The organism is Exiguobacterium aestuarii, assembly GCF_020171655.1.
In the GTDB taxonomy this organism is placed as follows: domain Bacteria; phylum Bacillota; class Bacilli; order Exiguobacteriales; family Exiguobacteriaceae; genus Exiguobacterium; species Exiguobacterium aestuarii_A.
The window spans coordinates 1-53,545 of record NZ_JAIVAC010000006.1 but is presented as its reverse complement, the minus strand read 5'-3'; the positions used below and the strand labels follow the sequence as shown (position 1 = coordinate 53,545).

Sequence of the window (53,545 nt, the reverse complement as noted above, 5' to 3'; positions counted from 1 at the left end):
GAACACGGAAGTTAAGCGTCTCAGCGCCGAAAGTAGTTGGGGGATCTCCCCCTGTGAGGATAGGACGTTGCCAGGCAACAACAGAGAGGACGACCGAGCATACGCTCGGTCGTTTTTTTAATTGATTGGCGGTGCTCTCTATGAGAGCATCGCTTTTCGTTTGCCTTTTTTTAAATCAATGATAAAATATAGTCAAAAGTCAAAGATGGTCAGAGGGTGGTGGAGATGAGAAATATTTCGGATGTTATCGAACAGTATTTGAAGCAAGTATTGAAGGAAAGTCAGGCAAATGCAATCGAGATTAAACGCCAAGATATCGCGCAACGATTCGAATGTGTCCCATCCCAAATCAATTATGTCATCAACACACGTTTTACCGTCGAAAAAGGATATTTAGTAGAAAGTAAACGAGGTGGCGGTGGATATATTCGGATCCGACGCGTCATCTTACATGAAAAACAAGATGTGCTCTCTAGTTTGATGGATATCATTCATGAGCATCCACGTTTGAATGAACAACTCGTTGAAAATGTGCTCGTGCGATTAGTGGAAGAACAAATGATGCACGAACAAGAAGCGCAATTGATTTACCATCTCTTATCAGATGAAGCATTAAACTTACGAGTTGATGATCGCTCTTTTATTCGACGTCAACAATTGCTGGCACTGATGAAAGTACTTCGTTATCGTAATGGGGGATAAGTCGTATGTTATGCGAACGTTGTAAACAACGACCTGCTGTCAATGAAGTCGTTGTGATGGAACAAGATGTACCCGTAAAAAAACGATTATGTCGACAATGTACGGTAGAACTGATGACAGGATATGTACCAGTCGTGAAGCGATGCCCGACTTGTCAGATGACACGCCAAGACCTATTGCGCGTACGAAAAGCAGGATGCGCTACATGTTATACCGTATTTCGGGATGAATTGATTAAAATCACTCGTCAATATCAACAAGGACACGATCATCATATCGGTTCAATCCCTGACCAGTTACGCACGCCACATGAACGGATTGAAGAACGGCTCGAAAAGTTGGCAGGGGAGTTGAACCGCGCTGTCGAACAAGAAGATTATGAACGGGCAGCACGCATTCAAAAAGAAATGAAGCAATTAGAAGGGCAGGGAGATGTCTGATGGAAACTTTCCTAACACATCCACTTGGTCCAAAAATGAAAGAACGTGCCAAGCTCGATGATTTGGTTGTTTCTACAAGAATTCGACTGGCACGTAATGTCAAAGACACGGTATTCTCTCCCGTACTTTCTAAAGAAGGAGAACGTCAGCTTTGTGATCGTCTAGAAGGGCGTCTACGTGGGTTGAAAGGATTCGAATATCTTCATATGCGTGATTATGATGAAGTGACACGACAGGCGTTGATGGAGAAACACCTCATTAGCCCAGCCGTTGCAACCAATGAAGAGAGTGCGGTCTTCTTAAGTGAAGATGAAACAATTAGTGTATTGATTAATGAGGAAGACCATTTACGCATTCAAACGCTACTTCCAGGATATCAAGTGAAAGAGGCGTTTGAATTAGCGAAACAAGTTGACGCATTATGTGCAGAATCTCTATCGTATGCGTTTGATGAACAGTTAGGTTATTTGACGACATGTCCAAGCAATATCGGAACAGGACTTCGTGCCTCGGTCATGTTACACTTGCCGGGACTCACCTTAACGGGACGAATCAGTCCAATCTTGCGAGAACTTCGAAAACTTGGCTATACGATTCGAGGTCGTTATGGTGAAGGTAGTGATGCGGCGGGTCGCTTGTTCCAACTGTCGAATCAACGGACATTAGGGAGTCACGAGTCACAGTTACTGGCTGACTTTATGGAAGTGACAGAACAAGTGATTCAAGCAGAGCGTCATGCGCGCGAAGAACTCGTTGCGAATCGACAGGAAGAGTTGGAAGATCGATTTTATCGATCATATGGTATTTTGCGATATGCTAAATTACTATCTTCTACTGAAGCCATCGAACGATTATCTGATTTACATTTAGCGAGTGACCTAGGGATTTTGTCTGATTGGAGTCCACCAAAGTTCCATGAACTCATTGTTCGGCTACAATCAGGTTTTCTACAAAAACATTTCGGGAAAACATTATCTACGCAAGAACGGGATCGAGAACGAGCGACCCTCGTTCGTCGAACGTTAGATCAAGGCTTAGTTTGATCCAACTACAAGGAGGTTTTGTCAATGATGTTTGGACGATTTACAGAACGAGCACAGCGCGTATTAGCTTTAGCACAAGAGGAAGCAGTACGTCTTGGCCATCATAATATTGGTACAGAACATATTTTATTAGGATTGGTTCGTGAAGGAGAAGGGATTGCGGCAAAAGCGCTCTTCGCTCTCGGATTGACTTCTGAAAAAATTCAACAAGAAGTAGAATCATTGATTGGACGCGGTTCTGAGAATGGATCGACGATTCACTACACACCACGTGCGAAAAAGGTCATTGAACTCTCGATGGATGAGGCACGAAAACTAGGACATTCATATGTTGGAACGGAGCACATCCTTCTTGGATTGATTCGTGAAGGCGAAGGTGTCGCAGCACGTGTCCTCAATAACCTTGGAATCAGTTTGACGAAAGCGCGTCAACAAGTATTACAGCTTCTCGGTAACACGGAGTCTTCTTCAAATGCTTCGCAACCAGGCGCGAGCGCTGCAACCCCAACACTTGATGGATTGGCACGCGACTTGACGCAACAAGCACGTGAGTCACGTTTAGACCCGGTCATCGGCCGCGCAGGTGAGATTCAACGTGTCATTGAAGTCTTATCTCGTCGTACGAAAAACAACCCGGTTCTTATTGGAGAACCAGGTGTCGGGAAAACGGCAGTAGTCGAAGGTCTCGCTCAACAAATCATTAACAACGAAGTACCTGAAACACTTCGCAATAAACGAGTGATGGTACTCGACATGGGTACACTCGTAGCAGGTACGAAATATCGTGGTGAGTTCGAAGATCGATTGAAAAAAGTAATGGATGAAATTCGTCAGGCAGGAAACGTCATTCTCTTCATTGACGAGTTGCACACATTGATTGGTGCGGGTGGTGCAGAAGGTGCGATTGATGCGTCGAACATCCTCAAGCCGTCATTGGCTCGTGGTGAACTTCAATGTATCGGGGCGACTACACTTGATGAATACCGGAAGTACATCGAAAAGGATGCAGCGCTTGAACGACGCTTCCAACCAATTCAAGTAAATGAACCGACAACAGAAGAAGCTGAACAAATCCTACTCGGGTTGCGCGATCGTTATGAAGCGCATCACCGCGTAACGATTACGGACACAGCGATTCACGAGGCGGTCGTTCTGTCTGACCGTTACATCTCGGATCGTTTCTTACCGGACAAAGCGATTGACCTCGTCGATGAGGCGGCATCAAAAGTACGACTTCGTTCGTTCACGGCACCACCGAACTTGAAAGAGTTGGAGTCACGCCTTGAATCGATTCGTAAAGAAAAAGACTCTGCTGTTCAAAGCCAAGAGTTTGAAAAAGCAGCTTCTCTCCGTGATACAGAACAAAAGTTACGCGATGAGTTAGAAGAGTTGAAAGCAGAATGGCAGAACAAGCAAGGAAACGAAAAACTTGAAGTGACGAAAGAAGATATCGCTCAAGTTGTCGCAAACTGGACAGGTGTGCCGGTCACGAAGATTGCCGAAGAAGAGACAGACCGTCTCCTCAAACTCGAATCAATTCTTCACAACCGTGTCATCGGTCAAGACGATGCGGTGAAATCAATTTCCCGCGCCATTCGTCGGGCTCGTGCTGGCTTGAAAGATCCAAAACGTCCAATCGGTTCATTCATCTTCCTTGGACCTACCGGAGTCGGGAAAACCGAACTCGCTCGCGCAGTTGCCGAAGCGATGTTTGGGGATGAGGATGCGATTATTCGAATCGACATGTCAGAGTACATGGAAAAACATGCGACGAGCCGTCTCGTTGGTTCGCCTCCTGGTTATGTCGGTTACGAAGAAGGCGGTCAATTGACAGAAAAGGTACGCCGGAAACCATACTCGGTCATCCTTCTCGATGAAATTGAAAAAGCGCACCCTGAAGTGTTCAACATCTTACTTCAAGTGCTTGACGACGGTCGCTTGACGGATTCGAAAGGTCGCACGGTCGACTTCCGAAACACGGTCATCATCATGACGTCAAACGTCGGGGCCGCAGCGCTTCAACGTAATAAATATGTTGGATTCACAGTCGAAGATGATGTGAAACGTGAGTATACGGAAATGAAGGATAAAGTACTCGAGGAACTGAAAAAGGCGTTCCGACCTGAGTTCTTGAACCGGATTGACGAAATCACGGTCTTCCATTCACTTCAAAAAGAGCACATTCAAGAAATCATCAAACTTATGGCAGAGACACTCAAGAAACGTCTTGCCGAACAAGGAGTTGATTTCAGCTTGACGGATGCGGCGCTCGACAAGATTGCCGAAGTCGGCTACGATCCGGAATACGGGGCTCGCCCTCTCCGTCGTGCCCTTCAACGAGAAGTGGAAGATCGCCTCTCAGAAGCAATGCTCGGCGGCACAATCGCTAGAGGCAGTAAAGTTGCGCTCGACGTACAAGATGGAGAGTTTGTCGTTCGTAACGAAGGTGTGGTTCAGTAAATCATTCAGCTCCCTCGTTGTTTATGAGGGAGCTTTTTTTAGACAGGAAGGAAGCTTATGGCCAAAATTAAAACGAAATACGTCTGCCAATCGTGTGGATATGAATCAGCCAAATGGATGGGACGTTGTCCAGGTTGTAATGAATGGAATACGCTCGTTGAGGAGTTTGTCGAAGAGAAGAAAGCCAAACGTGGCGCAGCGTTTGTGCATAGTTCATCTCGACAATTGAAGCCAGAACGACTCGCAAACGTCGTCTCACAAGAAGAGACACGCGTGCACACGAATAGTCGTGAATTTGACCGTGTGCTCGGTGGTGGGATCGTTCCGGGTTCACTCGTCTTAGTCGGCGGGGACCCGGGAATCGGGAAGTCGACGATTCTTTTACAGGTCAGTGCACATCTAGCCCATAGTGGTAAAAAGGTGCTCTATATCTCAGGTGAAGAATCACTCAAGCAGACGAAACTGCGAGCGGAACGTCTCGGCTTACCGACCGAAGACTTGTTTGTGCTCGCTGAGACAGACATGTTGATGATCGAACGCGTCATTGATGAAGAACAACCCGGGTTTGTCATCATCGACTCGATTCAGACGGTGTATATGGATGAAATTCAATCGGCGCCAGGAAGTGTGTCACAAGTACGAGAATGTACAGCAGCGCTCATGAAAATTGCAAAAACACGAGGGATTGCTGTGTTCATCGTCGGTCACGTAACGAAACAAGGATCGATTGCGGGTCCACGTTTACTCGAGCACATGGTCGATGCGGTCCTTTACTTTGAAGGGGAGCGTCATCATACGTTCCGTATTTTACGCGCGGTGAAAAACCGTTTCGGTTCAACGAACGAAATCGGGATCTTCGAGATGAAAGAGAGTGGGCTAGAAGAAGTCCTTAACCCGTCCGAAATCTTTTTAGAAGAACGAACCGCCGGTGTGTCCGGTTCGACGGTCGTCGCTTCGATGGAAGGGACAAGGACAGTGCTCGTCGAACTACAAGCACTCATCTCGCCAACATCATTCGGTAACCCGAGACGTATGGCGACGGGAATCGACCAAAACCGGGTCGCGCTTCTGATGGCCGTCCTTGAGAAACGATCGGGTTTGTTGCTTCAGACACAAGACGCATACTTGAAAGCGGCGGGTGGCGTTAAACTAGATGAGCCTGCGATTGACCTCGCGATTTGTGTCTCGATTGCCTCGAGTTTCCGTGACCGTCCGACCCGTCCGACGGATGTCTGCATCGGTGAAGTCGGATTGACCGGAGAAGTGCGACGCGTATCGCGGATTGAACAACGTGTCGCCGAAGCCGCAAAACTAGGATTCACACGTGCCATCATTCCGAAAAACAACATGGGTGGATGGACCGCTCCAGCAGGGATTGAAGTGGTCGGCGTCGGAACGGTGGACGAAGCACTGCAGTTGGCGATCCCGTTTTAACGGGTCGCCAATGGCAGTTTTTAACGCTTTGTAACGAACGTGATTGAAAAAACCATGTTACAATAAAAGTGTTATTTTTGAAATTTTATTTCATATAGAAGGAGGTGGAATGAGTGAAGATTGCTGTACGAATCGGATTTATTTTGATTGGGCTCGTCGTGGGTTGGTTCGGGATTATCGAGGCGTCGCTATTATTAGGAGACCTCGGGATGAATGTGCCGGAATGGTTAACGATTCCATACGTAGCAAGTTTGATTGGTGGACTTATCTTCTTCATTCTTAGTTTATTCTTAACCGATGGTGTTGTTGCATTTATTCGTTTTGTCGAAGAACGGCTTGTCCGTTTACCGGTAGGGGATATTTTATTCGGTTCGATTGGCCTCATTATCGGGCTCTTGATCGCCTTTTTGATTAGTGTCTCGCTTGAAGTAACGAACATTTTCTTACTGAGTAAGATTGTTCCAATCTTTGTCACGGCGCTGTTTGGGTACTTCGGTTTCGCGGTCGGATATCGGAAGCGTAACGAATGGATCAAACTATTTGTAAAGAGTGAGCGGGAGAAACCGGCGGCTGAACCGGTACAACGTTCGAATGATAAAATCTTAGACACGAGCGTCATTATTGACGGTCGTATCGCAGATATCGCCACGACCGGATTTGTGGAAGGCACATTGATCGTTCCTCAGTTCGTCATCGGAGAACTCCAATATATTGCGGATTCATCGGATACGTTGAAACGAAACCGTGGTCGTCGTGGACTTGATATTTTAAAAGAACTGCAAGAAAACAAGCGAATCCAAGTTGAAATTTATGATGGGGACTTTGAAGACGTACCAGAAGTCGATATCAAATTAATCAAGTTGGCAGAGTTGAAAAATGGGATTGTCGTCACGAACGACTACAACTTAAACAAAGTCTGTGAAGTGCGAAATGTTCCAGTCTTGAACATCAATGACTTAGCGAATGCCGTCAAACAAATCGTCATCCCTGGCGAAGAGATGGTCGTCACTGTCATTAAAGAAGGGAAAGAACAAAATCAAGGTGTTGCCTATCTCGAAGACGGGACGATGGTCGTCGTGGAAGGTGGACGTAAGTTGATCTCGAAGACGCTTCCTGTCGTCGTGACGAGTGTGCTGCAGACATCTGCAGGCCGAATGATTTTTGCTCGTCCTGAATAACGAACAAAAAGAGACGCGTGAGCGCTCTCTTTTTTCACGAAGAGAGGTGTTTGACATAGTATCTTATACAGTTGTGATCCCGGCTGCGGGAAGAGGAAAACGAATGGGAGCGGATGCGAACAAACTCATGTTGTCGCTCCGTGACAAACCGATTATCGCGTGGACGTTACAAGCGTTCGATACCGATCCTTGGTGTGAACGGATTGTTTTGGCGATTCGTCCAGAGGAACGTGACTGGTTTGAAGCGATCACGGCACAAGTCGAAACACCGATTACATATGTAGCAGGTGGGGGAGAACGACAACAGAGTGTCCATGCGGGGCTCAAGGTGGTTGCACCAGATACGATTGTGATGATTCATGACGGTGCCCGTCCGTTTGTAAAACGTGAACAGCTGCATCAAGTGGCAGAAGCGGCGTTACAAGGTGGCGCTATTTTAGCGGTACCGGTCAAAGACACAGTTAAACAAGTCGAACGTCATCAAATCGAACGAACGGTTCCTCGGGAAAATCTATGGTTGGCGCAAACGCCGCAAGCTTTTCAGGCCAAGGCGATTTTAGCGGCACATGAACGAGCGGTCGAAAAACAGATGATGGGAACGGACGATGCGAGCTTATTCGAATGGCTTGGTGAGACAGTACAAGTCGTTCTTGGGGACTATCATAATATTAAGATGACGACGCCAGAGGATTTACTGTTTGGTGATGCGATTTTAGCGAGGGAGGACATACAATGAGAATTGGTCAAGGATTTGATGTACACGCATTTGCGGAAGGACGTCCATTAATTTTAGGAGGAATTGAGATTCCACATGAACGTGGGCTACTTGGTCATTCCGATGCGGATGTGTTACTCCATACGATTGCCGATGCAGCGCTTGGAGCGATTGCGGCAGGTGATATCGGGAAGCATTTCCCTGATACGGATCCGGAATTTAAAGATGCGGATTCGAAAGCGTTACTTCGCCACGTATGGCAACTTGTGAAAGATGAGGGGTATGTCCTCGGAAATGTGGACGCGACCGTCATGGCACAACGTCCGAAGCTACGTCCTTATATTGATGAGATGCGAGCGGTCATTGCTGACCTCCTTGAAGCGGACATCGAACAGGTGAACGTAAAAGCGACGACGACGGAGAAGCTCGGCTTCACAGGACGTGAAGAAGGAATCGCGGCGCAAGCGGTCATCTTACTCAACCGGGCTTGACAGAAATGGTATACTATTTGGGCAGAAGAGAAGAAAGGTGGAACTATTATGAGTGAAGTGCGTGTACGCTATGCGCCTAGTCCGACGGGGCATCTCCACATCGGAAATGCGCGGACTGCGTTGTTTAACTACTTATTTGCTCGTCATGCAGGCGGGAAATTGATTCTTCGAATTGAAGATACTGACCAAAAACGAAATGTATTAAATGGTGTCGAGAGTCAAATGAAGTATTTGGAGTGGCTCGGAATCGATTGGGATGAAGGTCCAGGTCGTGATGGAGACTACGGCCCATATTATCAAATGGAACGTCTTTCACTTTATGAGAAATACGTCAACGAATTGATGAGCAAAGGTCTTGCTTATAAATGCTATATGACATCAGAGGAGCTCGAAGCAGAGCGTGAAGCACAAATCGCGCGCGGCGAAGCACCGCGTTATTCTGGTGCGCACCGCAACCTGACTGTCGAAGAACGTGAAGCGTTTGAAGCAGAGGGCCGCAAGCCGTCAATTCGAATTCGCGTTCCTGAAGGCGTGACGTATAAGTGGACGGATGTCGTCAAAGGTGATGTCTCATTCGAGTCGAAAGACTTTGGTGATTGGGTCATCGTGAAACAAGATGGGATTCCGACTTACAACTTCGCTGTTGTTGTCGACGACCACTTGATGAAGATCAGCCACGTCTTGCGTGGAGACGACCACATCGCAAACACACCAAAACAGATGATGGTATATGACGCGCTTGGATGGGAATATCCTGAATTCGGTCACATGACGCTCATCTATAACGATCAACATAAGAAATTGTCAAAACGTGATGAATCGATCATCCAGTTCATTGAGCAATATGCGGATCTCGGCTACTTACCAGCAGCACTCTTCAACTTCATTTCTCTTCTTGGCTGGTCACCGGTCGGAGAAGAAGAAATCTTCTCGAAAGAAGAGTTCATTGAAATGTTTGATGCGAACCGCTTGTCGAAGAGTCCGGCTGTGTTTGACCAACAAAAACTTTCTTGGATCAACAGTGTATACATGAAGAAGGCCACGCTTGACGAAGTAGTGGCACTCAGTTTACCATTCTTACAAGAAGCAGGACGATTACCCGAGGCGGTATCTGTCGAGGAGGCAGATTGGGCAACAAACTTGATCGCATTGTATAAAGAACAAATGACGCACGGGGCGGAGATTGTCGCGTTGACAGACTTGTTCTTCAAAGATGAGATCGAGTATGACGAGGAAGCGAACGCTGTCCTTTCAGGGGAAACGGTGCCTGCTGTCCTTGCAGAGTTCAAACAACAACTCGAAGGAATCGACGACTTCACACCAGAAGCGATTAAAGCGGCGACAAAAGCGACGCAAAAAGCGACTGGTCAAAAAGGAAAGAACTTGTTCATGCCAATCCGTGTCGCGACGACAGGACAAACACATGGCCCAGAGCTTCCGAACGCGATTTCGTTAATCGGAAAAGAGCGTGTCTTGAAGCGTCTGACAACTTTATTAGCATAAAGGCATCGATGAGGAAAGTAAGCGGTATGACACTTTGCAGAGACTAGAACCTAGGCTGGGAGTTCTAGATGTGTCCCCCGAAGAAGTGCACCTCGGAGCCGTCTCGGCGATACGTAGTCGAGGCCGTGACTCGGCGTTAACGAGACTTGAGAGGGGAACACTTTTCCCAAACAGAGTGGAACCGCGCTTACGGCGTCTCTGTGCCTTGGCACAGGGGCGTCTTTGTTTTTGTATAAGAAAAGGAGATATGAATTATGGGATTTTGGAGCAGTATACGCGAAGACTTGCGGACTGTCTTGGAACTAGATCCTGCCGCCCGTTCAAAAGTAGAGGTGGCACTGACGTATCCAGGTCTACATGCCATATGGGCACATCGCATCGCGCATGGATTATGGAAACGTAACGTGAAGCTAGTGGCCAAGTTGTTAGCCCAGTTCAGTCGTTGGTTGACCGGGATTGAAATTCATCCTGGAGCAGTTCTCGGCGACCGTGTATTCATCGATCATGGTTTCGGTGTCGTCATCGGAGAGACGGCGATTATCGGGAACGACGTGACGATTTATCAAGGCGTCACACTTGGGGGAACAGGGAAAGAAAAAGGGAAGCGTCATCCTACAATTGGGAGTGATGTGCTCATCTCGGCAGGGGCGAAAGTGCTCGGAAACATTACGGTTGGCGATTGCGTCAAAATCGGAGCGAGCTCTGTCGTCTTGAACGATGTACCGTCTGATTCGACCGTCGTCGGGATTCCAGGACGTGTCGTCATTCGAAACGGGAAGCGTGTGAAGCAACATGACCTCGATCATCGATTCCCAGATCCGGACCGTGAGTGTCAAGAACGCTTAGAAGCGGCAGTGGATGAACTACAACAAAAATTAGCGACGCTTGAAAAGCGGATGGAGGAGAAGACACATGATTCAGCTGTACAACAGTCTCACGAATAAAAAAGAACCGTTTGTTCCGATTGTTCCGGGTAAAGTATCTATGTATGTGTGTGGACCGACCGTCTACAATTACATCCATGTCGGGAATGCCCGTCCGGCCATCGCCTTCGATACGGTTCGTCGCTATTTGACATATCGTGGGTATGAGGTGAAGTACGTCCTAAACTTTACGGACGTAGACGACAAAATCATTCGTACTGCGAACGAGCTCGGGGAAGACACCGAGACGTTGACGAATCGTTATATTGAAGCTTATTTAGCCGACACGGGAGCATTGAACGTGCAACCGGCAGACGTACACCCACGCGTTACCGATACGATGGAAGAGATTATCGAGTTTATCCGTCAGTTAGAGACGGAAGGGTTCGCTTATGAATCAGAAGGCGACGTTTATTTCCGGACGAAGAAGTTTGAGACGTACGGGAAGTTAAGTCAACAATCGATCGAAGATTTACGGGCAGGCTCGCGTGTCGATGTAGGAGAAAAGAAAGAAGACCCGCTCGACTTCGTCTTATGGAAAGCTGCTAAACCGGACGAACCTTCTTGGGATAGTCCGTGGGGCAAAGGACGACCAGGTTGGCATATCGAATGCTCGGCGATGGCGAAAAAGCATCTCGGGGCAACGATCGATATCCATGCGGGAGGTCACGATTTAAAATTCCCACACCATGAGAATGAGATTGCCCAGTCAGAGGCGTGCAACCACGCGAAGTTCGCCAACTATTGGTTGCATAACGGATTCATCAACATTGAAAATGAGAAGATGTCCAAATCGCTCGGAAACTTCCTGCTCGTCCACGAAGCACTGAAAGAAGTAGACCCAATGGTTCTTCGTTTCTTCATGTTGTCCGTCCATTATCGTCATCCGATCAACTACAGCCGTGAACTAATTGAACAAGCGGCGAACGGTTGGAGTCGAATCAAAGAAGCGTATCAAAACATCGAATATCGTTTATCGGTAACGGCTGGACTTGGTGAACCGAGCGAGTCGATGGAGCGGAAACTTGAAGCAATCAAGACGTCGTTCATCGAATCGATGGATGATGATATCAATACGGCAAATGCCATGACCGTCCTCTTTGACCTGGCACGAGAAGCGAACATTTACGCCAAGGCGGACCATGTGGCAAAAGCGACACTCGAACAAGTTCTGTCGTTATTCGACGAATTGACAGGTGTGCTCGGGTTGACGCTAGCTGAAGAGAAAGAATTGCTCGATGCCGAGATTGATCAATTGATTCAAGAACGAAACGAAGCACGCGCGGCACGTAACTTTGCCCGCGCTGACGAGATTCGTGATTTACTGAAAGAACAAAACATCCAACTCGAAGACACGGCCCAAGGGGTTCGGTGGAAACGGTTATGATGCAACCGAAACAAATGAATGCCCTCGCGCTCGCCTACATGGGTGACGTGGTGTATGAATTGGCCGTACGGAAAAGACTGCTCGAACAAGGATTGACGCGCCCGAACGATTTGCATCGAGGTGCCGTCCGTTATGTGAACGCGCGGGCGCAAGCGAGCGTCGTGACCTATTGGCTAGAGACGGACGTGTTGACGGAAGAAGAACAAGCTGTCGTCAGACGTGGCAAAAATGCGAAATCAGGCTCGATTCCGAAGCGGGTCGACGTCCATACGTATCGTTATTCCACAGCATTCGAGGCATTGATTGGCTATATCTACTTAACAGAAAGAAGGGATCGTCTTGAAGAACTCATCAAACAAGCGTTCGAACGACTCGAAGCCGAGTCGACCGAAACGACATGACGGAAAACGAGGGGCGGAAAAACGAACGTTTGACCGTCCTCGTGGGGAACGACCAGAGCGTGCACGCCATCAGAAGGCGGAACGACCGGACTATAAGGAAGTAGACGTGATGGAGGAAGGGATCGATTTCCTTTACGGGCGAAACCCTGTACTCGAAGCACTTCGAAGCGGTCGCGACATGAACAAAGTATTTATTATGGAAGGGCAACAAAAAGGCCCGCTCGCTCAAATCATCGCGATGGCGAATGAAGCATCCGTCCAAGTGTCATTCGTACCGAAAACAAAGCTTGAGAAGATGGCCGGTAGTGAACATCATCAGGGTGTCGTGGCAGCCGTCGCGGCCTATGAGTATAAAACAATCGAGGACATGTTCGCACTCGCAGCTTCAAAAGAAGAGACACCTCTTTTTATTCTGTTAGATGAACTCGAGGACCCACATAACCTCGGTTCGATTTTACGGACCGCGGATGCTGTCGGCGCACATGGAATCATCATTCCAAAACGCCGCTCGGTCGGTTTGACTCAGACGGTCGCCAAAGCGTCGACTGGAGCGATTGAACATATCCCGGTTGCACGCGTGACGAATTTGACGCGGACACTCGAAGAATTGAAAGAAAAAGGATTATGGGTCGTTGGGACCGATGCGAAAGAGAGTCAGGACTATCGTCGATTAGATGGGAATATGCCACTTGTCGTGGTCATCGGAAGTGAAGGGAAGGGAATGAGCCGCCTCGTACGTGAATCATGCGACTTCCTCGTTCACTTACCAATGGTTGGTCATGTCACGTCACTCAATGCATCTGTTGCAGCGGCACTCCTTCTGTATGAAGTGCATCGCTCACGTAACCCGTTAGCATGAGTATCCAAAAGCGCGAGCTCCTTCTTGTCGACGGATATAACATCATCGGGGCGTGGCCGCATTTAAGAAGTTTGCGCGATATGGATTTTGATCAAGCGCGCAATTTGTTAATTGAAGCGATGGCGGAATATCAGGCCGTATCTGGAAAAGAAGTCACCGTCGTCTTTGATGCCCATATGCGTTACGGTCGTGAATCGAAAGAAAAGCGAAGTCGTGTCGATGTCGTCTATACGAAAGAGAACGAGACGGCGGACGAGTGGATTGAGCGGCGAGCGCACGAACTGGTAGATAACCGACTCGTCACACTATTCGTTGCGACGAACGATTTCACCGAGCAGTGGGTCATTTTCGGCCAAGGTGCCTTACGTGTTCCCGCGACCGAGTTATTAAAAGATTGGAAGCATGCCAAAACACTGATTGAGCAACAACGTCTCTCGTTAGAGAAGGAACAGTCGAATCGAAAAACAATCGATATTCCTCCGCATATTCAAGAACGATTTGAAGAAATGCGACGTCGTAAATCAAAAGATGATTGAAATCACTGACGAGTTCATGAAATGGACTCGTCTTTGTTTCGATTTTGACATTTTTTTGCAAAGGAATGTTGTATACTATTACATATATGAGTTACACAGCATTTAATTGACGGAATTTTTAGAAATTTGTTTGACGCATAGGAGTAGGGGGTCCTATAATGGGACAAAACCTTACATAGTTCAGGATCAATCGCCGGGGGGTAACGAGCATGAACGGATGGCCGTACGAACAGTTTGAAAAAATGTCAGACGAAGAGTTGGTCTTATTGGCGCGCAACGAAGGGGATAGCGACGCGCTCGAGTTTTTGATTGAACGATACCGGTATTTTGTACGCGCGAAAGCACGTTCTTATTTCTTGATTGGTGCAGATCATGAGGACATCGTCCAAGAGGGCATGATCGGTCTTTATAAAGGGGTGCGGGACTATAAAGACGAGCGACTCGCCTCGTTCAAAAGTTTTGCCGAGATGTGCATCACTCGTCAGATGATCACAGCAATCAAGACGGCGACACGTCAAAAGCATATTCCGCTCAACTCATATGTGTCACTCGATAAACCGATTTTCGACGAGGAATCCGACCGGACGTTACTCGATGTCATCTTGCCACCACATCCAACTGATCCACAAGAACTCATTGTGACACAAGAAGAACAGACGTTTATGGAAGCGAAGATGGATGAGATTTTAAGTGATCTCGAGCGGAAAGTGTTGCGTCTTTATTTAGACGGACGTTCTTATCAAGAAATTTCAGACGACCTCGACCGTCATGTTAAATCGATTGATAATGCGTTACAGCGTGTGAAGAAGAAATTCGAGCGTCATGTTGACGTTCGGATGCTCACGAGCTAACCGATTATTGACCGCGTGCCTCCTATGTGATACTTTAAAAGCAGCGCCTTGTCCGTAGACGCCATTTACAGGAGGCGTTTTTTTTTTCGCTCTTTTTTAAGAGGGAGTAGTCGAAAGGGGCGCTTATGAATGGCAAAGAAAGTAAGTCTCGCTTGCTCAGAATGCGGGTCTCGGGAGTATTCGACGACAAAAAAAGATGGTGTGTCGACACGGCTTGAAATGAAAAAGTTTTGTCGCCGCTGTAACGCGCATACGATGCATCGAGAATCAAAGTAACGTAGATTGGCATTCAATGTAGGAGGAAGCTACCATGAACTTTTTGCGCGACGTATGGAAAGAGTTGAAAAAAACGAGTTGGCCAACTCGTAAAGAACTCACGAAATATACCGTTACCGTCATCGCGACTGTTGTCGTGATTGGCCTGTTCGTGTTCGGCGTAGATACTGGAGTCAGCTATCTCGTCAATTTATTGATTAACTAAGGAAGAGGTGAAAGCCGTGGAGAAACAATGGTTTGTTGTCCAGACGTACTCAGGTTTTGAGAATAACGTCAAAGAAAACCTAGAACGTCGAATCGGTTCGATGAACATGGAAGATAAAATTTTCCGCGTCCTCGTCCCGACTGAAACGACGCAAGAAGAAGTCACATTAAAGAGTGGCGAAAAGAAAATTAAAGAGCGTGAAGTCAAAAGTTTCCCGGGCTATGTGTTCGTAGAGATGGTCATGACTGACGATTCATGGTATGTTGTCCGCAACACGCCTAACGTCACCGGCTTCCTCGGTTCAACGGGCGGCGGGGCAAAACCGATCCCGCTCCAACCGGACGAAGTGACAAACGTCTTGTCACAAATGGGACTCATCGAGAAGAAAGATCGTTACAACTACGAGCTTGGTGACCTTGTCCGCGTGAAAGAAGGCGCGTTCGAGAACTTTGAAGGGACAATCGACGAGATTGAGGCCGACAAAGAGAAGCTCAAAGTCGTGGTCGACATGTTCGGTCGCGAAACAAAAATTGAGCTTGATTTCGAACAAGTTCAGAAAATTAACTAAACCCACTTGCTAATCCGTGAAACGGATGGTACAATCGAAAATGTTTGATGTTGTGCTATATTTCGGTACAAACTCGACCTAATAGATTGAGTGGGAGGGCGCACAACGTCCAAGAAACCACATTTTAGACTTAAGGAGGTGTGTCTCGTGGCGAAAAAAGTTTCTAAACTCGTTAAACTTCAAATCCCAGCTGGTAAAGCTAACCCAGCACCACCAGTAGGTCCAGCACTTGGTCAAGCAGGTGTTAACATCATGGGATTCTGTAAAGAGTTCAACGCTCGTACACAAGACCAAGCCGGATTGATTATTCCTGTAGTCATCACGGTATACGAAGATCGTTCGTTTACATTTATTACGAAAACTCCACCAGCTGCAGTTCTTTTGAAGAAAGCTGCTGGTATCGAGAGTGGTTCTGGTGAACCAAACCGTAAGAAAGTAGCAACGGTTAAGCGTGACAAAGTTCGCGAAATCGCTGAACTTAAAATGCCTGACCTTAACGCATCATCTGTAGAAACAGCGATGCTTATGGTTGAAGGTACTGCACGTAGTATGGGTATTGTAATCGAAGACTAATTGTTAGTCTCTGGGGTTGTCGGTGAATACTGCTCACCTTCAATCCCTTCATTATGTGGGAGGAAATTCCGCTAACCACAAGGAGGAAAAGATCATGGGTAAAAAACACCAAGAAGCAGCTAAGCTTGTTGACCGCACGAAGTCATACGACCTCGCTGAAGCTGTCGAGCTCGTTCAAAAAACAGCTACTGCTAAATTCGATGAAACAATCGAAGTTGCTGTCCGTCTCGGCGTAGATCCGAAGAAAGCAGACCAACAAATCCGCGGTGCCGTTGTACTTCCACACGGTACTGGTAAAACACAAAAAGTTCTCGTCTTCGCAAAAGGTGAGAAAGTGAAAGAAGCGGAAGCTGCTGGTGCAGACTACGTTGGCGACGCTGAGTACATCAACAAAATCCAACAAGGATGGTTCGACTTCGATGTAATCGTTGCGACACCTGACATGATGGGTGAAGTTGGTAAACTTGGTCGTGTTCTCGGACCTAAAGGCCTCATGCCTAACCCGAAAACAGGAACAGTTACTTTTGACGTAGAAAAAGCAATCGCGGATATCAAAGCTGGTAAAGTTGAATACCGTGTTGATAAAGCTGGTAACATCCACGTTCCAGTTGGTAAGAAATCATTTGAAGCATCTAAACTCACTGAGAACATCGAGACAATCCTCGAAACACTCATGAAAGTGAAGCCTGCTACTGCAAAAGGAACTTACCTTAAAAACATCGCGCTTTCATCTACAATGGGTCCTGGGATCCGTGTAGCGACTGCGGATTTCCTTAAGTAATCTTGTTGAAATAAATTGTTGACAACGTGTGACGCCGCTGTTAAAGTAATACACGTTCAACCGAATATGTTGGATTACCGTAGACAGAAGGTGGACATCGGTCCGTAAACCCTTCCGAGGTGTCTTTGCTCGAACTTGAGCCTGTTGTCACAGGTTTACTTTCAAACAATTACGCCCTCGTATGTCTTCATACGAGGGATTTCTTTTGGAGAGCAGCCTCTCGTCCGGTATAAGAATTGACTAGGAGGTGCAAACACATGGCAAACGAAAAAATCGTAGCTCAGAAATCGGCACTCGTCGATGAAATCGCTGAGAAAATGCAAGCGAGCGTTGGAACAGTTGTTGTTGACTACCGTGGACTTACAGTTGAAGAAGTGACTACACTCCGTAAATCACTCCGTGACGCTGGAATCGAGTTCAAAGTTTACAAGAACGGTCTTCTTCGCCGCGCAGCTACTCAGTCGAACTTCGAAGGTCTTGACGAAGTCTTCACTGGTCCTACAGCAATCGCCTTCTCTAACGAAGACGTTGTTGCTCCAGCGAAGATCTTGAACGACTTCTCGAAAGAGCACAAAGCGCTCGAACTTAAAGGCGGAATCATCGAAGGCAAAGTGACTTCACTCGAAGAAATCAAAGCCCTTGCAGAACTTCCATCACGCGATGGTCTTCTCTCGATGCTTCTCAGCGTACTTCAAGCTCCAATCCGTGGGCTCGCAGTCGCAACAAACGCAATCGCAGAACAAAAAGAAGAGCAATCAGCTTAATTTTTGTCGCGTAGCGTAACTCAAAAAAACTTTTTCACAACATCAAAGGAGGAAAACCATAATGGCTTTCAACAAAGAGCAATTCATCGAAGACCTCAAATCAATGACGGTTCTCGAACTTAACGAACTCGTAAAAACAATCGAAGAAGAATTCGGCGTATCAGCAGCAGCTCCAGTAGCAGTTGCAGGTGCTGGCGCAGGCGCAGCAGCTGAAGAGAAAACTGAATTCGACGTAGTACTCACAAACGCTGGCGCTGGTAAAATCAACGTCATCAAAGCTGTTCGTGAAATCACAGGTCTCGGCCTTAAAGAAGCAAAAGCACTCGTTGACGGAACTCCAGCTCCAGTCAAAGAAGGCGTTTCTAAAGAAGACGCTGAGTCAATCAAAGCTAAGCTTGAAGAAGCTGGCGCATCTGTTGAAGTTAAGTAATTCAACTTCACAACCTATAGAAGCTCGCCATGGCGAGCTTCTTTTATTTCCTTGAAGAAAGGGTTAGGAGGTTCAACGCATGGGAGATCATTACTATACGAACGATCCACGTTCGGAAAGTGCCCCGGAGACATGGACGTACGAGTTGCGAGGGAAACAGTATCATTTCACTTCGGACCGCGGTGTGTTCTCGAAAGGATCAGTCGATTTTGGGTCGCGTCTTTTAATTGAGTCGTTTGAAGTGCCTGATGTCTCAGGACGTATTTTAGATGTAGGCTGTGGCTATGGTCCGATGGGGATCTCGCTTGCCGATGCCTCTGGGCGTGAAGCCTTGCTCATCGATGTGAATGAGCGTGCGCTGGCGCTCTCTGAGCAAAACGCCGCCCGTAATGGAGTGACGGTCGAAACACGACTTTCTCACGCGTATGACGCGGTGGGGGGAGAACGGTTTGCCGCCATTGTCACCAATCCGCCGATTCGTGCGGGGAAACAAGTCGTCCATACGATCTTGCGTGAAGCACATGCGCATTTGGTCGATGGAGGAGCAATCTATGTCGTCATTCAGAAAAAACAAGGAGCGCCTTCTGCTAAGAAATTATTAGAAGAGGTGTTTGGTCAAGTCGAAACGATTGCGAAAGAAAAAGGTTACTTTATTTTCCGAGCAATTCGGTCTTGACAAACGGTGAAGTCTTGTTGACTCGCCATAACGTATATGCTAACATTATAAAATGCCATTGGAATGGAATTCGCTTGAAACTGCCGTGTCTGCTGCTTTTTAGAGACGGAAAACGAGCGACATTCAATGACAATGTTCGATTACTACGCCCGAAAAATTCGCTAAAGAATTGGGGGTCTGAGAGGTGAATCAGTTGACTGGTCAACTTGTTCAGTACGGTCGTCACCGTCAGAGAAGAAGCTTTGCCCGTATCAGTGAGGTATTAGAGCTTCCGAATTTGATTGAAATTCAAACTGCTTCTTATGAGTGGTTCTTGCGTGAAGGATTGAAGGAAATGTTTACGGACATTTCACCGATTTCCGACTTCACAGGAAACCTCGTATTGGAGTTCATCGATTACTCGCTCAGCGAGCCGAAGTATTCAATCGATGAATCGAAGGAGCGCGACGTAACTTATTCTGCGCCACTTCGCGTAAAAGTGCGTCTCCAAAACAAAGAGACAGGTGAGCTTAAAGAACAAGAAGTGTTCATGGGCGATTTCCCGCTCATGACAGAATCGGGAACGTTTATCATTAATGGTGCAGAACGCGTCATCGTTTCCCAGCTTGTCCGTTCACCGAGCGTGTACTATAACGCTAAACTCGATAAAAACGGTAAACGTGGATTTGGCGCAACCGTCATCCCGAACCGTGGTGCTTGGCTCGAACTCGAGACAGATGCCAAAGATATCGTTTATGTTCGTATCGACCGTACCCGTAAAATCCCGGTAACGGTGTTGTTGCGTGCCCTCGGATTCGGTACGGACCAAGAGATTATCGACCTTCTCGGGGATGACGAATACCTTCGTAACACCCTTGAAAAAGATAATACAGAGTCTACAGAGAAAGCGTTGATCGAGATTTATGAGCGTCTCCGCCCTGGTGAACCACCAACGGTAGAAAATGCGAAATCACTTCTCGTGTCACGTTTCTTCGACCCGAAACGTTATGACTTAGCGAACGTCGGTCGCTACAAGATGAACAAAAAGCTTCATCTTAAGAACCGTTTGTTCGGTCAAAAATTGGCGGAAACGCTCGTGGACCCAGAAACAGGCGAAGTACTCGCTGAAGCTGGAACAGTCCTCGATCGCCGCAACTTAGATCGTATCCTCCCACACTTGGAGAGCGGCCTCGGTTATGTCGATGCGGAACCAACTGGTGGTGTCGCTGAAGGTGAGCCGTTCGGTCTTCAATCAATCAAAGTCATCTCACCAGATGACCCAGATGGAGAGCGTGTCTTGAACATCATCGGAAATGGCAATATCGACCGTAGTATCAAGCATATTACGCCGGCTGATATTATCGCTTCAATCAACTACTTCTTCAATTTACTTCACGAAGTCGGAACAACAGATGACATCGACCACTTAGGAAACCGTCGTCTTCGTTCAGTCGGAGAACTTCTCCAAAACCAATTCCGTATCGGGCTTTCTCGTATGGAACGTGTCGTAAAAGAACGTATGTCGATTCAAGATCAAAACGCGATCACACCGCAGGCGCTTATCAACATTCGCCCGGTTATCGCATCACTTAAAGAGTTCTTCGGTAGCTCGCAATTGTCACAGTTCATGGACCAGACAAACCCGCTCGCTGAGTTGACGCACAAACGTCGTCTCTCTGCACTTGGACCGGGTGGTTTGACACGTGAGCGTGCTGGTTTCGAAGTTCGAGACGTTCACTATTCGCACTACGGTCGGATGTGTCCAATCGAAACACCAGAGGGACCGAACATCGGACTCATCAACTCACTCTCGTCTTATGCGAAAGTGAACGAGTACGGTTTCATCGAAGCACCGTATCGTCGTGTTGACCCGGAAACAGGTCTTGTCACTGGCGATATCCAATATATGACGGCTGATGAGGAAGACCTCTATGTCGTCGCACAGGCGAACATGCCGCTCACAGAAGACGGTCACTTTGCAGACGAACAAGTTCTTTGCCGCTTCCGCGGACAAAACTTGTCAGTTGAGCCAAGCCGAGTCGATTACATGGACGTTTCGCCGAAACAGGTTGTTTCTGCCGCGACAGCATGTATCCCGTTCCTTGAGAACGATGACTCGAACCGTGCCCTCATGGGAGCGAACATGCAACGTCAAGCAGTACCGCTTCTCCAACCAGATTCACCGATTGTCGGTACTGGAATGGAGTACGTGTCTGCGAAAGACTCTGGGGCAGCAATCGTTGCGAAATACCCAGGTGTCGTTGAGCGTGTCACAGCGCGTGAAATCTTGATCCGTCGTACGTCTGACGTTAACGGTTCTGAGGTTTCAGGTGATTTAGACCGCTACAAACTTCAAAAATATGTCCGTTCTAACCAAGGAACATGCTACAACCAAAAACCAATCATCGCAGCTGGCGACCGTGTCGAAAAAGGAGAAATCCTTGCAGACGGTCCGTCGATGGATATGGGTGAGCTCGCGCTCGGCCGTAACGTCGTCGTTGCCTTCATGACTTGGGATGGTTACAACTATGAGGATGCGATCATCATGAGTGAGCGTCTCGTGAAAGATGACGTGTACACATCGATTCATATCGAAGAGTACGAGTCGGAGTCACGTGACACGAAACTCGGACCAGAGGAAATTACACGTGATATTCCAAACGTCGGAGATGACGCGCTTCGTAACTTGGACGATCGTGGAATTATCCGCATCGGAGCTGAAGTCAAGGATGGCGATATCCTCGTCGGTAAAGTAACGCCTAAGGGAGTTACGGAATTGACGGCGGAAGAGCGTCTCTTGCACGCAATCTTCGGTGAGAAGGCACGTGAAGTACGTGATACGTCACTTCGTGTACCAAACGGTGGAGACGGAATCATCTTGGATGTCAAAGTGTTCGACCGTGAAAACGGCGACGAGTTGTCTCCAGGCGTCAACCAGATGGTGCGTGTCTATATCGTTCAAAAACGTAAGATTCACGAAGGGGATAAGATGGCGGGACGTCACGGTAACAAAGGTGTTATCTCGCGGATCCTCCCTGAAGAAGATATGCCATACATGCCAGACGGTACACCGGTTGACATCATGCTCAACCCGCTTGGGGTACCATCTCGTATGAACATCGGTCAGGTTCTTGAACTTCACTTAGGGATGGCGGCGAAGAAGCTCGGCATCAAAGTGGCAACACCTGTATTCGATGGAGCGCGTGAGGAAGACGTATGGGCAACGATTGAAGAGGCTGGTATGGATAAAGATGCGAAGACGCGTCTCTATGACGGTCGTACGGGTGAACCGTTCGATAACCGTGTCTCTGTCGGTGTCATGTACATGATCAAACTCGCGCACATGGTTGATGATAAACTTCACGCTCGTTCGACTGGACCATACTCACTCGTTACGCAACAACCGCTCGGTGGTAAAGCACAGTTCGGTGGTCAGCGCTTCGGGGAGATGGAAGTTTGGGCTCTTGAAGCGTACGGCGCAGCCTACACGCTCCAAGAAATCTTGACAATCAAGTCGGATGACACGGTTGGTCGTGTGAAAGCATACGAGGCCATCGTGAAAGGCGAGAGCGTTCCGAAAGCGGGCGTTCCTGAATCATTCCGCGTCTTGATCAAAGAGCTTCAAGCGCTCGGTATGGAAGTCAAGATGATGTCAGCGGATGATGAAGAAGTCGAAATGAAAGATGAAGATGACGACAACATCCCGAACGCAACATCGGCGTTAGAACAAGTCGTTCAACCGACTGTTACGGAAGAGGAATAAGGCGAAAAGGGAGGTCGGCCCCTTGGTAGATGTTAATCGATTTGAATATATGAAAATCGGCTTGGCTTCATCAGAGAAGATCCGTTCGTGGTCTTACGGTGAAGTCAAAAAGCCGGAAACGATCAACTATCGTACACTTAAACCAGAGAAGGACGGATTGTTCTGTGAACGAATCTTCGGTCCTACGAAAGACTGGGAATGTTACTGCGGGAAGTACAAACGTATCCGTTATAAAGGAGTCATTTGTGACCGCTGTGGCGTTGAAGTGACGAAAGCGAAAGTGCGTCGCGAGCGAATGGGCCATATCGAGCTCGCGGCACCAGTTTCGCACATCTGGTACTTCAAAGGGATTCCAAGCCGCATGGGGCTTGTTCTCGATATGTCTCCACGTGCACTTGAAGAAGTGATTTACTTCGCTTCTTACGTGGTCACAGAGCCAGGTGATACACCGCTTGAGAAGAAACAACTTCTCTCGGAAAAAGAATTCCGTCTCTATCGTGAAAAATACGGTAGCGACTTCAAAGCAGACATGGGTGCTGAAGCCATCCGTACACTCCTTCAAGACGTCAATCTTGAAAAAGAAGTGAGCGAGCTTCGTGAAGAGTTGAAAACTGTCCAAGGTCAACGTCGTACACGTGCGATCAAGCGTTTGGAAGTTCTCGATGCGTTCTTCACATCAGGGAACAATCCGGATTGGATGATCCTTGAAGTACTTCCTGTCATCCCACCAGAGCTTCGCCCAATGGTACAGCTCGACGGTGGACGCTTTGCAACATCTGACTTGAACGACTTGTATCGTCGAGTCATCAACCGTAACAACCGTCTCAAACGTTTGCTCGACCTCGGCGCGCCGAACATCATCGTGCAAAACGAGAAGCGTATGCTTCAAGAAGCGGTTGACGCCCTCATCGACAACGGTCGTCGTGGTCGTCCGGTAACAGGTCCTGGTAACCGTCCGCTCAAATCACTTTCACACATGTTGAAAGGGAAACAAGGTCGCTTCCGTCAAAACCTTCTTGGTAAACGGGTCGACTACTCAGGACGTTCGGTTATCGTCGTTGGACCGAACTTGAAGATGTATCAGTGTGGTCTTCCAAAAGAGATGGCACTTGAACTCTTCAAACCGTTCGTGATGAAAGAGCTTGTCGGTCGCGGCATCGCTTCGAACATCAAAAACGCAAAACGCAAAATCGAGAAGATGCAACCTGAAATCTGGGGCGTCCTTGAAGAAGTCATCCGTGAGCATCCAGTTCTCTTGAACCGTGCCCCGACACTTCACCGTCTTGGTATTCAAGCATTCGAACCGATTCTTGTTGAAGGTCGTGCGATTCGCCTTCACCCACTCGTATGTACGGCTTATAACGCCGACTTCGATGGTGACCAAATGGCCGTCCACGTTCCGCTTTCTGCAGAAGCACAAGCGGAAGCACGTCTTCTTATGCTCGCTGCACAGAACATCTTGAACCCGAAAGACGGAAAACCGGTTGTTACACCATCGCAGGATATGGTCCTCGGTAACTACTACATCTCACTCGAACGTGAAGATGCCGTCGGTCAAGGGAAAGTGTTCTCGAACGTCAACGAGGCGTTGATCGCTTACCAAAACGGATATGTCCACTTGCACTCGCGTGTGGCACTTCCGGCACGTACGCTCAACAACCCGACGTTCACAGACGAACAGAACGAGAAATTGCTCATTACGACTGTTGGTAAGATGATCTTCAACGAGATCTTGCCAAACACGTTCCCTTACTTGAACGAGCCGACGATGGAAAACTTGCAGGAAGCAACTCCTGATAAGTACTTCATCGACAAAGGGGCGAACGTTGCGGAAGAAATCGCATCACGTCCAATTATCGACCCGTTCAAAAAAGGATTCCTTGGAAAAGTCATCGCGGAAGTGTTCCAGAAGTTTGAAACGACTGAAACAAGCCGCATGCTTGACCGCATGAAAGATCTCGGCTTCAAACACTCGACGAAAGCCGGTGTGACAGTTGGGATCGCCGACATCATCGTACTTCCTGATAAACAGGAAATCTTAGATGAGGCACAAAAACAAGTCGACCAAATCATGAAGTCGTTCCGTCGTGGTCTCATCACAGAAGATGAGCGTTACGAGCGCGTTGTACGTGCTTGGAACGAAGCGAAGGATGAAATTCAATCTCGATTGATGAAATCCCTTAACCGCTTGAACCCGATCTTCATGATGTCTGACTCTGGTGCCCGTGGTAACGCATCTAACTTTACGCAGCTTGCGGGTATGCGTGGTTTGATGGCCGCTCCATCTGGTCGCATCATCGAACTTCCAATCAAATCGTCGTTCCGTGAAGGTCTGACGGTTCAAGAGTACTTCATCTCGACTCACGGGGCTCGTAAAGGTCTTGCCGATACAGCCTTGAAGACAGCCGATTCAGGTTACTTGACACGTCGTCTCGTTGACGTTGCGCAAGATGTCATCATCCGTGAAGAAGATTGTGGAACAGACCGCGGGATTCGCGTATCTGCACTCCGCGAAGGTACGGAAGAAATCGAAAACTTGTACGACCGTCTCGTCGGACGTACATCGTTTGAAACAGTCACACACCCTGAAACAGGCGAAGTGTTGGTTGATAAAAACGAATTGATCACAGAAGACATCGCACGCGTCATCGTTGATGCGGGTGTCGAGCAAGTAGAAATCCGTACAGCCTTCACATGTAACACGTCACACGGCGTATGTAAGAAGTGTTACGGACGTAACTTGGCTACTGGATCAAACGTTGAAGTTGGGGAAGCCGTCGGTATCATCGCCGCACAATCAATCGGTGAGCCAGGAACGCAGCTTACAATGCGTACCTTCCACACAGGTGGGGTTGCCGGAGACGATATCACACAAGGTCTTCCACGTATTCAAGAGGTATTCGAAGCCCGTAACCCGAAAGGTCAAGCGGTCATCTCGGAAATCTCTGGTACGGTCATCGACTTCACGGAATCGCGTGACAAGCGTGAACTCACGGTCGAAGGATTCAGTGAAACACGTTCTTACACGATTCCATTCGGAGCGCGTCTCCGTGTTCAAATCGGCGATACAGTAGAAGCCGGTGAAGTCTTCACGGAAGGTTCGATCGATCCGAAAGAATTGCTCGCCGTCCGTGGTGTGTCTGGTGTTCAGAACTATCTTCTCCAAGAAGTTCAAAAAGTATACCGGATGCAAGGGGTAGAAATTGGTGATAAGCACGTTGAGGTTATGGTTCGCCAAATGCTTCGTCGTGTCAAAGTCATCGAGTCTGGTGACACACCACTTCTCCCAGGTTCACTTGTCGACATCAGCGTCTTCAAAGAAGCGTGTAAAGATGCGATTCGTGACGGAAAACACCCAGCGACTGCAAAACCAGTCCTTCTCGGAATCACGAAAGCATCGCTTGAGACAGATTCGTTCCTCTCAGCGGCTTCGTTCCAAGAAACGACTCGTGTCTTGACAGATGCGGCAATCAAAGGGAAACGCGACTACCTCCTCGGACTCAAAGAGAACGTCATCATCGGTAAACTCGTTCCAGCTGGTACTGGAATGGCTGTCTACCGCGATGTCGAACTTAAAGAAGATGAGACGCCAGTTGCACTCGAAGATACAACCGTCGAGTAAAATACGTCTTGACAGCGCAGGTTGGCGGTGCTACTATGATTTAGTGCCGCCAATCGGTTGTTGTCGATGACAACGATGTCCAGCAGTCGGCAAGCTACTTGGACGTCCATCCGAACTTTCTACGGGAAGGTTTGGCTGCTACAATTGCCACTTTCAAGGTATAACTCACGTTTTTGCGAGGTCATGGAATGCCTACGCCTCGTAAAAGCGTTTCGTTATGACCTTAAATGAACCACCCGGGTCGGTGGGACTAGAAAATAGCAACATTCAGGAAGGGAGGATCTTCAAAGATGCCTACTATTAACCAGTTAGTCCGTAAAGGACGTAAATCGAAAGTCGTTAAATCTGACTCTCCAGCACTTAACAAAGGTTACAACAGTTTCATCAAGTCACAAACAAACGTGAGCTCACCACAAAAACGTGGTGTTTGTACACGTGTTGGTACAATGACTCCGAAGAAACCGAACTCGGCGCTTCGTAAGTATGCTCGTGTTCGTTTGACTAACCAAATCGAAGTGACTGCGTACATTCCAGGTATTGGCCACAACCTTCAAGAGCACAGCGTTGTTCTTATCCGTGGAGGACGTGTAAAAGACTTACCAGGGGTACGTTACCACATCGTTCGTGGTGCGCTTGACACTGCAGGTGTTGATGGACGTATGCAAGGCCGTTCTAAATACGGTACGAAGCGTCCGAAAGCTGCGAAGAAGTAATTCTCGCTAACTAAAATACAATTGAAATTTTGAAAGGAGGGTACTCGGATGCGTAAAAACCGTGCAGAACGTCGTGACGTTATCGCAGATCCGATCTACAACTCGAAATTGGTAACTCGCCTCATTAACCGTGTCATGTTAGACGGTAAAAAAGGTACAGCTCAAACTATCATTTACAACGCATTTGGCATCATCGCTGAACGCTCAGGCAAAGAGCCTATGGAAGTGTTCGAAGAAGCAATGAACAACATCATGCCTGTACTTGAAGTTAAAGCACGCCGTGTAGGTGGAGCTAACTACCAAGTTCCTGTTGAAGTTCGTCCAGAGCGCCGTACAACACTTGGTCTTCGTTACCTCGTGAACTACGCTCGTCTCCGCAACGAAAAAACGATGGAGCAACGTATCGCGAACGAAATCATGGATGCAGCCAACAACACTGGTGCGTCTGTTAAGAAACGCGAAGACATGCATAAGATGGCAGAAGCAAACAAAGCGTTTGCTCACTATCGTTGGTAATTTAATCGTAAAGTCCACTCCGCCAAGCATGGCTTAACGGAGTGGCTTTCGGGTATAATCATATCGTGTGCGCGCACACGAAAATCAAACATGCGGAAGGAGAATACCCAGTATGGCAAGAGAATTCTCCCTAAAGAATACTCGTAACATCGGGATCATGGCTCACATCGATGCCGGTAAAACGACAACAACTGAACGTATTCTTTATTACACAGGTCGTATCCACAAAATTGGTGAAACGCACGAAGGTGCTTCACAAATGGACTGGATGGAGCAGGAGCAAGAGCGTGGAATCACGATCACTTCAGCTGCGACAACTGCACAGTGGAATGGCCACCGTGTAAACATCATCGATACACCTGGACACGTAGACTTCACAGTAGAAGTTGAACGTTCACTCCGTGTACTTGATGGTGCTGTTGCTGTACTTGACGCTCAGTCAGGTGTAGAACCACAAACTGAAACTGTATGGCGTCAAGCGACGACATATGGTGTACCACGTGTCGTATTCGTCAACAAGATGGATAAAATCGGCGCAGACTTCTTGTACTCTGTGAAGACGCTCCACGATCGTCTTCAAGCGAACGCTTACGCGATCCAACTCCCAATCGGAGCAGAGGACGATTTCAAAGGAATCATCGATCTCGTTGAAATGAAGACTTACATGTACAACAACGACCTCGGTACTGACATCGAAGTAACAGATGGCTTCCCAGCTGACATGGCTGACCAAGCTGAAGAACTTCGCGGTCAATTGATCGAAGGTGTTGCTGACTTCAACGAAGAGTTGATGATGAAGTACCTTGAAGGTGAAGAGATTTCAATCGATGAATTGAAAGCTGCAATCCGTCAAGCGACACTTAGCGTTGAATTCTACCCTGTACTCGTTGGTTCTGCCTTCAAGAACAAAGGTGTTCAGCTCATGCTTAACGCCGTTGTTGATTACCTCCCATCACCAGTTGATGTTGAGTCAATCAAAGGGATCAACCTCGATACAGAAGAAGAAATCACGCGTGAGCCTTCTGACGAAGCTCCATTCTCAGCACTTGCGTTCAAAGTTATGACTGACCCTTACGTCGGTAAATTGACGTTCTTCCGCGTGTACTCTGGTACAGCTGAAGCAGGATCATACGTGAAGAACTCGACTAAAGGGAAGCGTGAGCGTCTCGGTCGTATCCTTCAAATGCACGCAAACAGCCGTGAAGAGATTCCAATGGTATATGCTGGTGACATCGCCGCTGCTGTTGGTTTCAAAGACACGACTACTGGTGACACGCTTTGCACAGAGAAAGATAACATCGTTCTCGAGTCAATGACGTTCCCAGAACCAGTTATCTCGGTTGCAATCGAGCCTAAATCGAAAGCAGACCAAGATAAGATGGGTCAAGCTCTTGCGAAACTCGCAGAAGAAGATCCAACATTCCGCACTGAAACAAACCCTGAGACTGGTCAAACGATCATCTCTGGTATGGGTGAGCTTCACCTTGATATCCTCGTTGACCGTATGCGTCGCGAATTCAAAGTAGAAGCTAACGTTGGTGCACCACAAGTTGCTTACCGTGAAACAATCCGTGGCGCTGCGAAGATCGATTCGAAATTCGTTCGTCAGTCTGGTGGACGCGGTCAGTACGGTCACGTTGTCGTAGAATTCGAGCCGAACGAAGAAGGCGCTGGATTCGAGTTCGAGAACAAGATCGTCGGTGGTGTTGTACCACGTGAATACGTCCCAGCTGTTCAAAACGGGATTGAAGAAGCTCTCGAAAACGGTATCCTCGCTGGTTACCCAGTAGTAGACGTTAAAGCTCGCCTCGTATTCGGATCGTACCACGATGTCGACTCGAACGAGATGGCGTTTAAAGTTGCTGCTTCGATGGCGGTTAAACAACTTAAGGACCAAGCGAAAGCTGTCATCCTTGAGCCAATGATGCGTGTTGAAGTTGTTATCCCTGAAGAATACATGGGTGACATCATGGGTGACGTAACGTCACGCCGTGGACGCGTAGAAGGTATGGAAGCTCGCGGTAACGCACAAGTCGTTAAAGCGATGATTCCACTTTCAGAAATGTTCGGTTACGCAACATCACTTCGTTCACGTACACAAGGACGTGGAACGTACTCAATGCACTTCGATCACTACGAAGAAGTACCGAAATCAATTGCTGAAGAAATCGTCAAAAAAGCGAACGGCTAATAACGGTTGTATCGCTAGATTGATTGTTGTAAGCTAAGGAGGACGTATGTTAAAAGTAACCTACGTCTTCCTAGTTAAATAAAAAACTAATCGTTTAATAGAGGAGGAATCTAGAATGGGTAAAGAAAAATTCGACCGTTCTAAACCGCACGTTAACGTTGGTACAATCGGCCACGTCGACCACGGTAAAACAACTTTGACTGCAGCAATCTCTGCTGTACTTTCACGTGCACAAGGTAAAACAGCTACTAAGTTTGACCAAATCGATGGTGCTCCAGAAGAGCGCGAGCGCGGTATCACAATCGCAACAGCTCACATCGAGTACGAAACTGACAAGCGTCACTACGCACACGTTGACTGCCCAGGACACGCTGACTATGTTAAAAACATGATCACTGGTGCTGCTCAAATGGACGGCGCGATCCTCGTTGTATCTGCAACAGATGGCCCAATGCCACAAACACGTGAGCACATCCTTCTTTCACGTCAAGTAGGTGTTCCTTACATCGTAGTCTTCATGAACAAAGTTGACATGGTAGACGACGAAGAGCTCCTCGAACTCGTTGAAATGGAAATCCGTGAACTTCTTTCTGAATACGACTTCCCAGGCGACGACCTCCCTGTAATCAAAGGTTCTGCACTTGGCGCACTTAACGGTGAAGCTCAGTGGGAAGAAAAAGTTATGGAACTCATGAACGCTGTTGATGAGTACATCCCAGAACCAGTTCGTGACACAGACAAAGACTTCATGATGCCTGTTGAGGACGTATTCTCAATCACTGGTCGTGGTACTGTAGCGACTGGTCGTGTTGAGCGTGGTGTTCTCCGCGTCAACGACGAGATCGAAATCGTTGGTCTTACAGAAGAAACTAAGAAAACTGTATGTACTGGTGTAGAGATGTTCCGTAAGCTTCTTGACTATGCTGAAGCTGGCGACAACATCGGTGCACTTCTCCGTGGTGTATCACGTGACGACATCGAGCGTGGACAAGTACTTGCTAAGCCAGGTTCAATCACACCACACTCAAAATTCAAAGCATCAATCTACGTTCTTTCTAAAGAAGAGGGTGGCCGTCACACGCCATTCTTCGCGAACTACCGCCCGCAGTTCTACTTCCGTACAACTGACGTAACAGGTATCGTTCACCTTCCAGAAGGTACTGAAATGGTAATGCCAGGAGACAACATCGAGTTGACGATCGAATTGATTTCTACAATCGCGATCGAAGACGGTACACGTTTCTCTATCCGTGAGGGTGGCCGTACTGTAGGTGCTGGTTCAGTAACAGAAATCATCGAGTAATCGATTGATTCAACTGAACAACTTTAAGCAGTCCGCAATATGCGGGCTGCTTTTTTGTGTTTCTGGATGAGCGTGGTAAGATGAAGCATACGAGAAAGGAGTGACGTCATGTTGAAACAATTAGAGACGATTTGTCGCTTGAATGGAATCGCATATCGTATCGGTGGTTCGCAACTGTTAAAGCATCATGGCATTGTCGACGAAACGAATGACATTGATGTTTTCGTAGAGCCCGATCAGTTTGAACGGTTAGACCAGATCTTGAGTCGTGCCGGAGAGAAACAATCGACTGAACCACATGAGGCATACTTGACGACGTACTTTGGGGAGTATGTTTTCGAGGGAACCGACGTGGATGTCATGTCCAGTTTTCGCATGAAGTGCACCGACGGCATCTATACACATCCTTATATAGAAGCAGAAGGGAACTGGATGCACCTCGAAGAATGGATTGTCCTTTATACAGTCATCGGTAGAAAGGATAAATTGACGCGTCTGGCTCGCTATTTTGAGACACACGATATAAATGAAGGAATTGTTCATGCATGTTTAAGAAGAGCCCCACAATCGGTCGTAGAAGGGGTAACGGAGCGATTTGGAGAGATGATGAAACGCTAGGTCGAGTTGACATGGGACTTCGTTTGAAAAATAGTTCAATAAAAGAATGAATTTTCTCTTGCAAAAGCTCGCGAATCTTGTTACATTAGGGAACGTTGAGCAACTCATCAGACAACCAGCAACTTCAAAAATCTAATCTTGCATTCCATGACCAGATTAGATATAATGATTAAGTGTTTGTGCGAGTGGTGAGAGACTTTACAGCAGAAAATGGGTCCAATCGTTGATTTGCAATGATCGGATGCCTCTGCTGACACAAGCACGCTGCGTTGAAGCGGGAGGTTATGACACGCCAGGCAGCATTGCCATGGCCGGTGTGGAAATTTCCGCGGAGAATTGTCTATTTTTAAAATAGGCGAAAAAGGAGGGAAACAAACATGGCAAATGAAAAAATTCGTATTCGTTTAAAAGCATATGACCATCGCGTTCTCGATCAATCAGCTGAGAAGATCGTTGACACTGCGAAGCGTTCAGGTGCAAAGGTATCGGGTCCAATCCCGCTCCCAACTGAAAAATCGGTTTACACGATCCTTCGTGCGGTTCACAAGTACAAAGATGCTCGTGAGCAGTTCGAAATGCGTACACACAAACGCTTGATCGACATCGTAAACCCAACACCGAAAACAGTCGATTCGCTTATGCGTCTCGAGTTACCATCAGGTGTAGACATCGAAATCAAACTTTAATTCTTCATATAGTAGATACTAGCCAGAAGAGACAATTAATTATTAACAGGAGGTGTATCTCATGGCTAAAGGAATCTTAGGAACAAAACTTGGTATGACTCAAATCTTCAACGAAGCAGGCGAAGTTGTACCGGTAACAGTAGTTGCTGTAGAAGGTAACGTCGTTCTTCAACTTAAAACAGTTGATACAGACGGTTACGAAGCAGTTCAACTTGGTTTCGGAGACATCAAAGAATCACGTCAAAACAAACCATCAAAAGGTCACGCTGCGAAAGCAAACGCGACACCTAAGCGCTTCATCAAAGAAGTTCGTACTTCAGTAGAAGGATACGAAATCGGTCAAGAGATTAAGGCAGACATTTTCGCTGCAGGTGAATTAGTAGACGTTACAGGTACATCGAAAGGTAAAGGATTCCAAGGTGCGATCAAGCGTCACGGACAATCACGTGGACCAATGGCCCACGGTTCGCGCTACCACCGTCGTCCTGGTTCGATGGGTCCTGTCGCTCCTAACCGCGTATTCAAAGGGAAACTTCTTCCTGGTCAAATGGGTGGAGAGCGTAAAACAATTCAAAACCTTGAAGTCGTTAAAGTTGACGTGGAACGCGGCCTTCTCCTCGTGAAAGGTGCTATCCCAGGCGCTCGTAAATCGAACGTCATCATCAAATCAGCGGTCAAAGGTAACTAATTAACTGCACGGAAAGGAGGAATTACGAATGCCTAAAGTAGCTTTGCTTAACCAAACAGGTTCACAAGTTGGCGAAATCGAATTGGCAGAAGCCATCTTCGGAATCGAGCCAAACGAATCAGTACTTTACGACGCAATCGTCATGCAACAAGCATCACGCCGTCAAGGTACTCACGATACGAAAGGTCGCTCGGAAGTACGCGGTGGCGGCCGTAAACCATGGAAACAAAAGGGAACTGGTCGTGCGCGCCAAGGTTCTATCCGCTCACCACAATGGGTTGGTGGTGGTACAGTCTTCGGTCCAACACCACGTTCATACTCTTACAAACTTCCTAAGAAGGTTCGTCGTTTAGCACTTCTCTCGGCTCTTTCGTCGAAAGTACAAAACAACGAAATCATCGTCCTCGAAGGCCTTGCTTTCGATGCACCAAAAACAAAAGATATGGCTGCTGTACTCAACAGCTTATCAGTAGAACGTAAGGCTCTTGTAGTCACAGCGGACTACAATGAGACTATCGCTCTCGCAGCTCGTAACATCCCAGGAGTGACTGTGATCGACGCAGCAGGCGTAAACGTTCTTGACCTCGTTGCTAACGACAAAGTCATCTTCACTAAAGATGCGGTTGCGAAGGTAGAGGAGGTGCTTGCATAATGGCTCAAGCATACGATATCATCAAACGTCCGATCATCACTGAGCGTTCAGTTAGCCTCATGGAAGCTAACAAATACGTTTTCGAAATCGACGTAAAAGCGACTAAATCGCAAGTGAAACACGCTATCGAAACAATCTTCAATGTGAAAGTTGCTTCGGTAAACACAATGAACTACAAACCGAAAGCGAAACGTGTCGGTCGTCACGCTGGTTACACAGCTCGCCGTAAAAAAGCGATCGTAACTCTTGCAGAAGGCAACACAATCGACTTCCTCGGTTAATTAACTACCTTAGAAGAAAAGGAGGGAATCCTCGATGGCAATCAAAAAGTTTAAGCCGACCACTAACGGTCGTCGTAACATGACATCTCTCGACTTTGCAGAGATCACAACGAATCGCCCTGAAAAATCGTTAACTGAAAAGCTTTCGAAAAAAGGCGGACGTAACAACCAAGGTCGCTTGACTGTTCGTCACCAAGGTGGCGGTCACAAGCGTAAATACCGTATCATCGATTTCAAACGTAACAAAGATGGCGTTGCAGGACGCGTAGCAACGATCGAATACGATCCAAACCGTTCAGCAAACATCGCACTCATCAACTATGTAGATGGTGAGAAACGTTACATCCTCGCTCCTAAGGGCATCAAAGTAGGCATGGAAATCATGTCTGGTCCTGAAGCGGATATCAAAGTGGGGAACGCTCTTCCACTCGTAAACATCCCTGTCGGTACAACAATCCACAACATCGAGCTTAAGCCTGGTAAAGGCGGTCAGCTTGTTCGTGCGGCTGGTGCATCGGCACAAATCCAAGGACGTGACGGCAAGTACGTCATCGTTCGTCTTCAATCAGGTGAATCACGCTTGTTCCTCGGCACTTGCCGCGCGACAATCGGTTCAGTTGGTAACGAAGAACACGAACTCGTAAACATCGGTAAAGCAGGACGTTCACGTTGGTTAGGCAAACGCCCAACAGTACGTGGTTCTGTCATGAACCCGGTTGATCACCCACACGGTGGTGGTGAAGGTCGTGCGCCAATCGGTCGTTCGGGCCCACTTACTCCTTGGGGTAAACCAGCTCTTGGTCTTAAGACTCGTAAGAAAAACAAATCGAGCGACATGTACATCCTTCGTCGCCGTAAGAAATAATTACTACATGATTCTCGGGCGGTTCGAAAGGGCCGTTCCCGAATCATTCCAAAGGGAGGTTCTAACATGGGTCGCAGCTTGAAAAAAGGTCCATTCGCAGATCACCACTTGCTCGCTAAAGTTGACAAACTCAACGAATCTGGTGAGAAGCAAGTCATCAAAACTTGGTCACGTCGCTCGACGATCTTCCCAGAATTCATGGGTCACACGTTCGGTGTGCACGATGGTCGTAAACACGTACCAGTATTCGTGACAGAAGACATGGTTGGTCACAAACTTGGTGAATTCGCTCCAACACGCACGTACAAAGGTCACGGATCAGACAAGAAAACGAAACGGTAATTTGAGGGGAGGTCAAATCCATGCAAGCTAAAGCATCAGCTAATATGGTCCGTCTTGCTCCTCGCAAAGCACGTCTCGTTGTAGACTTAATTCGCGGGAAACAAGTCGGCGAAGCGCTCTCTGTCCTTGCTCACACGAACAAGGCAGCATCGCCAGTCGTTGAAAAAGTATTAAAATCAGCGATTGCTAACGCAGAGCACAACTACGATATGAACATTGAGAACCTCGTTGTAACAGAAGCTTACGTAAACGAAGGTCCAACACTCAAACGCTTCCGCCCACGTGCGATGGGTCGCGCAAGCCGTATTAACAAACGCACAAGCCACATCCACATCGTGGTAACTGAGAAATAAGGAGGGATATGTAGTGGGTCAAAAGGTAAATCCGCACGGTCTTCGCGTTGGTGTTATCAAAGACTGGGATTCGCGTTGGTACGCTGAGAAAGACTACGCTGATCTCCTTCATGAAGACTTCGTTATTCGTGAATACATCGAAAACAAAATGAAGGATGCTAGTGTTTCTAAAGTTGAAATCGAACGCGCTGCAAACCGCGTGAACATTTCGCTTCACACTGCGAAGCCAGGTATGGTAATCGGTAAAGGTGGTTCTGAAATCGAATCACTCCGTAAACACATTACAAAAATCGCTGACGGAAAACGCGTTCACATCAACGTTGTTGAAGTGAAAAATGCTGACGCTGTTGCGAAGCTTGTAGCAGAAAACATTGCTCGTCAATTGGAAGGTCGCGTATCATTCCGTCGTGCAATGAAACAATCAATTCAACGTTCGATGCGTACTGGCATCAAAGGGATCAAAACAGAAGTTTCTGGTCGTCTTGGTGGCGCTGATATCGCTCGTTCAGAGAAATACTCGGAAGGAACAGTTCCACTTCACACACTCCGTGCCGACATCGACTACGGAACAGCTGAAGCTGACACAACTTACGGTAAAATCGGCGTAAAAGTTTGGTTATACCACGGTGAAGTTCTTCCAACAAAAAACAACACAGCGAAAAACGCTGAATAATAAACACTCTTTCAGGAAGGAGGCAACACACTATGTTGTTACCTAAACGCGTGAAATATCGTCGTGTACACCGTGGTAAAATGCGCGGGAATGCTAAACGCGGCACAACTGTACACTTCGGTGAGTTCGGTCTCCAAGCTCTCGAAGCGAGCTGGATTACAAACCGTCAAATCGAATCAGCACGTATTGCAATGACACGTTATATGAAACGTGGTGGTAAAGTGTGGATCAAGATCTTCCCACACAAGCCGTACACTAAAAAGCCTCTCGAAGTCCGAATGGGTTCGGGTAAAGGTGCTCCAGAAGGCTGGGTAGCTGTAGTTAAGCCTGGCAAAGTAATGTTCGAAATCGCAGGTGTATCTGAGGAAGTGGCACGTGAGGCACTTCGTCTTGCATCGCACAAACTTCCAGTAAAATGTAAGTTCGTGAAACGTGAAGAAAATGGTGGTGATACGAATGAAAGCAACTGATCTCCGTCAATCAACAACTGAAGAGCTCAACGGTAAAGTGGGCGAGTGGAAAGAAGAACTCTTTAACCTTCGCTTCCAACTTGCTACAGGTCAGCTTGAGAATCCTGCTCGTATCCGTGAAGTACGCAAGTCGATTGCGCGTGCTAAAACGATTCTTCGTGAACGCGAACTCGGCATCAACAACGGCTAATTACATCGGATTCTTGAGAGGAGGTAACACTCATGGAACGCAACAACCGTAAAGTGTTCACTGGTCGCGTCGTGTCTGACAAAATGGACAAAACGATCGTCGTCGCAGTAGAAACAAAGGTTCGTCATAAACTTTATGGCAAACGTGTAAACTACACGAAGAAATATAAAGCACACGATGAGAACAACGTCGCTAAAGTGGGCGATATCGTTCGCATCGCGGAAACACGTCCTCTTTCTAAAGACAAACGTTTCCGTCTTGTAACAGTAGTAGAAGAATCAGTAATCATCTAATAACAGTTCGGATTTATTAAACATCCGGAGGGAGGTACACTCGCATGATTCAACAAGAATCTCGCTTGAAAGTAGCAGACAACTCTGGCGCGCGTGAACTGTTGACAATTAAGGTTCTCGGTGGTTCTGGTCGTAAGACTGCAAACATCGGTGACGTTATCGTCGCTACGGTAAAACAAGCAACACCAGGTGGCGTTGTTAAAAAAGGTGACGTTGTCAGAGCAGTTGTCGTTCGTACAAAACGCGGCGCTCGTCGTAAAGATGGTTCGTACATCCGTTTCGATGAGAACGCAGCAGTCATTATCAAAGATGACAAGAGCCCACGCGGCACACGGATCTTCGGGCCAGTTGCACGTGAACTTCGTGAAAAAGAATTCATGAAGATCGTTTCGTTGGCACCGGAAGTACTTTAATTTCCAATTTCAATCCTATAAGGAGGTGCGCAAACGATGCATGTTAAAAAAGGCGATACAGTCCAGGTAATGTCTGGTAAAGATAAAGGCAAGCAAGGGGTTATCCTCAAAGCTATGCCAAGCAAAAACCGCGTAGTGGTTGAAGGCGTAAACGTGATGAAAAAACACTCAAAACCTTCACAAGCGAATCCACAAGGCGGGATCCTTGAGATCGAAGCACCAATTCACGTCTCGAACGTAATGCCACTCGACCCTAAAACTGGCAAACCAACTCGTGTTGGTTTCAAAGTAGTCGATGGTAAAAAAGTTCGTGTCGCGAAATCGGGCGAATCACTCGATAAATAAGAAGAACGTGACGAAAGGAGGTCCATTCGACTATGAACCGTTTGCAAGAGAAGTATAAAAGCGACATCGTGAAAGCGATGATGGATAAATTCAACTATGACTCGGTCATGCAAGTACCGAAAATCGAAAAGATCGTCATCAACATGGGTGTAGGTGATGCTGTTTCGAACTCGAAAGCACTTGACATGGCAGTTGAAGAATTAACAATTCTTTCAGGTCAAAAACCACTCGTAACGAAAGCGAAGAAATCAATCGCTGGTTTCAAGCTTCGTGAAGGTATGCCAATCGGTGCGAAGGTTACACTTCGTGGCGAGCGTATGTACGATTTCCTCGACAAATTGGTAACTGTTTCACTTCCACGTGTACGTGACTTCCGCGGTGTATCGAAGAAAGCATTCGACGGACGCGGTAACTACACGCTTGGCGTGAAAGAGCAACTTATTTTCCCTGAGATCGATTACGATAAAGTATCTAAAGTACGCGGTATGGACATCGTTGTTGTTACAACAGCAAACACAGACGAAGAAGCACGTGAATTGCTCACACTTCTCGGTATGCCATTCCAAAAATAATCTAGAGGGAGGTCGACAACATGGCTAAAAAGTCAATGGTGAATCGCGAACTTAAACGCGAGAAACTCGTTGCCCAGTACGCTGAAAAGCGTGCGAAGTTGAAAGCTGAAGGCGATTATATCGGACTCAGCAAATTGCCACGTAACTCGTCACCTGTACGCTTGCACAACCGTTGCAGCATCACAGGTCGTCCGCATGGTTACATGGGTAAATTCGGGATCAGCCGTATCAAGTTCCGTGATCTTGCATACAAAGGTCAAATCCCTGGTGTTAAAAAAGCAAGCTGGTAATCCACTAACAGTGTGAAAGGAGGTACATCGCATGGTAATGACAGACCCTATTGCAGATATGCTTACACGTATCCGTAACGCTAACATGGTTCGCCATGAAAAAATGGAGCTTCCAGCTTCGAACATTAAACGTGAGATCGCTGAAATCCTTAAGCGTGAAGGTTTCATTCGCGATGTTGAATATATCGAGGACGCTAAACAAGGTACACTTCGTCTTTTCCTTAAATATGGAGCAAGCAACGAACGTGTAATCACTGGTCTCAAACGTATTTCGAAACCAGGTCTTCGCGTATACGCAAAAGCTGATGAAGTGCCTAAAGTACTCGGAGGACTCGGAATCGCAGTTCTTTCGACATCTAAAGGTCTTATGACTGATAAAGAAGCTCGCCAACAACAAGTCGGCGGCGAAGTGATCGCCTACATCTGGTAAGTCACTTTTCTAACAAGAACGGAGGTGTAATCAATGTCACGTATTGGTAAAAAACCAGTTACGATTCCTGCTGGCGTTACTGTAACAGTTGCTAATGACAACACGGTCACAGTAAAAGGTGCTAAAGGTGAACTTTCGCTTTCAGCTAACCCGGCATTGGAAATCAAAGTTGAAGAGAACGAATTGACGGTTGTTCGTCCAGACGAATCGAAAGAAAGCCGCACAATTCACGGTACGACACGTGCCCTTATTGCCAACATGGTACAAGGTGTGTCGAACGGATTCCAAAAAACACTTGAGATCTCGGGGGTTGGTTACCGTGCTACGAAGCAAGGTAACAAACTCGTCCTCAACCTCGGCTACTCGCACCCAATCGAGTACGTTGCTGAGGAAGGTATCGAAATCGAAGTTCCTTCAAACACGCAAATCATCGTAAAAGGGATTAACAAAGAGCGCGTCGGTCACGTTGCTGCTCAAATCCGCTCGTACCGTGCTCCAGAACCTTACAAAGGTAAAGGTGTTCGTTACTCTGATGAACGTATTCGCCGTAAAGAAGGTAAGACTGGTAAGTAATTCGTCACGAAATGAACGGAAAGGAGTGGCATAAATGATCACAAAGGCAGATAAAAATGCAGTTCGTAAAAAACGTCATGCTCGCGTACGTCGTACGATCTCGGGGACAGCAGCTCGTCCACGTTTGAACGTATTCCGTTCGAGCAAGCACATTTACGTTCAACTTATCGATGACGCAGCACAAACAACGCTTGTGTCTGCATCTTCGAAAGATAAAGCTCTCGATCTTACAAATGGCGGTAACGTTGAAGCAGCGAAAGCTGTTGGTAAACTTGCTGCAGAACGTGCACTCGAGAAAGGTATCGACACAGTTGTGTTCGACCGTGGTGGATACCTCTATCATGGCCGCGTCAAAGCTGTTGCAGAAGCAGCTCGTGAAGCAGGTCTTAAATTCTAATAAAAAGGAGGGGACACTCGATGCGCCAGTTAGACGTTAACATGGAACAACTTGAAGAACGCGTTGTTACCGTAAACCGCGTCGCGAAAGTCGTAAAAGGTGGCCGCCGCTTCCGTTTTGCTGCTCTCGTAGTCGTAGGTGACAAAAATGGTCACGTCGGTTTCGGTACAGGTAAGGCACAAGAGGTGCCAGAAGCGATTCGCAAGGCTATTGAAGCCGCTAAGAAAAACATGGTACAAGTACCTATGGTTGGTACAACAATTCCACACGAAATCACAGGAGTATTCGGAGCAGGTCGTGTATTCATGAAACCAGCTTCTGAAGGTACTGGGGTTATCGCTGGTGGTCCAGTTCGTGCGGTGCTCGAACTTGCAGGTGTAGGTGACATCCTTTCGAAATCGTTAGGTTCAAACACACCGATCAACATCGTCCGAGCGACGGTACAGGGCTTGACTGAGCTCAAAAAAGCAGAGGAAGTTGCTAAACTACGTGGTAAAAGCGTAGAAGAACTTCTTAACTAAGGGAGGGAACTAGACATGGCGAAACTCGCAATCACCCTCACACGCAGCACAATTGGTCGTCCGGAAGGTCAGCGTGTTACTGTACGTACACTCGGTCTTCGCAAAATGCATCAAACGGTCGTTGTCCCAGACAACGTCGCGATGCGCGGTATGATCAATAAAGTGTCGCACCTTGTGACTGTAAAAGAAATCAACGAATAATAAAGATTTTAATAAATAAGGAGGTGCCACTATGAAACTCCATGAATTGAAGCCAACTCCAGGTTCACGTCACGAACGTAACCGTGTCGGTCGCGGTATGGCGACTGGTAACGGTAAAACTTCTGGCCGTGGACACAAAGGTCAAAAAGCTCGTTCGGGCGGTGGCGTTCGTCCAGGATTCGAAGGTGGACAAAACCCACTTTACCGTCGTCTTCCAAAACGCGGTTTCAACAACCCAACTCGTAAAGAGTACGCGGTTGTTTCCCTAGACACGCTTAACCGTTTCGAAGCAGGTACTGAAGTTACTCCAGAACTCTTAATCGAGACTGGTGTAGTCAGCTCTGCTAAAGACGGAATCAAGGTCCTTGCTAACGGCAAGCTTGAAACTAAATTGACTGTAAAAGCCAACAAGTTCTCGGGTGCAGCGAAAGAAGCAATCGAAGCAGCTGGCGGTACAGTTGAGGTGATCTGATGTTTCAGACGATCTCCAATATGTGGCGCGTGAAAGATATTCGACAGCGTATTCTCTTCACACTCGCAATCATCATCATTTTCCGCATCGGGGCTCATATCCCGGTGCCGATGGTGAATACGGATGTGTTGCGTTTTGACTCAGGAGGTCTTCTTGACTTCTTGAACTTGTTTGGAGGAAATGCTTTACAGAACTTCTCCTTGTTCGCAATGGGGATCATGCCGTACATTACGGCATCGATCGTTGTGCAACTTTTACAAATGGACGTCGTTCCAAAGTTTGCCGAATGGGCAAAACAAGGAGAGGCGGGCCGTAAAAAGTTAGCGACGGTCACGCGCTATGGGACGATCATCTTAGGCTTTGTCCAAGCGACTTCGTTGTCGTTTGGATTTAACCGCCTCTACCCAGGTCTCGTCAATGAAACATGGGGAACGGCAACTTACTTTGTGATCGCGATTGTACTCACTGCGGGTACAGCGTTCTTGATGTTCCTTGGTGAGATGACAACGGAGAAAGGTGTTGGGAATGGTATTTCCATCATTATCTTCGCTGGTATCGTCGCTGGGTTCCCAAGAATCTTTACGCAGATTTATGAAACAAAACTCCAAAACGCTGGAGATGCATTGTTCATTAACATCGTTTACTTGGTTGTATTGGCCCTTGTCATTTTGGCTGTGACGGTTGGGATCATTTATGTTCAACAAGCGGCACGCAAAATTCCAATCCAATATGCAAAACGCACGGCAAACCGTACCCCAGTGGGCGGTCAGTCGACGCACTTGCCAATCAAACTAAACGCTGCAGGTGTTATCCCGGTTATCTTCGCGATTTCCTTCATGGTAACACCACCAACTGTTGCAAGCTTCATTGCTTCTCCAGAGACAACGCAAAAATTACAGACGTACTTTGACACGACGGCGCCAATCGGAATGTCGATTTACGTTGCGTTAATCATTGCGTTCTCTTACTTCTATACATTTGTTCAGGTCAACCCGGAACAGATGGCAGAAAACCTGCAGAAGCAAGGTGGTTATATTCCTGGGATTCGTCCTGGGGCGCAAACAGAACAGTACATCACGAAGTTGCTGTATCGATTGACTTTCTTCGGAGCGATTTTCTTATCGCTCGTGGCGATCATGCCGACAATCTTCATTAAGCTTGCCGGTCTTCCAACTTCCGTTCAAATCGGAGGAACGAGCTTATTGATCGTCATCGGGGTAGCCCTCGAAACGATGAAACAAATCGAGAGTCAACTTGTAAAACGACACTACAAAGGCTTTATCCGTTAAAGCGGAAGGAAGGGTTGACCCTTCCTTCCTGTCGTGTTTACAAGCCCTTCGTGAAAATCAAAACTGGAGGCTAACCGAGATGAATCTAGTACTCATGGGCTTACCGGGTGCTGGGAAAGGGACTCAAGCTGCTAAAATCGTAGAAGAGTACCAAATCCCTCACATTTCGACAGGCGACATGTTTCGTGCGGCAATCAAAGGCGGAACGCCACTCGGTAAAGAAGCCAAGTCGTTCATGGATAAAGGCGAACTCGTACCGGATGAGGTAACAATCGGAATCGTACGCGAACGTCTTAGCCAAGATGACACTGAAAAAGGTTTCTTACTTGATGGATTCCCGCGTACTGTTGCTCAAGCAGAGGCACTCGAAAGTTTGCTTAAAGATTTGGGGAAACAGATTGACCACGTCGTCAACATCGATGTGGATGCGGAAATTCTCGTTCCACGTTTGACAGGTCGTTGGATCTGCCCAACATGTGGTGCGACATATCACGTGATCTTCAACCCACCAAAAGTGGAAGGCATCTGTGATGTGGATGGGTCGGCTCTCATGCAACGTGAAGACGATAAAGAGGAAACGGTTCGCCGTCGCCTTGACGTCAACATCGAGCAATCGAAACCACTCATTGACTTTTACGCTGAAAAAGGGTATCTTCGTACATTGGATGGAGATCGTCCAATCGATGTCGTATATGCCGATGTCAAAGCATTACTCGGTGATACTGAATGATCATCACGAAGACGCCTCGTGAAATTGCGATTATGCGTGAGGCTGGGCAAATTGTTGCTCGAACGCACCAGGTGCTCAAACAGCACATAAAACCAGGAATCACGACGCTTGAGCTCGACCAGATTGCGGAAGATTACATTCGCAGCCAAGGTGCGACGCCATCGTTTAAAGGCTATAACGGTTTTACCGGTAGTGTTTGCGCTTCGGTGAATGAAGAGCTTGTTCATGGCATTCCAGGAAAACGGGTATTGAACGATGGAGATATTATCTCAATCGACATCGGTGCCTACTATAATGGATACCATGGAGATTCCGCTTGGACTTATCCAGTGGGAACAATCTCAGAAGAGACACAGCGGCTACTTGACGTAACCGAAGAAAGTCTGTATAAAGGATTGGAGCACGCCAAGGCTGGAGGGCGATTGACAGATATTTCACATGCGATTCAAGCATATGTTGAATCACACGATTTTTCTGTCGTCCGCGAATACGTCGGTCATGGTGTTGGACAAAATTTGCATGAAGAACCGCAAATTCCACACTATGGTCCACCGGGGAAAGGGCCGCGCCTGAAGACTGGGATGACGTTAGCTATTGAACCAATGGTTAATGCTGGTCAACGCTATGTTCGAACACTGGCTGATAACTGGACAGTTGTCACAGTGGACGGTAGCATGTGCGCCCACTTTGAGCACACCATCGCCATCACAGACGATGGATACGAGATTTTAACGAAACTCGATTCCGGTGAATGAGGCTCTATTGTTTCATACTGATCCATTCTGGATCCTTCTCTCACAGTAGATGGCAATAGATCGTCTGTGCTCCTAAAGATCTTCATATAGAAAGGGGAATAAATGATGGCGAAACAAGATGTCATTGAAGTGGAAGGCACTGTTGTCGAACCACTTCCGAACGCAATGTTTAAAGTGGAGTTAGAAAACGGCCACACGGTGCTCGCGCACGTCTCAGGGAAAATTCGGATGCACTACATTCGGATCCTTCCAGGTGACCGCGTAACTGTTGAGTTGTCTCCATACGACTTGACTCGCGGGCGGATTACGTACCGTTATAAGTAACTCCGATTTTTCCAGGAGGAGGGTATACTCATGAAAGTAAGACCGTCGGTAAAACCGATTTGCGAAAAATGTAAAGTTATTCGCCGTAAGGGTAAAGTAATGGTAATTTGCGAAAACCCGAAACACAAACAAAAACAAGGTTAATTTCAGAGGAGGTGCACACATGGCACGTATTGCTGGTGTAGATATTCCACGCGAAAAACGTATCGTTATTTCGCTCACATACATCTATGGTATTGGTAAAACAAAAGCACAAGAAATTTTGAAGGCTGCTAACGTTTCTGAAGAGACACGCACACGCGACCTTACTGAAGATGAACTCAACCGTATCCGTGAAGCAATTGACGGAATCAAAGTTGAAGGTGACCTTCGTCGTGAAGTTTCACTTAACATCAAACGTTTGATCGAGATCGGCGCATACCGCGGTATCCGTCATCGCCGTAGTCTCCCTGTTCGCGGTCAAAACACGAAGAACAACTCGCGTACTCGTAAAGGCCCACGCCGTACAGTAGCGAACAAGAAGAAGTAAAGGAGGGAATTGAACAATGGCGAAACGTAAGCAAAACGTACGTTCTAAACGTAAAGTTAAAAAACATGTTGAAGTCGGTGTGGTACACATCCGTTCTACATTCAACAACACAATCATTACAATCACTGACACGCAAGGTAACGCGATCTCATGGGCTACTTCTGGTAACCTTGGATTTAAAGGATCACGTAAATCGACTCCGTTCGCAGCACAAATGGCTGCTGAAACTGCAGCGAAAGTTGCAATGGACAACGGTATGCGTACAGTAGAAGTTAACGTTAAAGGTCCTGGTGCTGGACGTGAAGCGGCTATCCGTGCGCTCCAAGCTACTGGTCTCGAAGTTACTGCAATCCGTGACGTAACTCCAGTTCCGCACAACGGTTGCCGCCCTCCGAAACGTCGCCGCGTATAATCGCTTGAACGTGTGAGGGGTTTACCTAGCACGACAGCTTATACTTTAGCAGTTCAAACTGCACGGCAGGATATACTCAAGGAGGGGTTCAGATGATCGAGATTGAAAAACCAAAGATCGAAACGGTCGAAATCAGCGAGGACGCTACGTTTGGTAAATTCGTAGTAGAACCGCTTGAACGTGGATATGGCACTACTCTCGGTAACTCACTACGTCGAATTCTATTGTCATCGCTCCCAGGTGCAGCGGTAACAGCGGTTCAAATCGATGGCGTGCTTCACGAGTTCTCTACGATTGACGGTGTCGTCGAAGACGTTACTCAAATCGTACTAAACCTCAAGAAGTTAGCACTCAAAGTGTACTCGGAAGAAGAGAAAACGCTTGAGATTAACGTTTCAAGTGCCGGTGCTGTCACTGCGGCAGACATTACCCATGATAGCGACGTTGAAATCTTGAATCCTGAGCTCCACATCGCGACTCTCGCTGACAATGCGACGCTTCGCATGCGTTTGACTGCTCGCCGTGGTCGTGGTTACGTCCAGGCAGAAGATAACAAACGTGATGATATGCCGATTGGGGTCATTCCAATCGATTCGATCTATACACCGATTCAACGCGTGAACTACGAAGTAGATAAAACACGTGTCGGTCAAGACGCTAGCTTTGATAAGCTTTTATTAGACGTGTGGACAGATGGTTCAATTCGTCCGGAAGAAGCTGTATCATTAGGAGCGAAAATTTTGACTGAACACTTGAACATCTTCGTTGGTTTGACAGATGAGGCTCTCAACGCAGAAATCATGGTCGAGAAAGAAGAAGACCAAAAAGAAAAAGTACTCGAAATGACGATTGAAGAACTCGATCTCTCAGTTCGTTCGTACAACTGCTTGAAGCGCGCTGGCATCAACACTGTTCAAGAACTCGCAAACAAATCAGAGGAAGAGATGATGAAAGTTCGTAACCTCGGACGTAAATCACTCGAAGAAGTTCAACACAAGTTGGACGAACTCGGTTTGGGCTTGCGTAAAGAAGACTAAGTTCAACCGAAGGAGGGAAATGTAATGGCTTATTCGAAACTTGGCCGTACAAGCTCGCAACGCAAGGCGCTTTTGCGTGATCTTGCAACTGACCTAATCATCAACGAGCGCATTCAAACAACTGAACAAAAAGCGAAAGAACTTCGCCCAGTCGTTGAAAAATTGATCACTCTTGGGAAACGTGGCGATCTTCATGCCCGTCGTCAAGTAGCTTCATTCGTTCGTAAGGAGAACGCTGGAGAAAAAGACGCAATCCAAAAATTGTTCGAAGACGTGGCTCCACGCTACGCTGAACGTCAAGGTGGATACACGCGCATCATGAAAGTCGGCCCACGCCGCGGTGATGGTGCAGAAGTTGTAATCATCGAACTCGTCTAATTCATTAGGCAGTCAACAGGGCATGCGGTGACGTATTGCCCTGTTTCCACATCAGAAAGGAGCCGACCTATGGAATCGCAAATTATGGTACGGGACGTCGTATTTCATTACCCTGGACAGTCTGAGCCGGCACTTAACGGCCTGTCGCTCGATGTATATAAAGGGGAATGGCTTGCGATTGTCGGCCATAATGGTTCTGGTAAGTCGACACTGACGAAGTTGTGGAACGGACTTCTTATTCCTGAACAGGGGGAAGTCCGCGTCGAGACACTCGATCCATCGAACGCCGCAGACGTGTGGGACGTTCGAACTCGGATCGGGGTCGTCTTTCAAAATCCCGACAATCAATTTGTCGGGGCGACCGTGCGCGATGATGTGGCATTTTCTCTCGAAAACATGGGACTTCCACGTCAAGAAATGGTTCGTCGAATTGATGACAGTCTAGCGCGCGTTGGATTATCGGAACTAGCGGACCGTGAACCGCATCAGTTATCCGGTGGACAAAAGCAGCGCGTTGCGATAGCTGCAGCTCTCGCAATGCGCCCGCGTGTCCTCGTGCTCGATGAAGCGACCTCGATGCTCGACCCAATTGGGCGACAAGAGGTATTACAAACGGTAAGACAACTCGTCTCAGAAGGGATGACCGTTGTCGCCATTACACACGAGCTCGACGAAGTGTTGTTTGCCGACCGTATCATTGCATTATCGAAAGGTAAGATTGCGATGACCGGTACACCCGAAGACGTGTTTCAACATCCCGATCAGCTTCGTGACATTCAATTGGATGTCCCGTTCATTGTCCGGATGCAACTCGAACTGAAGGCACGTGGCATTCCACTCGATCGTCTGATGCTACAACATTCGGAGTTGGTGAACCATCTATGCCGATACGCATTGAAGAAGTAACATATCAATATCAAATGAATACTCCGTTTGAACGAACCGCGCTGCGCGATGTGAATGTAACCATTCCGTCGGGAGCGCTTGTTGCGTTTCTTGGGCATACGGGCTCGGGGAAATCAACACTCGTTCAACATATGAACGGCTTATTACGACCGACTGATGGACGTGTCGTGGTCGATGATATCACGGTCACACCGATTCGAACGCGTCGTGATAAAAAACAAAATCTCTTGCCGCTTCGGCGTCGCGTTGGGCTCGTCTTTCAATATCCTGAGCACCAATTGTTTGAAGAGACGGTCGAACGCGACGTCATGTTCGGTCCGCGCAACTTTGGCGCGACAGATGCCGAAGCAAAAGAGCGTGCCCATGAGGCACTTCGTCTCGTCGGTTTGGATGAATCACTATGGGACCGTTCCCCATTCGACCTTTCTGGGGGGCAAATGCGTCGCGTCGCGATTGCGGGCGTCTTAGCGAGCCGTCCCGACGTCCTCATCGTCGACGAACCGACAGCTGGTCTCGATCCGATTGGCCGACGAGATATGCTGGCATTATTTAAACGATTACGAGAAGAGCTGAATCTAACGCTGATTCTCGTTTCTCACGATATGGATGACGTGCTCACTTACGCCGAACGCGTCGTCGTGATGGAGCGTGGACAGGTAGCGTTCGATGGCGATCCGTTTGAGTTGTTTCAGGATGAAGCTCTCGTACGTCGTCTCCAGCTTGATATCCCGCACGTTCTCCGATTCGCCCGTGATCTAGCACCGGTTTTTGGGGAAGCGGTCACTCCACTCGTACGAACGGAGGCCGAATTAGCGGATTGGATCGCAGAGCACTTGAGAGGGGGAGCCATATGATTATTGGTCAATATATACCGGGTCATTCCTGGCTCCATTCACTCGATGCCCGTGCGAAGACACTCTTTATTTTAGGATTTATCCCGGTCGTGTTTTTAGCGGATAACTTATGGACGAACTTATTTCTACTAGCGTTCACGTTATTTGCGGTGAAACTATCACAACTATCGTGGCGTTATTTATGGAATGGGTTACGGATGATTCTCTTCTTGATCGTCTTCACGTTGATCTTGCAGTTATTATTTAATCGTGACGGGACACTCCTTTTTGAATTTGGCCCGATTGCCATTTACTCAGAAGGGATTCGGATGGGACTGATTGTCTCGCTCCGGTTCTTTTATCTCGTCATGTTAACGACACTCGTCACATTGACGACGACACCGATGGAATTGACCGATTCGATTGAAGCGGGTCTGCGACCGTTTGAGCGGATTCGTGTACCGGCACATGAGATTGCCTTGATGTTATCGATCTCGCTTCGCTTCTTACCAACTCTTGCAGACGAGACAGACCGAATCATGAAAGCCCAACAAGCACGAGGGGTTGATTTGATGAGCGGTCCATGGAAGTCTCGTTTAAAAGGAGTCATTCCCTTATTGATTCCATTGTTCATTTCGGCGTTTAAGCGCGCTGAAGACCTTGCTACGGCGATGGAGGCACGTGGGTATCGTGGAGGTGAAGGACGGACAAGGTTGCGTGAGATGGAGTGGCAGACGCGTGATACAGCAGTATTGCTGATCTTTGTCGCGTTAACACTCATATTGTTTGGATTGAGAGGGATTGGATGAGACGGATTAAACTGACAGTTGCCTATGACGGGACACACTACGCGGGATATCAAGTACAGCCAAATGGGAATACGATTCAAGCGGAGATTGAGGCAGTTCTCACACGAATGCATCGTCACCCCGTCAAAATTGTCTCCTCAGGTCGTACAGACGCTCGTGTCCATGCCTTAGGACAAGTGATTCATTTTGACACTTCGTTACAGATGCCGGCGGAGCGGTTTGTTAAAGCGTTGAATGCGATGTTGCCGGACGACATCCTCGTCAAACAAGCAGAAGAAGCGGACACTGGGTTCCACGCTCGATATGGGGCGAAGCGAAAAGAGTATCGCTATCATATCCGTAAGACCGAGGATCCATTCAGAAGGCACTACGCTACCACGGTGACGTATGACCTTAGCCTTGATCGAATGCGTGAGGCGATGGAGCAGCTAGTCGGCACCCACGACTTTACATCGTTCTCTGTGACAAAGGCGGAAGTCGAGGACCGTGTCCGTACGATCTATGAAGCAGAAGTGTTCGAAATGGGGGATGAGATCGTATTCCGTTTCGTCGGTTCTGGTTTCTTATATAATCAAGTACGTATTATGGTAGGGACGGTTATTGAGGTAGGGAGAGGCAAATATGAGCCGGCTGACATCACCGAAATGCTGGAAGCGAAAGACCGCCGTATGGCGGGGATTACCGCGCCTCCACACGGTTTGTATTTGTGGAATGTGAATTATGAAAAAGTAGATTGACATTCCCTCTATAAAATCGTATTATATTCATTGGCATTTCATTTTCAAATTTAGAGATGAACCACAATCTTAGCCCCGTAAACTAGGATTATGATAAAGCATCAAAAAAATTAAGTGAACAGACATTTTAGGAGGTATTCCACATGCGCACAACATTCATGGCTAAAGCATCTGAAGTAGAACGCAAATGGCTCCTTATCGACGCAGAAGGCAAAACACTCGGTCGTTTGACTAGTGAAGTAGCATCACTTCTTCGCGGTAAGCACAAGCCGACTTTCACACCACACGTTGATTGCGGAGACCACGTCATCATCATCAACGCTGAGAAAATCAAATTGACTGGTAACAAATTGAATGACAAGATCTACTACCGTCATTCAGGTCATCCAGGCGGTTTGAAATCACAAACTGCAAAAGAGCTTCTCGCAAAACGTCCAGAGCGTATGCTTGAACTCGCGATCAAAGGGATGCTTCCAAAAGGATCACTCGGTCGTCAACAATTCAACAAACTCCACGTTTACGCTGGAACTGAACACAAGCATGAAGCACAAAAACCAGAAGTTTACGAACTTCGCGGTTAATCGAGACACAGGGAGGAACTAAACGATGGCAGATGTACGTTACTACGGAACAGGCCGCCGCAAACACTCGGTGGCTCGCGTTCACCTCGTTGCAGGTGACGGTAAAGTTGTTGTAAATGGCCGCGATATCTCAGAATACTTCGGTCATGAGACTTTGATCATGATGGCTAAATCACCACTCGTATTGACTGAAACAGAAGGTAAATACGATGTAATCGTTAACGTTAACGGTGGTGGATACACTGGACAAGCTGGAGCGATTCGCCACGGCGTATCACGTGCGCTTCTTCAAGCGGACCCAGAATTCCGTCCAAGCCTCAAAGAAAAAGGCTTCTTAACTCGTGACGCTCGTATGAAAGAACGTAAAAAATACGGTCTTAAAGCAGCACGTCGCGCACCACAATTCTCGAAGCGTTAATCTTCGCGAAGTGGTTCGAACTCTCCATCCTTTCGGGTGGAGAGTTTTTTGTTTGAATTAGTCGATTCCAAAGCCGTCAAGAAAACGCTTTTTTTGATATACTGATATCGAAACAGTTATAAGGGGGAAGCGATATGCTTACAGTAGAGCAAGTACGCGAGGAATTGGCGGGGCTCGTTGATCCAACAATCAACCGAACGCTTGGAGATACAGCGGGAGTCAAAGACATCCGCATTAAAGAAGATTACGTCAGTGTGAAAGTGGCACTCGGACAAACAGGGAGCGGGGAACAGCTTCAGTTACAACAAGAGATCGTCACATTGCTCAAGGGGAAAGGCTTTAAGACGGTCGGGCTTCGCTTTGAAGCATTGAACGATGAAAGTTTGAAGGAGGCAACGAAGCCAGCAATCCTTCGTGAAAATTCAGGAACGACATTTATCGCTATCGCTTCAGGTAAAGGTGGCGTAGGGAAGTCGACAGTATCCGTCAACTTAGCGGTTGCGCTTGCACGTGCTGGGAAGAAAGTTGGATTGATTGACGCGGACATTTACGGTTTCAGCGTTCCAGATATGCTCGGAATCGAAGAACGTCCAGTCGTTCGTGGAGAAAAAATCATTCCAGTTGAGCGATTTGGTGTAAAAGTCATCTCGATGGGCTTCTTCGTTGAAGATAATGCACCTGTTATCTGGCGCGGACCGATGCTCGGGAAGATGCTCAACAACTTCTTTAATGATGTGGAGTGGGGAGACCTTGACTATCTATTGCTCGACTTACCACCAGGAACAGGAGATGTCGCGCTCGATATCCACTCTATGCTCCCATCATGTCAAGAGTTGATTGTGACGACACCTCATGCTACAGCAGCCTTCGTTGCTGCCCGTGCAGGAGCAATGGCGATTAAAACGAACCATAAAGTGTTAGGCATCATTGAGAACATGGCTTACTTCGAAAGTAAGGTCACAGGCGAGAAAGAATATGTATTTGGGTATGGTGGTGGAGAAAAACTCTCAGAAGCACTGAAGAGTAAACTCCTCGCTCAAATCCCACTCGGTCAACCGTATGACAACGAAGAAGACTTTGCACCATCTGTGTATCGTGATGGGCATCCGTTTGAGCATACGTATGATGAGTTGGCGCAAGCAGTCATTCAACAAATAGAAGGGTGAATCGGTGAGAGATGAAAGTACAAGGTTTTTTACGTTTGTTTTGGACAACGCTCGTTTTTGGGACGTTGTTTGGGTTCCTGATGAATTTATTGGCGAACCCGGGTTATTTGGTCAGTCAGTCCTGGGAGGCAATTGTCACGGCGCTTAGTTACTCGAGTACATGGACCGGGATCAGCATGATGGGCTTCTTCGCCTATTTAATCATCCACCGAGTCGGTCTCGACTTGTTTAGAGGACCACGTCTATGGAATCGTGTTCAAGTATTGCTGATTGCTTTTGCAATCTTTGATGCCGTTTATTTACGAATGCTCGCATTTGGGAACGATCATATGTGGCGTTATATCGGTGAGATGGCTGTGCTATTAATTGTCGCTTGGGTAGTTGCTGCAAGTAAGGCGAAACAAACGAATATGAGTGCTTTCATTCCGACACTCTTCTTGATGACGGTGATTACGTTAATCGAATGGATTCCAGCGCTTCAAACAACTGATGAAATCCCATTACTTTGGCCAGCACTCGCGACACTCGTGTTTGCGAACGCCTATCAAGTATTGATGCTTCATCGTTTCCAACAGACTGGACAAGTTGCAGAGCCGACTTCATCAGAAACAGCAAAGAAGAAAACAAAAAAAACAGATGTCTTCTAAGTCATCCTAACGATCGAGCGGTCGTGGATTACTCCTTGTCAGGGGTTGATCCACGACTGTTTTTTTCTTTTAGTGATGTTAATAGAAAAAAATAAAGTTTTTTTAGAAAAACAGTTGACGGTTTTTTAGGATGCTGATATATTAATAAACGTCGCTGATGTTGTTCACGAAACGATAATCAGAAAGCGAAAAAAATAATAAAAAGTAGTTGACTTTCACAAGTCAAATCGCTATTATTAAAAAGTCGCTAACACGACAACGATTGGTCTTTGAAAACTGAACGATGAGGCAAAAATAAGTTTTACAATTTTTGAATGAAGCGCAAGCTTCGTCAATTTAAGAGCTATATCAAATTCTTTGGAGAGTTTGATCCTGGCTCAGGACGA

At 47.3% G+C, this 53,545-nt stretch carries 68 protein-coding genes and 2 other annotated features; all 68 genes read left to right on the top strand.

Annotated features, from left to right (window positions below):
- Window positions 1-225: 225 nt before the first annotated feature.
- Window positions 226-702: a CtsR family transcriptional regulator gene (locus LCM29_RS14685; RefSeq protein WP_224863701.1), complete on the top strand. Its 477-nt coding sequence runs from the start codon at window positions 226-228 to the stop codon at window positions 700-702.
- A 5-nt stretch (window positions 703-707) separates the two neighbouring features.
- Window positions 708-1,142, top strand: coding sequence for a UvrB/UvrC motif-containing protein (locus LCM29_RS14680; protein ID WP_214697108.1), 435 nt, complete (start codon window positions 708-710; stop codon window positions 1,140-1,142).
- Entirely contained in the window at window positions 1,142-2,185 is a 1,044-nt protein-coding gene (locus LCM29_RS14675) for a protein arginine kinase (protein WP_214796626.1), read from the top strand. The genes LCM29_RS14680 and LCM29_RS14675 overlap by 1 nt, the downstream gene beginning before the upstream one ends.
- 24 nt (window positions 2,186-2,209) lie before the next feature.
- Window positions 2,210-4,645, top strand: a complete 2,436-nt coding sequence (locus LCM29_RS14670; RefSeq protein ID WP_224863699.1) for an ATP-dependent Clp protease ATP-binding subunit — start codon at window positions 2,210-2,212, stop codon at window positions 4,643-4,645.
- Between the two features lie 57 nt (window positions 4,646-4,702).
- Entirely contained in the window at window positions 4,703-6,079 is a 1,377-nt protein-coding gene (gene radA, locus LCM29_RS14665) for a DNA repair protein RadA (protein ID WP_074032385.1), read from the top strand.
- Window positions 6,080-6,192: 113 nt separating this feature from the next.
- On the top strand, window positions 6,193-7,257 hold the full coding sequence (locus LCM29_RS14660; RefSeq protein WP_214761569.1) for a PIN/TRAM domain-containing protein: 1,065 nt from the start codon (window positions 6,193-6,195) through the stop codon (window positions 7,255-7,257).
- Window positions 7,258-7,312: 55 nt separating this feature from the next.
- Window positions 7,313-7,993: a 2-C-methyl-D-erythritol 4-phosphate cytidylyltransferase gene (gene ispD / locus LCM29_RS14655; protein ID WP_224863706.1), complete on the top strand. Its 681-nt coding sequence runs from the start codon at window positions 7,313-7,315 to the stop codon at window positions 7,991-7,993.
- Window positions 7,990-8,463 carry a 2-C-methyl-D-erythritol 2,4-cyclodiphosphate synthase gene (gene ispF / locus LCM29_RS14650; RefSeq protein WP_224863697.1) on the top strand — a complete coding sequence of 158 codons (474 nt, stop codon included), beginning with the start codon at window positions 7,990-7,992 and terminating at the stop codon, window positions 8,461-8,463. Before ispD ends, ispF begins: the two co-directional genes overlap by 4 nt.
- Before the next feature lie 45 nt (window positions 8,464-8,508).
- On the top strand, window positions 8,509-9,966 hold the full coding sequence (gene gltX / locus LCM29_RS14645; RefSeq protein WP_224863704.1) for a glutamate--tRNA ligase: 1,458 nt from the start codon (window positions 8,509-8,511) through the stop codon (window positions 9,964-9,966).
- Window positions 9,963-10,169 (top strand) — a binding site (T-box leader). (Overlaps the previous gene by 4 nt.)
- A gap of 51 nt (window positions 10,170-10,220) precedes the next feature.
- A complete protein-coding gene (cysE, locus tag LCM29_RS14640) occupies window positions 10,221-10,910 on the top strand; it encodes a serine O-acetyltransferase (RefSeq protein ID WP_224863695.1) in 690 nt (229 codons plus the stop codon).
- Complete coding sequence (gene cysS, locus LCM29_RS14635) at window positions 10,879-12,276, top strand: cysteine--tRNA ligase (RefSeq protein ID WP_224863693.1); 1,398 nt, start codon at window positions 10,879-10,881, stop codon at window positions 12,274-12,276. The genes cysE and cysS overlap by 32 nt, the downstream gene beginning before the upstream one ends.
- Window positions 12,273-12,677, top strand: a complete 405-nt coding sequence (locus LCM29_RS14630) for a Mini-ribonuclease 3 (protein WP_224863691.1) — start codon at window positions 12,273-12,275, stop codon at window positions 12,675-12,677. Before cysS ends, LCM29_RS14630 begins: the two co-directional genes overlap by 4 nt.
- A 109-nt stretch (window positions 12,678-12,786) precedes the next feature.
- Window positions 12,787-13,536, top strand: a complete 750-nt coding sequence (gene rlmB / locus LCM29_RS14625; protein WP_074032495.1) for a 23S rRNA (guanosine(2251)-2'-O)-methyltransferase RlmB — start codon at window positions 12,787-12,789, stop codon at window positions 13,534-13,536.
- A complete protein-coding gene (locus tag LCM29_RS14620; protein ID WP_224863689.1) occupies window positions 13,533-14,072 on the top strand; it encodes an NYN domain-containing protein in 540 nt (179 codons plus the stop codon). Before rlmB ends, LCM29_RS14620 begins: the two co-directional genes overlap by 4 nt.
- A gap of 209 nt (window positions 14,073-14,281) precedes the next feature.
- Complete coding sequence (sigH, locus tag LCM29_RS14615) at window positions 14,282-14,923, top strand: RNA polymerase sporulation sigma factor SigH (RefSeq protein ID WP_031421852.1); 642 nt, start codon at window positions 14,282-14,284, stop codon at window positions 14,921-14,923.
- Window positions 14,924-15,052: 129 nt separating this feature from the next.
- The gene (gene rpmG, locus LCM29_RS14610) at window positions 15,053-15,199 is read left to right on the top strand and encodes a 50S ribosomal protein L33 (RefSeq protein WP_026824819.1); all 147 of its coding nucleotides are present in this window, start codon (window positions 15,053-15,055) and stop codon (window positions 15,197-15,199) included.
- 34 nt (window positions 15,200-15,233) lie between these two features.
- Window positions 15,234-15,404, top strand: a complete 171-nt coding sequence (gene secE / locus LCM29_RS14605; RefSeq protein ID WP_074032412.1) for a preprotein translocase subunit SecE — start codon at window positions 15,234-15,236, stop codon at window positions 15,402-15,404.
- 16 nt (window positions 15,405-15,420) lie between these two features.
- A complete protein-coding gene (gene nusG / locus LCM29_RS14600) occupies window positions 15,421-15,972 on the top strand; it encodes a transcription termination/antitermination protein NusG (RefSeq protein ID WP_012727691.1) in 552 nt (183 codons plus the stop codon).
- A gap of 147 nt (window positions 15,973-16,119) precedes the next feature.
- Complete coding sequence (rplK, locus tag LCM29_RS14595; protein ID WP_012727690.1) at window positions 16,120-16,545, top strand: 50S ribosomal protein L11; 426 nt, start codon at window positions 16,120-16,122, stop codon at window positions 16,543-16,545.
- Window positions 16,546-16,639: 94 nt separating this feature from the next.
- A complete protein-coding gene (gene rplA / locus LCM29_RS14590; protein ID WP_074032415.1) occupies window positions 16,640-17,326 on the top strand; it encodes a 50S ribosomal protein L1 in 687 nt (228 codons plus the stop codon).
- Window positions 17,327-17,385: 59 nt separating this feature from the next.
- Window positions 17,386-17,539: a sequence feature (ribosomal protein L10 leader region), on the top strand.
- Window positions 17,540-17,583: 44 nt separating this feature from the next.
- A complete protein-coding gene (gene rplJ, locus LCM29_RS14585; RefSeq protein ID WP_214697119.1) occupies window positions 17,584-18,090 on the top strand; it encodes a 50S ribosomal protein L10 in 507 nt (168 codons plus the stop codon).
- 61 nt (window positions 18,091-18,151) lie between these two features.
- Window positions 18,152-18,520 carry a 50S ribosomal protein L7/L12 gene (gene rplL / locus LCM29_RS14580; protein ID WP_074032420.1) on the top strand — a complete coding sequence of 123 codons (369 nt, stop codon included), beginning with the start codon at window positions 18,152-18,154 and terminating at the stop codon, window positions 18,518-18,520.
- A 79-nt stretch (window positions 18,521-18,599) separates the two neighbouring features.
- Window positions 18,600-19,196 carry a class I SAM-dependent methyltransferase gene (locus tag LCM29_RS14575; RefSeq protein WP_074032423.1) on the top strand — a complete coding sequence of 199 codons (597 nt, stop codon included), beginning with the start codon at window positions 18,600-18,602 and terminating at the stop codon, window positions 19,194-19,196.
- A gap of 193 nt (window positions 19,197-19,389) precedes the next feature.
- A complete protein-coding gene (gene rpoB / locus LCM29_RS14570; RefSeq protein ID WP_214697140.1) occupies window positions 19,390-22,938 on the top strand; it encodes a DNA-directed RNA polymerase subunit beta in 3,549 nt (1,182 codons plus the stop codon).
- A 22-nt stretch (window positions 22,939-22,960) separates the two neighbouring features.
- Window positions 22,961-26,560: a DNA-directed RNA polymerase subunit beta' gene (gene rpoC, locus LCM29_RS14565; RefSeq protein WP_318247833.1), complete on the top strand. Its 3,600-nt coding sequence runs from the start codon at window positions 22,961-22,963 to the stop codon at window positions 26,558-26,560.
- Window positions 26,561-26,850: 290 nt separating this feature from the next.
- On the top strand, window positions 26,851-27,273 hold the full coding sequence (gene rpsL, locus LCM29_RS14560) for a 30S ribosomal protein S12 (protein ID WP_012727683.1): 423 nt from the start codon (window positions 26,851-26,853) through the stop codon (window positions 27,271-27,273).
- A 48-nt stretch (window positions 27,274-27,321) separates the two neighbouring features.
- Complete coding sequence (gene rpsG, locus LCM29_RS14555; protein WP_012727682.1) at window positions 27,322-27,789, top strand: 30S ribosomal protein S7; 468 nt, start codon at window positions 27,322-27,324, stop codon at window positions 27,787-27,789.
- Window positions 27,790-27,901: 112 nt separating this feature from the next.
- Window positions 27,902-29,980, top strand: a complete 2,079-nt coding sequence (gene fusA / locus LCM29_RS14550) for an elongation factor G (protein ID WP_214697122.1) — start codon at window positions 27,902-27,904, stop codon at window positions 29,978-29,980.
- Window positions 29,981-30,095: 115 nt separating this feature from the next.
- Entirely contained in the window at window positions 30,096-31,283 is a 1,188-nt protein-coding gene (gene tuf / locus LCM29_RS14545; RefSeq protein WP_214697124.1) for an elongation factor Tu, read from the top strand.
- Between the two features lie 108 nt (window positions 31,284-31,391).
- Window positions 31,392-31,901, top strand: a complete 510-nt coding sequence (locus LCM29_RS14540) for a hypothetical protein (protein WP_224863687.1) — start codon at window positions 31,392-31,394, stop codon at window positions 31,899-31,901.
- Window positions 31,902-32,278: 377 nt separating this feature from the next.
- A complete protein-coding gene (gene rpsJ, locus LCM29_RS14535; protein WP_074032438.1) occupies window positions 32,279-32,587 on the top strand; it encodes a 30S ribosomal protein S10 in 309 nt (102 codons plus the stop codon).
- 61 nt (window positions 32,588-32,648) lie between these two features.
- Window positions 32,649-33,275, top strand: coding sequence for a 50S ribosomal protein L3 (gene rplC / locus LCM29_RS14530; protein ID WP_012727677.1), 627 nt, complete (start codon window positions 32,649-32,651; stop codon window positions 33,273-33,275).
- Window positions 33,276-33,303: 28 nt separating this feature from the next.
- Complete coding sequence (gene rplD / locus LCM29_RS14525) at window positions 33,304-33,927, top strand: 50S ribosomal protein L4 (protein ID WP_012727676.1); 624 nt, start codon at window positions 33,304-33,306, stop codon at window positions 33,925-33,927.
- Window positions 33,927-34,208 carry a 50S ribosomal protein L23 gene (rplW, locus tag LCM29_RS14520; protein ID WP_026824834.1) on the top strand — a complete coding sequence of 94 codons (282 nt, stop codon included), beginning with the start codon at window positions 33,927-33,929 and terminating at the stop codon, window positions 34,206-34,208. Before rplD ends, rplW begins: the two co-directional genes overlap by 1 nt.
- A gap of 34 nt (window positions 34,209-34,242) precedes the next feature.
- Complete coding sequence (rplB, locus tag LCM29_RS14515) at window positions 34,243-35,073, top strand: 50S ribosomal protein L2 (protein ID WP_012727674.1); 831 nt, start codon at window positions 34,243-34,245, stop codon at window positions 35,071-35,073.
- Window positions 35,074-35,139: 66 nt separating this feature from the next.
- Window positions 35,140-35,415, top strand: a complete 276-nt coding sequence (gene rpsS, locus LCM29_RS14510) for a 30S ribosomal protein S19 (RefSeq protein WP_012727673.1) — start codon at window positions 35,140-35,142, stop codon at window positions 35,413-35,415.
- A gap of 20 nt (window positions 35,416-35,435) precedes the next feature.
- On the top strand, window positions 35,436-35,768 hold the full coding sequence (gene rplV / locus LCM29_RS14505) for a 50S ribosomal protein L22 (protein ID WP_012727672.1): 333 nt from the start codon (window positions 35,436-35,438) through the stop codon (window positions 35,766-35,768).
- 13 nt (window positions 35,769-35,781) lie between these two features.
- On the top strand, window positions 35,782-36,441 hold the full coding sequence (rpsC, locus tag LCM29_RS14500) for a 30S ribosomal protein S3 (protein ID WP_012727671.1): 660 nt from the start codon (window positions 35,782-35,784) through the stop codon (window positions 36,439-36,441).
- 32 nt (window positions 36,442-36,473) lie between these two features.
- On the top strand, window positions 36,474-36,911 hold the full coding sequence (gene rplP, locus LCM29_RS14495) for a 50S ribosomal protein L16 (RefSeq protein ID WP_012727670.1): 438 nt from the start codon (window positions 36,474-36,476) through the stop codon (window positions 36,909-36,911).
- The gene (gene rpmC / locus LCM29_RS14490; protein WP_012727669.1) at window positions 36,898-37,101 is read left to right on the top strand and encodes a 50S ribosomal protein L29; all 204 of its coding nucleotides are present in this window, start codon (window positions 36,898-36,900) and stop codon (window positions 37,099-37,101) included. Before rplP ends, rpmC begins: the two co-directional genes overlap by 14 nt.
- Window positions 37,102-37,133: 32 nt before the next feature.
- Window positions 37,134-37,394, top strand: a complete 261-nt coding sequence (gene rpsQ / locus LCM29_RS14485) for a 30S ribosomal protein S17 (RefSeq protein WP_012727668.1) — start codon at window positions 37,134-37,136, stop codon at window positions 37,392-37,394.
- 44 nt (window positions 37,395-37,438) lie between these two features.
- A complete protein-coding gene (gene rplN, locus LCM29_RS14480) occupies window positions 37,439-37,807 on the top strand; it encodes a 50S ribosomal protein L14 (RefSeq protein WP_026824839.1) in 369 nt (122 codons plus the stop codon).
- 36 nt (window positions 37,808-37,843) lie between these two features.
- Window positions 37,844-38,152: a 50S ribosomal protein L24 gene (gene rplX / locus LCM29_RS14475; RefSeq protein ID WP_074032448.1), complete on the top strand. Its 309-nt coding sequence runs from the start codon at window positions 37,844-37,846 to the stop codon at window positions 38,150-38,152.
- A 32-nt stretch (window positions 38,153-38,184) separates the two neighbouring features.
- Window positions 38,185-38,724, top strand: coding sequence for a 50S ribosomal protein L5 (rplE, locus tag LCM29_RS14470; protein ID WP_012727665.1), 540 nt, complete (start codon window positions 38,185-38,187; stop codon window positions 38,722-38,724).
- Between the two features lie 20 nt (window positions 38,725-38,744).
- On the top strand, window positions 38,745-39,014 hold the full coding sequence (gene rpsN / locus LCM29_RS14465) for a 30S ribosomal protein S14 (RefSeq protein WP_012727664.1): 270 nt from the start codon (window positions 38,745-38,747) through the stop codon (window positions 39,012-39,014).
- Window positions 39,015-39,045: 31 nt separating this feature from the next.
- On the top strand, window positions 39,046-39,444 hold the full coding sequence (rpsH, locus tag LCM29_RS14460) for a 30S ribosomal protein S8 (protein ID WP_012727663.1): 399 nt from the start codon (window positions 39,046-39,048) through the stop codon (window positions 39,442-39,444).
- Between the two features lie 33 nt (window positions 39,445-39,477).
- The gene (rplF, locus tag LCM29_RS14455; protein WP_012727662.1) at window positions 39,478-40,017 is read left to right on the top strand and encodes a 50S ribosomal protein L6; all 540 of its coding nucleotides are present in this window, start codon (window positions 39,478-39,480) and stop codon (window positions 40,015-40,017) included.
- A 34-nt stretch (window positions 40,018-40,051) separates the two neighbouring features.
- Complete coding sequence (gene rplR / locus LCM29_RS14450; RefSeq protein WP_074032453.1) at window positions 40,052-40,414, top strand: 50S ribosomal protein L18; 363 nt, start codon at window positions 40,052-40,054, stop codon at window positions 40,412-40,414.
- A gap of 20 nt (window positions 40,415-40,434) precedes the next feature.
- Complete coding sequence (gene rpsE / locus LCM29_RS14445) at window positions 40,435-40,935, top strand: 30S ribosomal protein S5 (RefSeq protein ID WP_012727660.1); 501 nt, start codon at window positions 40,435-40,437, stop codon at window positions 40,933-40,935.
- Window positions 40,936-40,950: 15 nt separating this feature from the next.
- Window positions 40,951-41,136 (top strand): 50S ribosomal protein L30, encoded by a 186-nt coding sequence (gene rpmD / locus LCM29_RS14440; protein ID WP_012727659.1) that lies wholly within the window; start codon window positions 40,951-40,953, stop codon window positions 41,134-41,136.
- A gap of 31 nt (window positions 41,137-41,167) precedes the next feature.
- Window positions 41,168-41,608, top strand: a complete 441-nt coding sequence (rplO, locus tag LCM29_RS14435) for a 50S ribosomal protein L15 (RefSeq protein ID WP_012727658.1) — start codon at window positions 41,168-41,170, stop codon at window positions 41,606-41,608.
- On the top strand, window positions 41,608-42,897 hold the full coding sequence (gene secY / locus LCM29_RS14430) for a preprotein translocase subunit SecY (protein ID WP_214697130.1): 1,290 nt from the start codon (window positions 41,608-41,610) through the stop codon (window positions 42,895-42,897). Before rplO ends, secY begins: the two co-directional genes overlap by 1 nt.
- Before the next feature lie 79 nt (window positions 42,898-42,976).
- Window positions 42,977-43,627 (top strand): adenylate kinase, encoded by a 651-nt coding sequence (locus tag LCM29_RS14425; RefSeq protein ID WP_012727656.1) that lies wholly within the window; start codon window positions 42,977-42,979, stop codon window positions 43,625-43,627.
- Complete coding sequence (map, locus tag LCM29_RS14420) at window positions 43,624-44,382, top strand: type I methionyl aminopeptidase (protein WP_214749789.1); 759 nt, start codon at window positions 43,624-43,626, stop codon at window positions 44,380-44,382. Before LCM29_RS14425 ends, map begins: the two co-directional genes overlap by 4 nt.
- A 105-nt stretch (window positions 44,383-44,487) precedes the next feature.
- A complete protein-coding gene (infA, locus tag LCM29_RS14415; protein ID WP_021066622.1) occupies window positions 44,488-44,706 on the top strand; it encodes a translation initiation factor IF-1 in 219 nt (72 codons plus the stop codon).
- Window positions 44,707-44,736: 30 nt separating this feature from the next.
- Window positions 44,737-44,850, top strand: a complete 114-nt coding sequence (gene rpmJ / locus LCM29_RS14410) for a 50S ribosomal protein L36 (protein WP_003156543.1) — start codon at window positions 44,737-44,739, stop codon at window positions 44,848-44,850.
- Window positions 44,851-44,869: 19 nt separating this feature from the next.
- Window positions 44,870-45,235, top strand: coding sequence for a 30S ribosomal protein S13 (gene rpsM / locus LCM29_RS14405; RefSeq protein ID WP_012727653.1), 366 nt, complete (start codon window positions 44,870-44,872; stop codon window positions 45,233-45,235).
- Between the two features lie 16 nt (window positions 45,236-45,251).
- Window positions 45,252-45,647: a 30S ribosomal protein S11 gene (rpsK, locus tag LCM29_RS14400; protein WP_012727652.1), complete on the top strand. Its 396-nt coding sequence runs from the start codon at window positions 45,252-45,254 to the stop codon at window positions 45,645-45,647.
- A gap of 92 nt (window positions 45,648-45,739) precedes the next feature.
- Window positions 45,740-46,684, top strand: coding sequence for a DNA-directed RNA polymerase subunit alpha (locus LCM29_RS14395; RefSeq protein ID WP_012727651.1), 945 nt, complete (start codon window positions 45,740-45,742; stop codon window positions 46,682-46,684).
- 24 nt (window positions 46,685-46,708) lie between these two features.
- Entirely contained in the window at window positions 46,709-47,062 is a 354-nt protein-coding gene (gene rplQ / locus LCM29_RS14390) for a 50S ribosomal protein L17 (protein ID WP_012727650.1), read from the top strand.
- Between the two features lie 69 nt (window positions 47,063-47,131).
- The gene (locus LCM29_RS14385; protein ID WP_074032463.1) at window positions 47,132-47,968 is read left to right on the top strand and encodes an energy-coupling factor transporter ATPase; all 837 of its coding nucleotides are present in this window, start codon (window positions 47,132-47,134) and stop codon (window positions 47,966-47,968) included.
- Window positions 47,944-48,822: an energy-coupling factor transporter ATPase gene (locus LCM29_RS14380; protein ID WP_224863684.1), complete on the top strand. Its 879-nt coding sequence runs from the start codon at window positions 47,944-47,946 to the stop codon at window positions 48,820-48,822. Before LCM29_RS14385 ends, LCM29_RS14380 begins: the two co-directional genes overlap by 25 nt.
- Entirely contained in the window at window positions 48,819-49,610 is a 792-nt protein-coding gene (locus tag LCM29_RS14375; RefSeq protein WP_214876983.1) for an energy-coupling factor transporter transmembrane component T family protein, read from the top strand. The genes LCM29_RS14380 and LCM29_RS14375 overlap by 4 nt, the downstream gene beginning before the upstream one ends.
- Window positions 49,607-50,347, top strand: coding sequence for a tRNA pseudouridine(38-40) synthase TruA (gene truA / locus LCM29_RS14370; protein WP_224863682.1), 741 nt, complete (start codon window positions 49,607-49,609; stop codon window positions 50,345-50,347). The genes LCM29_RS14375 and truA overlap by 4 nt, the downstream gene beginning before the upstream one ends.
- 143 nt (window positions 50,348-50,490) lie before the next feature.
- Window positions 50,491-50,928, top strand: coding sequence for a 50S ribosomal protein L13 (gene rplM / locus LCM29_RS14365; RefSeq protein ID WP_026824852.1), 438 nt, complete (start codon window positions 50,491-50,493; stop codon window positions 50,926-50,928).
- Between the two features lie 25 nt (window positions 50,929-50,953).
- Entirely contained in the window at window positions 50,954-51,346 is a 393-nt protein-coding gene (rpsI, locus tag LCM29_RS14360; RefSeq protein ID WP_012727644.1) for a 30S ribosomal protein S9, read from the top strand.
- A 134-nt stretch (window positions 51,347-51,480) separates the two neighbouring features.
- Window positions 51,481-52,512: a P-loop NTPase gene (locus LCM29_RS14355; RefSeq protein ID WP_074032486.1), complete on the top strand. Its 1,032-nt coding sequence runs from the start codon at window positions 51,481-51,483 to the stop codon at window positions 52,510-52,512.
- 11 nt (window positions 52,513-52,523) lie between these two features.
- Window positions 52,524-53,159: a KinB-signaling pathway activation protein gene (locus LCM29_RS14350; protein ID WP_224863680.1), complete on the top strand. Its 636-nt coding sequence runs from the start codon at window positions 52,524-52,526 to the stop codon at window positions 53,157-53,159.
- Window positions 53,160-53,545 lie beyond the last annotated feature (386 nt).

What these genes read in the sequence shown, in the direction of transcription:
- LCM29_RS14355 (WP_074032486.1), top strand. Translation starts at nt 51,481, where the DNA reads ATGCTTACAGTAGAGCAAGTACGCGAGGAATTGGCGGGGCTCGTTGAT.
- LCM29_RS14685 (WP_224863701.1), top strand. Translation starts at nt 226, where the DNA reads ATGAGAAATATTTCGGATGTTATCGAACAGTATTTGAAGCAAGTATTG.
- LCM29_RS14385 (WP_074032463.1), top strand. Translation starts at nt 47,132, where the DNA reads ATGGAATCGCAAATTATGGTACGGGACGTCGTATTTCATTACCCTGGA.
- rplR (WP_074032453.1), top strand. Translation starts at nt 40,052, where the DNA reads ATGATCACAAAGGCAGATAAAAATGCAGTTCGTAAAAAACGTCATGCT.
- LCM29_RS14380 (WP_224863684.1), top strand. Translation starts at nt 47,944, where the DNA reads ATGCCGATACGCATTGAAGAAGTAACATATCAATATCAAATGAATACT.
- rplN (WP_026824839.1), top strand. Translation starts at nt 37,439, where the DNA reads ATGATTCAACAAGAATCTCGCTTGAAAGTAGCAGACAACTCTGGCGCG.
- LCM29_RS14395 (WP_012727651.1), top strand. Translation starts at nt 45,740, where the DNA reads ATGATCGAGATTGAAAAACCAAAGATCGAAACGGTCGAAATCAGCGAG.
- rplW (WP_026824834.1), top strand. Translation starts at nt 33,927, where the DNA reads ATGGCTCAAGCATACGATATCATCAAACGTCCGATCATCACTGAGCGT.
- cysE (WP_224863695.1), top strand. Translation starts at nt 10,221, where the DNA reads ATGGGATTTTGGAGCAGTATACGCGAAGACTTGCGGACTGTCTTGGAA.
- rplA (WP_074032415.1), top strand. Translation starts at nt 16,640, where the DNA reads ATGGGTAAAAAACACCAAGAAGCAGCTAAGCTTGTTGACCGCACGAAG.
- sigH (WP_031421852.1), top strand. Translation starts at nt 14,282, where the DNA reads ATGAACGGATGGCCGTACGAACAGTTTGAAAAAATGTCAGACGAAGAG.
- rplO (WP_012727658.1), top strand. Translation starts at nt 41,168, where the DNA reads ATGAAACTCCATGAATTGAAGCCAACTCCAGGTTCACGTCACGAACGT.
- LCM29_RS14540 (WP_224863687.1), top strand. Translation starts at nt 31,392, where the DNA reads ATGTTGAAACAATTAGAGACGATTTGTCGCTTGAATGGAATCGCATAT.
- rplJ (WP_214697119.1), top strand. Translation starts at nt 17,584, where the DNA reads ATGGCAAACGAAAAAATCGTAGCTCAGAAATCGGCACTCGTCGATGAA.
- rpsI (WP_012727644.1), top strand. Translation starts at nt 50,954, where the DNA reads ATGGCAGATGTACGTTACTACGGAACAGGCCGCCGCAAACACTCGGTG.
- LCM29_RS14375 (WP_214876983.1), top strand. Translation starts at nt 48,819, where the DNA reads ATGATTATTGGTCAATATATACCGGGTCATTCCTGGCTCCATTCACTC.
- infA (WP_021066622.1), top strand. Translation starts at nt 44,488, where the DNA reads ATGGCGAAACAAGATGTCATTGAAGTGGAAGGCACTGTTGTCGAACCA.
- LCM29_RS14670 (WP_224863699.1), top strand. Translation starts at nt 2,210, where the DNA reads ATGATGTTTGGACGATTTACAGAACGAGCACAGCGCGTATTAGCTTTA.
- rplC (WP_012727677.1), top strand. Translation starts at nt 32,649, where the DNA reads ATGGCTAAAGGAATCTTAGGAACAAAACTTGGTATGACTCAAATCTTC.
- rplD (WP_012727676.1), top strand. Translation starts at nt 33,304, where the DNA reads ATGCCTAAAGTAGCTTTGCTTAACCAAACAGGTTCACAAGTTGGCGAA.
- rplF (WP_012727662.1), top strand. Translation starts at nt 39,478, where the DNA reads ATGTCACGTATTGGTAAAAAACCAGTTACGATTCCTGCTGGCGTTACT.
- rplL (WP_074032420.1), top strand. Translation starts at nt 18,152, where the DNA reads ATGGCTTTCAACAAAGAGCAATTCATCGAAGACCTCAAATCAATGACG.
- rpsS (WP_012727673.1), top strand. Translation starts at nt 35,140, where the DNA reads ATGGGTCGCAGCTTGAAAAAAGGTCCATTCGCAGATCACCACTTGCTC.
- LCM29_RS14620 (WP_224863689.1), top strand. Translation starts at nt 13,533, where the DNA reads ATGAGTATCCAAAAGCGCGAGCTCCTTCTTGTCGACGGATATAACATC.
- map (WP_214749789.1), top strand. Translation starts at nt 43,624, where the DNA reads ATGATCATCACGAAGACGCCTCGTGAAATTGCGATTATGCGTGAGGCT.
- tuf (WP_214697124.1), top strand. Translation starts at nt 30,096, where the DNA reads ATGGGTAAAGAAAAATTCGACCGTTCTAAACCGCACGTTAACGTTGGT.
- truA (WP_224863682.1), top strand. Translation starts at nt 49,607, where the DNA reads ATGAGACGGATTAAACTGACAGTTGCCTATGACGGGACACACTACGCG.
- LCM29_RS14675 (WP_214796626.1), top strand. Translation starts at nt 1,142, where the DNA reads ATGGAAACTTTCCTAACACATCCACTTGGTCCAAAAATGAAAGAACGT.
- ispF (WP_224863697.1), top strand. Translation starts at nt 7,990, where the DNA reads ATGAGAATTGGTCAAGGATTTGATGTACACGCATTTGCGGAAGGACGT.
- rpmG (WP_026824819.1), top strand. Translation starts at nt 15,053, where the DNA reads ATGGCAAAGAAAGTAAGTCTCGCTTGCTCAGAATGCGGGTCTCGGGAG.
- radA (WP_074032385.1), top strand. Translation starts at nt 4,703, where the DNA reads ATGGCCAAAATTAAAACGAAATACGTCTGCCAATCGTGTGGATATGAA.
- rpsM (WP_012727653.1), top strand. Translation starts at nt 44,870, where the DNA reads ATGGCACGTATTGCTGGTGTAGATATTCCACGCGAAAAACGTATCGTT.
- rpsQ (WP_012727668.1), top strand. Translation starts at nt 37,134, where the DNA reads ATGGAACGCAACAACCGTAAAGTGTTCACTGGTCGCGTCGTGTCTGAC.
- fusA (WP_214697122.1), top strand. Translation starts at nt 27,902, where the DNA reads ATGGCAAGAGAATTCTCCCTAAAGAATACTCGTAACATCGGGATCATG.
- rplX (WP_074032448.1), top strand. Translation starts at nt 37,844, where the DNA reads ATGCATGTTAAAAAAGGCGATACAGTCCAGGTAATGTCTGGTAAAGAT.
- rpsG (WP_012727682.1), top strand. Translation starts at nt 27,322, where the DNA reads ATGCGTAAAAACCGTGCAGAACGTCGTGACGTTATCGCAGATCCGATC.
- rpsE (WP_012727660.1), top strand. Translation starts at nt 40,435, where the DNA reads ATGCGCCAGTTAGACGTTAACATGGAACAACTTGAAGAACGCGTTGTT.
- rpsK (WP_012727652.1), top strand. Translation starts at nt 45,252, where the DNA reads ATGGCGAAACGTAAGCAAAACGTACGTTCTAAACGTAAAGTTAAAAAA.
- LCM29_RS14680 (WP_214697108.1), top strand. Translation starts at nt 708, where the DNA reads ATGTTATGCGAACGTTGTAAACAACGACCTGCTGTCAATGAAGTCGTT.
- rpmD (WP_012727659.1), top strand. Translation starts at nt 40,951, where the DNA reads ATGGCGAAACTCGCAATCACCCTCACACGCAGCACAATTGGTCGTCCG.
- LCM29_RS14350 (WP_224863680.1), top strand. Translation starts at nt 52,524, where the DNA reads ATGAAAGTACAAGGTTTTTTACGTTTGTTTTGGACAACGCTCGTTTTT.
- rplM (WP_026824852.1), top strand. Translation starts at nt 50,491, where the DNA reads ATGCGCACAACATTCATGGCTAAAGCATCTGAAGTAGAACGCAAATGG.
- rplQ (WP_012727650.1), top strand. Translation starts at nt 46,709, where the DNA reads ATGGCTTATTCGAAACTTGGCCGTACAAGCTCGCAACGCAAGGCGCTT.
- secE (WP_074032412.1), top strand. Translation starts at nt 15,234, where the DNA reads ATGAACTTTTTGCGCGACGTATGGAAAGAGTTGAAAAAAACGAGTTGG.
- LCM29_RS14425 (WP_012727656.1), top strand. Translation starts at nt 42,977, where the DNA reads ATGAATCTAGTACTCATGGGCTTACCGGGTGCTGGGAAAGGGACTCAA.
- LCM29_RS14575 (WP_074032423.1), top strand. Translation starts at nt 18,600, where the DNA reads ATGGGAGATCATTACTATACGAACGATCCACGTTCGGAAAGTGCCCCG.
- rplB (WP_012727674.1), top strand. Translation starts at nt 34,243, where the DNA reads ATGGCAATCAAAAAGTTTAAGCCGACCACTAACGGTCGTCGTAACATG.
- rlmB (WP_074032495.1), top strand. Translation starts at nt 12,787, where the DNA reads ATGGAGGAAGGGATCGATTTCCTTTACGGGCGAAACCCTGTACTCGAA.
- rplP (WP_012727670.1), top strand. Translation starts at nt 36,474, where the DNA reads ATGTTGTTACCTAAACGCGTGAAATATCGTCGTGTACACCGTGGTAAA.
- rplE (WP_012727665.1), top strand. Translation starts at nt 38,185, where the DNA reads ATGAACCGTTTGCAAGAGAAGTATAAAAGCGACATCGTGAAAGCGATG.
- cysS (WP_224863693.1), top strand. Translation starts at nt 10,879, where the DNA reads ATGATTCAGCTGTACAACAGTCTCACGAATAAAAAAGAACCGTTTGTT.
- rpmC (WP_012727669.1), top strand. Translation starts at nt 36,898, where the DNA reads ATGAAAGCAACTGATCTCCGTCAATCAACAACTGAAGAGCTCAACGGT.
- rpmJ (WP_003156543.1), top strand. Translation starts at nt 44,737, where the DNA reads ATGAAAGTAAGACCGTCGGTAAAACCGATTTGCGAAAAATGTAAAGTT.
- rpsN (WP_012727664.1), top strand. Translation starts at nt 38,745, where the DNA reads ATGGCTAAAAAGTCAATGGTGAATCGCGAACTTAAACGCGAGAAACTC.
- rplV (WP_012727672.1), top strand. Translation starts at nt 35,436, where the DNA reads ATGCAAGCTAAAGCATCAGCTAATATGGTCCGTCTTGCTCCTCGCAAA.
- secY (WP_214697130.1), top strand. Translation starts at nt 41,608, where the DNA reads ATGTTTCAGACGATCTCCAATATGTGGCGCGTGAAAGATATTCGACAG.
- LCM29_RS14630 (WP_224863691.1), top strand. Translation starts at nt 12,273, where the DNA reads ATGATGCAACCGAAACAAATGAATGCCCTCGCGCTCGCCTACATGGGT.
- rpsL (WP_012727683.1), top strand. Translation starts at nt 26,851, where the DNA reads ATGCCTACTATTAACCAGTTAGTCCGTAAAGGACGTAAATCGAAAGTC.
- rpsH (WP_012727663.1), top strand. Translation starts at nt 39,046, where the DNA reads ATGGTAATGACAGACCCTATTGCAGATATGCTTACACGTATCCGTAAC.
- rpsJ (WP_074032438.1), top strand. Translation starts at nt 32,279, where the DNA reads ATGGCAAATGAAAAAATTCGTATTCGTTTAAAAGCATATGACCATCGC.